Genomic DNA, 55284 nt, shown 5'->3' with positions numbered 1-55284 from the left:
CCTGGACACGCTGTGCGCGGCGACCGCTGAGCATGCCCGGCCCGCGGAGGCGGGTGACGAGGTCGACGGCATCGCGCCGGTGTTCGTCGCGGCACCGGGCAGCACCGCGGAAGCGGCGGACGTCATGCGGATCGCCGCTGACCACGAGCTCGTCGTCGTCGTCCGGGGCTCGGGGACGAAACTCGGCTGGGGGCAGCGGCCCGCGAAGGCCGACCTGGTCGTGGACACCGGCCGCATGGACCGCGTAGTCGAGCACCGCTCCGGCGACCTCGTCGTTCACGTGGACGCGGGCCTCCGCCTCGCGACGCTGCAGGACCGCCTCTCCCCCGCGGGTCAGCGGCTGGCAGCGGATCCTGTGGTGCCGCCTGGCGCGGCCGACGCCGGAACGGTCGGCGGGCTCATCGCCACCGCCGCTTCCGGCCCACTGCGCTTCTCCCACGGTGCGGTGCGCGACCTGCTCATCGGCATCACGGTCGTCCGAGCCGACGGCGTGGTGGCGAAGGCCGGCGGAAAGGTCGTGAAGAACGTCGCGGGTTACGACCTCGGCAAGCTGTTCGCCGGTTCCTGGGGGACGCTCGGCCTGGTCACCGAAGCGGTATTCCGGCTGCACCCGCGACCGGTGGTGAGCCGATGGGTGGTGGTACCGGTCGACTCGACCGGTGTCGCGTACGAGCGACTGCGGCGGGTGCTGCACGCGCAGCTCGTGCCGAGCGCCGTCGAACTCGACCGCCCCGCCGGCGCGACGGGGACGCTCGCGGTGCTCGTCGAGGGCATTCCGCAGGGAGTCACCGGCCGGGTCGAGAAGTTCCTCGAACTGCTCGGAGACGGCGCCGAACCGTGCGACGCCGCGCCGGCGTGGTGGGGCCGAGCCCCCTGGCAGCGAGGCGACGTGGCCCTGCGCCTCACCCACCGGATCACGGGCCTGCCGGCCCTGCTGAACGCGCTCGACGAGCAGGCGCGGCGTCACGGTGTACCGGTCTCGGCCCGTGGTTCGGCCGGCGTCGGTCTCCTGTACGCCGCGGTGCCGGGTGTCGCCGAGCCCGCCGTGATCGCCGAGCTCGTCCAGGTCTTGCGCGACCGGTCGGCCACCTGGGGTGGGGATGTCGTCGTGCTCGACGCTCCGCCTGAGGTCAAGGCGGCGCTCGACCCGTGGGGGCCGGTGCGGGGCGTGAGCTTGATGCGTCGGGTGAAGGACCAGTTCGACCCCGAGCACCGGCTCGCTCCCGGTCGCTTCGCCGGAGGGATCTAGATGTCCGAACCTGCCTTCGATGACCACCACCCGCCGTCGGCGGCGCTCGTCGGTGACTGCGTGCACTGCGGGTTCTGCCTGCCGACCTGTCCCACATACACGTTGTGGGGCGAGGAGATGGACTCTCCGCGCGGGCGGATCTACCTGATGGAGATAGGCCTCGGCGGCGAGCCGATGACACCGGAGATGGTGCAGCATTTCGACGCCTGCCTCGGCTGCATGGCCTGCGTGACCGCGTGCCCGTCCGGGGTGCAGTACGACAAGCTCATCGAAGCCACCCGTGCGCAGGTGGAGCGGCGTCACCACCGTCCCGCCCGCGACCGGCTGATGCGCCGCGCGATCTTCGGCGTCTTCCCGTACGCCAAGCGGTTGCACGCCTTGCGCGGTCCGCTGCGGGCCTATCAGGCCACCGGCCTCAGCCGCTGGTTGCGGCACGGCCGCTTGCTGCGCAGGACTTTCCCGGCGCTGGCGGCGCTGGAGTCGCTGGCACCCGAGCTCGAGCCGTACGAGCAGGTACCGGAACAGTCCGCTGCCCAGGGTGCGAAGCGGGGCACCGTCGGCCTGCTCCTGGGCTGTGTGCAGCGGGAGTTCTTCCCCGGAGTCAACGCGGCGACCGCCCGCGTGCTGACCGCGGAAGGCTTCGACGTGATCGCGCCGGCCGGGCAGGGGTGCTGCGGTGCGCTGAGTGTCCACAACGGCCGCGAGGAAGAGGCGCAGTCCTTCGCCCGCAAGCTGATCGACACCTTCGAGGCCACCGGGGTCGAGCGGGTCGTCGTCAACGCCGCCGGCTGCGGTTCGGCGATGAAGGAGTACGCGGACCTCTTGGCCGGCGATCCCGCCTACGCCGAGCGCGCGCGAGGATTCGCCGAGGGGGTCCGTGACATCACGGAATTCCTTGTGGAACAGGGATCGGTGGCCACCCGCCACCCGCTGCCGGTCATGATCGCGTACCACGACGCCTGCCACCTCGGGCACGCGCAGGCGATCCGCACGCAGCCCCGCGCGCTCTTGCGGGAAATCCCGGACCTTCTGCTGCGGGAGATCGCCGAAGCCGAACTGTGCTGTGGTTCCGCGGGGATCTACAACATCCTTCAGCCCGAGGCCGCGGGAGAACTCGGCGACCGCAAGGCGCGCAACGTTCTCGCCACCGGCGCACCCCTGGTGGTGACGGCCAACCCGGGCTGCCTGATGCAGCTGGCCGCTTCGGCCGAGCGGCTCGGCGCGCAGCTGAAGGTCGCCCACACCGTCGAAATTCTCGACGCTTCGATCCGTGGCCTGGCAGCGGACGCTGTCGGGCGGTCCCGCTCCGGGGCGTAAGCCGACAGATCCCCCGTTGTCGTCCTCAACGATGAGGTGGCACATGTACCAGCAGATTCTCGATCCCGTCGCGGGTTCGCTCGCTTGGTCGTCGCTCGTGGCGGCCATCCCGCTGATCGTGCTGTTCGTCCTGCTCGGCATCCTCCGGATGACGGCGTGGCTCGCGGCGCTGATCTCGCTCGCGGTCGCCCTCGCGGTGGCGATCTTCGTCTACCCGATGCCGGCCGGCCCGGCGTTCCTCGCGGCGGCCGAAGGTGCCGCGTTCGGGTTCTTCCCCATCCTGTGGATCGTCATCAACGCGATCTGGATCTACAACATGACTGTCCACACCGGACATTTCGACGTACTGCGTCGCTCGTTCTCGCGGATCAGCGACGACCAGCGGATCCAGGGCGTGATCGTCGCGTTCTCGTTCGGTGCGCTGCTCGAAGCGCTGGCCGGGTTCGGCACCCCGGTCGCCATCACCAGCGTGATGCTGATCGCGCTGGGCTTCCGGCCCTTGAAGGCCGCGGTGGTCGCGCTCGTCGCCAACACCGCACCCGTCGCCTTCGGCGCGCTCGCGGTGCCGATCACCACGCTGGCCACCGTCACCGGACTGCCGCTGCACGACCTGTCCGCAATGGTCGGACGCCAGACCCCGCTGCTGGGGTTCGTCGTCCCGCTCGCACTCGTGTTCATCATCGACGGCACCCGCGGGATCCGCCAGACCTGGCCCGCGGCGCTCGTCTGCGGCGTGGTCTTCGCCGTCGCGCAGTTCGCGATCTCGAACTACGTGAGCGCACCGCTCACCGACATCGTCGCGTCGCTGCTGAGCGCCGGCGCGGTCGTCCTGTTCCTGCGGGTCTGGCGGCCGGTCGAGGGGTTCACCGAGACCGGCGGACCTGAGGTCTCCCGCACCGGCGCGGGCGCGGACGGGCGCGCGGAGGCGGCGGCGACCTCGACCGCCACGATCGACCGGCAGGCTCCCCGGGCGGGCCGCGACGGTCCATCGGGTGGAGGCGGTGACGGTGACGTCGAAGCCGGCCGCCGCGACAGCGGCGCCGAGGTGTTCCGCGCCTACTCGCCCTACCTGATCATCATCGTGGTGTTCGGGCTCGCTCAGATCCCGGCGATCCAGCACGCGCTGACCAGCGTCACGCGCACCTTCGCCTGGCCCGGGTTGCACATCGCATCCGCGAGCGGGAAGGTGTCGACGCTGCCGATGTTCAAGTTCGACTGGCTCGCCGCCGCCGGCACGCTGCTCATCATCGCCGGGCTGCTCACGATTCCCGTGATCCGGATCCGGCCCGCGACCGCGCTGCGCACCTATTTCGCCACGTATCGCCAGCTCGCTCCCGCGATCGTGACCGTGATGGCCGTGCTCGCACTCGCCTACGTCATGAACGCGAGCGGGCAGACCACGACGCTCGGCACGTGGATGGCCGGCGCCGGCGGGATCTTCGCGCTCATTTCGCCGATCCTGGGCTGGCTGGGCGTCGCCGTGACCGGCTCCGACACGTCGTCGAACTCGCTGTTCGGCGCACTGCAGGTGGTCGCCGCGCAGAAGGCCGAGCTGAGCGCCACCCTGCTCGCCGCCGCGAACTCCTCCGGCGGGGTGCTGGGCAAGATGATCAGCCCGCAGAACCTCGCCATCGCCGCGGCGGCGGTGGGTATGTCCGGGCGCGAGGGCGATCTGTTCCGCAGGGTGTTCCTCTGGAGCGTGCTCTTCCTCGCGGTGATGTGCGTGCTCGTCTACCTGCAGTCCACCCCTGTGCTCTCGTGGATGGTGCCCTGAACTCCGATGGCGTCGGGTGTGGCTCGGCGGTGCCGCATCACCCCGGGGAGAACTCGATCGACACGGACGACGACGGGATGAACCGTTCGACGAGGCGCTCCTCCCGCTCGGCAGGCAGGTGCCGCCGGTCGTCACAAAGATCTTCTGTCGAGAATCCGGTGCGGTTAGCGTGAGGGCCATCGAACAGCTGCCGCGACGCGCCGGCACGAGTGCGTTCGACCGACCATTGGGGGTTTCCATGCCGCGCCCGTACGCCAGCGGAGTCGTCGCCGCGCCCGTCGACACGGTCTGGGCCCGGATCCGCGCCTTCGGCGAGGTGTCCGCCTTCCTGCCGGCAGTCGGCCACAGCGAGATCGTCGAAGGCGCCGACGGGCAGGTCGGAGCCGTCCGGAGGCTGACCCTCGATGCGGGCGGTGACCCCTTCGACGAACGGCTGCTCGTCCTCGACGACCCCGGTCGCACGCTCACCTACACGTTCACCGGGGCGAATCCGTTCGGCGTGCGCCGCTACGTTTCGACGGTCCGGGTCAGCCCGGTCACCGACACCGGCGAGTCCTTCGTCGAGTGGTGGGCGGAGTACGACGCCGACGCGGGTCAAGAGGAAGAGCTCGATCGCACCTTCGCCCAGGACGTCTACGGCAGCGGCATCGCCGGGCTGCGGAAGCTGCTCGCCTAGTACCGCCTTCGGCGTCGGCGACACGGAGAACCACTCCGGGAGCGAGGGCGCCGGATCCCCGGTGACGAGAATTCGACAGCGAGCAACGAACGGAGTCGCTCACATGGCTTTCCCGGGCCTGCAGCACGTCGCGATCACGGTTTCGGACCTCGAGCGCAGCACCGAGTGGTACAGCCGCCTGTTCGATGCCGAACCCGTACTCGACGAGGACGAAGAAGGCGGCGAATTCCACCACACGGTCTTCGCCCTCGACGGCGGAATGCTCTTCGGTCTGCACACTCACCCCGGCCGCGAGGCGGAGGACCGCTTCGTCGAGACGCGCACCGGCCTCGACCACGTGGGCTTCGCACTGGCCGGCACCGCGGAGCTCGAGCAGTGGCGCGATCGCCTCGACGAGCTCGCCATCACCCACGGCGGCATCAAGAAGGCGCACTACGGCTCGGGCGTCTCTTTCCGCGACCCCGACAACATCGCCCTCGAGTTCTTCATCGCACCGGGGACGTGACCACCGGCTGACGGTGGGTATCGCCCGCCGGGTCAGGCCAGAGCCCGGGATCGCGCGCGGCCGAGAAGGTCGTCAGCGCCCCGGTCCGGTCGACGACGGTCGTCCGAGAAGCGCGGTCGCTTTCGACGACGCCCAGCGCGCGGCCACCGCGACGATGCCGATCACGGTGATCGCGCCCGTCGTGCGCGGAACCCAGTCGCCCCGCCGCACGTAGGGGGTGGTTTCCTCGTACAGCGGCACATCGACCACGAAGATCCCGCGCTCGTCCGGCGGCATCCAGGCCAGCTGCCTGCCGCGCGCGTCGAACGCCGCGGACGTTCCGTTCAGCTCCACCAGGACGGCGGACCGGCCGGACTCCACCGCCCGCACCGCCTCCGCGCTCGCCTGTTGCGGTTGCACCCAGGTTCCGTGGAACGACGTGAGCGAGCCCTGCACCACCGTGACGTCGGCGTGCAGCCGAACGAGTTCCCGGCGCAGGTCGGGAAAGATCGACTCGTACGAGATCAGCGGGCCCACCCGCGCGGTGCCGACCCGCAGCACCACCGGCCCTCGGCCGGGGGCTCGATCTTCCTCGGCGATCGCGGTGCCCCGGAGCACCTTTCCCAGCAGCTGCCGCATCGGCACGTACTCGCCGAACGGCACCAGCCGCCGCTTCTCATACCTACCAAGCAAACCACCGGGACCGTATTGCTGAGTCGTCTTCCTGATCCGGCCGTCCGCCGCCCGTGCGTCGACGTTGACCAGGACGTCACTTCCCGCGATCGCCGCGGCCTGCCGCAGCCGGCCCGCCACATCGGGACGGCGCGCCGGGTCGAACGCCACGCTGCTCTGCCCCCAGACCACCATGTCCTGCCCCAGACCGGCGGCCCGGTGGGTCAGGTCCAGCTGAGCCGCCAGGCGCTCGTCCCCTCCGTACACGACGCCGGGCTGCACCCCCACCACGCGGACGCTGCCGGTCGCCACCGGTTCCGGCCGGAGCAGCCCGTAGCCGACCGTCAGTGCGGCGAACACGACCGCGAGCCCTCCCCCGAGCACCCGCGCCGCCCGGTCGGCGCCGGGAAGAAACACCGCGGCGAGCCCGACATTGACCGCCACGACCACGAAGCTGAGCAACCACACCCCGCCCAGCGACGCGACGGCCAGCACCGGTCGCACCTGCCACTGCGTCAGGCCGACAAGACCCCAGGCACCGCCCAGGCCTTCCCACGAACGCAGCGCCTCGACGCTGACCCAGACCGACGGCAGCACCACCACCGCCAAGGCCACCCGCGCACCGGACGGCTTTCGCAGCAACCCGTACGTCGCCAGCCCGAACGGCACCCAGAGGGCGCCCGCGACCACGCCCACGACCAGCGCCAGCAGTCCCACGTTCGGCAGCAGCCACTGCAACACGACGAGAAAAAACCCGACCGCGGCAAGAGAACTTCGCCAAACCGCCTCACCGTAGGAGCCCGCGCGTCCGAGCAACAGCACCAGTGGGACCAGCCCGACCCACCCCAGCCACCACGCATCGGCAGCCGGGAAGGCCAGCGCCAACACGCACCCACACGGCAAAGCCAGCCCACGCACCGCCCACCGACGCACCCGCACGGCAACAGGCATACGAGCACGCTACTCTCCGCCGCGCGGGCGTCGGGCCAGGTCATCGCACCGCTGGCCCGCCGAACACGCTGCGCGCGCCCACGCCCGAGCCGGTCACGACCGGCCCCGTCGCCACCGCTACGCCTTTAACGATTCTTTACTTTCTCGAAGGGTAAAGCCATACTGACGTCGAGGGGAGTACTTCCGCAGGGGCTGCCCGGTCAATACGGACATCCCGGTGATGTCCTCGGGAGCCCGCCCAGGTCGATGGCACGGAGTGCCGACGGCACCGGGTGAAGGAGACCTCGAACCCGCGCCGATGCGCGCTCGTTCGAGGAGGTCCTGTGCCCGCGGAAGTTGTTGCGATGGCTCCGGCGGAGTCGGTGGGGTCGCTCTGGTTGTGGCTGATCAGCATCGCGGTCCTCGTTTTGCTGCTGGTCGCCGACTTCATGGTGACGCGGCGTCCGCACGAAGTGTCGATGCGCGAAGCTGTCGGCTGGTCGGTGTTCTACCTGGCGCTGCCACTGGTGTTCGGGGCCTGGCTGTGGTTCGCGTTCGGGAGCGGCCAGGCGGTGGAGTTCCTGACCGGCTTCGTCGTCGAGAAGTCCCTGTCGGTGGACAACCTGTTCGTGTTCATGCTGCTGCTGGCCGCGTTCGCGGTCCCACCCGCGTTGCAGCAACGGGTGTTGCTCTACGGCATCGTCGGCGCACTCGTGCTGCGGGGCGCGTTCATCGCGGCCGGCGCCGCGCTGCTGGCGGCGGGAACCTGGGCGTTTCTCGTGTTCGGGCTGGTCCTCTTCGCCTCGGCGCTGAAGATCCTGCACCAGGCGCTCACGGACGCCGACGCCGAGCCGGACCCCGCACGGATGCGATCGGTGCGGCTGCTGCGCAGGTTCATCCCGATCACCGACGACTACCAGGGAGCCCGCTTGACCGTGCGCGAGCACGGGCGGCGGGTGTTCACCCCGCTGGTGGTCGTGGTGGTGGCGGTGTTCACCACCGACGTCGTGTTCGCGATCGACTCGGTGCCCGCGGTCTACGGCATCACCGAAGACCCCTACCTGGTCTTCGCCACCAACGCCTTCGCCCTGCTCGGTCTACGCGCCCTGTACTTCGTGCTGCACACCGCGCTGGCGAAACTCCGCCACCTCAATCACGGCCTGGCCGTCATCCTCGCGTTCATCGGGGTGAAACTGGTCCTGCACTGGGCACACGGGGTCTGGCCCGCCGTGCCGCAGATCCCCACCCCGATCTCCCTGGCGGTGATCATCCTCGTCCTGGCCACGGTCACCACCACCAGCCTCCTGCCCCGCCGCACACCCGAGCCCGCTGACCACCGACGGGACTGAGCCATGGCAACCGAACTGCTCGTCAACGCCCTGATCGAACTCTTCCTCACGCTGCTCATCCTCGCCGCACTGGTGATCACCTGCGCGGCATTGATGACCCCACCCCGGCCACCGCGCGGCCCAGGCTCCTGAACCGGTCCACGGGAGACATCCCTCAAAGGCCGAGTGCGCCCCGGACCTCGGCCAGATGCCGCCGCGACACCGCGACGGTCTCGCGATCGGGCCCGTCCAGGACGAGCGCGAATCCGCCGTGGAAGGTCGGGGCGATTTCGCGTACGCGGTGCAGGTTCACCACGTAGTGCCGGTGCACCCGCAGGAATCCGTGTGGCGCCAAGCGGGTCGCCAGCCGGCTCAGGGTGTGGTTCAGCGCTCGCAGCCGGCCCCGGTCGGTCAGCAGCCACACGGTCTTGCCCTCGGCCTGCGCGACCCGGATCTCCGTCGGGGCCATGAGCAGGATGTGCCCGCCGTGGATGCCGGCGAGCCGGAACACCGGAGCTTGAGCGGCCTCGGTCGCCGGCGGTGAGTCCGCGCCGGTGGTGACGAGCGTGCCGATGAGCTGCCCGTCGTGCTCGATGGGCTGGACGGTGATCGGGCACCCGTCCTCCGCGCAGGCGGCCAGCCGCAACGCGCCGGCCCGCGCGCGGGAGCCGAGCACGGCGCGCCCGACCTCGTTCGCCGCCACGAGCCGTCCACGCCGGTCGATGACCGCCCGCGGTCCGTCGTCGTCGGCGTCCTGCGGCTGCAGCGATCCGGCCAGCTCGGTGAGCACGTCGTCGCGCCGGCCACGCAGGCCGTGGCCCAGTTCCTGGGCGCACCGGTGCAGCCGCGTGATCGCGAGCGCCGTCAGCGGACGGCGGTGCACCAGGAATGCGAGGGCCGCGCACGGTCGGGACCGGTCGGGATCGGCGACCGCGACGCCCGCGCCGGACCAGTCCGCCAGGTCGCCGCGCCAGTGCTCGGGACCGGTCACCTGCGCCTGTCCGTCGAGCAACGCGGTGCCGAGGGCGTTGGTACCGCGGCTGTTCTCCGACCAGTCGTGCCCGGGCGCGAGCTGATGCGCACCGGCGAGCGCGACGGCCGAGCCGCTCCCGAACACCGCGACGACCCGCCCGTCGCCGGCCGCGACCGCCACCACCCCGTCGGTTCGGGTGAGGTCGGCCGCCAGCGAGCGCGCGGCCGACACCACGGTGCGCGGCGCCGCGTCACCCGGGTCGGCGACCGGGGCCGGTGGCGGCGTGTCGGGGGCAACGCCGTAGACCTCGCGGCAGCGCTGCCAGGACGCCTGGATCGCCGGCCGGATCGCGGCGGTGCCGTTCGCTCCGGGTTCGTGGCCGCCGACGCCGGCCCGCTGACCGTCCATGCCGACCTCCTCGCGTTCGGGCGGCCCCCTGAACAGACTAGGGCGGACGTCGCCGGCCGGGATAGCGTCCGCGTGCTCCTCGCCCGGGCAGATCGACGATTCCGGCCGACCCGACGACCCGATGCAGGGAGGTTTCGTCATGGCCATCGACTTCACCCTCACCCCGGAACAACGGGAACTCCAGGCGAGCACCCGGGCCTTCGCCCGCGACATCCTCGCGCCGGTGGTCCGTGCGGCCGACGCCGAGACGGACCCGTTGCGCGCTTTCCAGATGACCAAGGACGCCTACGTGCAGGCCTACCGCGCCGGCATCGCGTTCTGCATGGTGCCCACGCAGTACGGTGGCGGCGGGGTGTCCAATGTGGACCTCATCCTGGCCGCCGAGGAGGTGTGCGCCGTCGACCCGGGTTTCGCCTGCACCATCCTGGTGAACGGGCTGGGCCTGATGCCCGTCTGGTACTGGGGCAGTGACGAGCAGAAGGACCGCTTCCTGCGCGCGGCCACTTCGGACCCGACCGGCGAGTACCTCGTCGGCTACGCGGTGAGCGAGCCGGCCGGCAGCCCCGGTGGCACGGCGAACTTCGACGCGCCCGATGCCTCACCCGTCGGGATCGGTGTCACCGCCACGCTCGATGGCGACCACTACGTGCTCAACGGCCGCAAGTACTGGCCGTGCAACGTCGCGGGCTGGGACGGGCAGGGGGCCAACGCGAGCATCGTCGTGGTGCGCACCGACCCGTCGAAGGGCGGCACCGAAGGGCTTTCGGCGATCATGATCGAGCGCGGCACCCCCGGTGTCAGCTACAACCTCATCAGCAAGATGGGGCATCGGCTCACCCCCAACGCCGAGATCGTCTTCACCGACGCCCGGGTACCGGCGAACAACCTCGTCGAGGGCACCCGCGGCAACGGCGACCTGCTGATCAACCGCAACTTCGCCTGGTCGGGGCCGGTGGCCGGGATCGCCGCGGTCGGTGTGGCCCGGACCGCGTACGAGTCCGCCCTCGAGTGGGCGCGGACCTACACCGCCGGTGGCCCGAGCCCGATCATCAACCACCAGAACGTGGGTTACGTGCTCGGCGACGTCGCGGCGCGCATCGAGATGTGCCGCTGCTTCTGCTGGAAGACGGCGCACTTCCTGGACCAGCACGACTACCACGGCGAGCTGATCGGCGCGATGTGCAAGATCCAATGCACGGAGCTGATGTTCGACGCGGTGTACAAGTGCATGCAGGTCGTGGGCGTGAACAGCCTGGACAAGCAGCACGAGTTCGAGAAGCTGCTGCGCGAGGCCGCGGTGCTGCCGCTCTACGACGCCGGCAACTTCGGCATGCAGCGCCGTCGCGTCCACGGCGTGCTCGCCAGCCCGGACTTCAACCCGCGAGCGCTGATGGACGACGAGTTCGTGCCCTTCACGAAGTTCATGGAGACCATCGACACGGTCCCCACCTACCAGGAAACCCCGCTTCCCGTGTGACGGGTGCGCGCCCGCGCGCGTCCCTCACCGGGCGCGCCCGGGCCCTGGGCGGTTGAAAAACCACCGGGTCGTGGTGAGCTCGGGGCAGCGCTTGACGTCGGTCACCGGACGCTTTCCACGGCCGGGGATTCGGGTTCGCCGGTGTAGGCCGGGTAGTCGGCGTAGCCGCGGGTTCCGCCTTGGTAGAAGGTTTCACGGTCGGCGAGGGCGAGCGGGTGGCCGTGCTCGAACCGCGCGGGCAGGTCCGGATTCGCGATGAACAGCTGCGCGAAGGACACCAAGTCGGCCAGGCCCTCGGCGATCACGAGGTTGCCGGACTCCTGGTCCATGCCGGCGTTGGCGACGAGGGTGCCGTGATACCGCGGGCGGAACCGGGCCAGCGACGCACGGTGCTGCTCCGGCGTGACCAGCTCGTTGGGCCGCCTCGTCATCATCAGGTGCAGGTAGGCGAGCGGGAAGTCGTCGAGCCGCTCGGCGACGTGCTCGTGACCGGCCAGCAGTTCCGGTGACACCTGCGTGGTCGACCCGATCGCCTGGTAGGGGGCGAACTTCACGCCGACCCGGTGCGGACCCCAGACGCCGGTCACCGCCTCCAGGATCTCGACCAGGAACCGCGCGCGGTTCTCGGCGCTGCCCCCGTAGCCGTCGGTGCGCAGGTTGAGCTCGGGATTCAGGAACTGGGCGATGAGATAACCACGCTGGGCGTGGATCTCGACCCCGTCGAACCCGGCGCGGCGGGCGTTGGCCGCCGCGGAACGGTACTGCCGGACGATCTCGGCGATCTCGTCCACGGTCAACGCCCTCGGCGTCACCGTCTCGGTGAACCCGCCGGCCGGGGTGAACACCCGGCCCCCGGGGTTGACCGCGGACGGCGCGACCGGCAGTTGCCCGCCGTGGTAGTCCGGGTGCGAGCCGGCGCCGGTGTGCGCGAGCTGCGCGAAGATCACCCCGCCTTCGGCGTGCACCGCGCGCGTCACCTCCGACCAGCCCGCGACCTGCTCGTCGCTGTAGAGGCCCGGAACGTTGACCGAACCGATGGCACCGGGACTGATCCACGTGCCTTCGGACACGATCAACCCGGCGCCGGCGCGCTGCCGGTAGTACTCGGCGTGCACCGGCACCGGCGCGAGAGCGCGGTTCTCCGCGCGGGCCCTGGTCATCGGGGCCATCACGACCCGGTTGCGCAACCACAGGTCACCCAGGTCGTAGGGGCGCAGCAACGGCTGCCGCACCGGTGACGAGTCGGACACGTCCGCCTCCTCGCATTCATTCGTCGGAGATGTTGACGAGTCCACTTTCACTCTGGACCTGAATCATGTCCAACGATGACTGCAGATCCTCTCCAGCATCACGAGTGATAATCGGGTCATGGAACTCCGACACCTCGAGCACTTCCTCGCCGTGGCCGACACGGGCGGGTTCACCCCCGCGGCACGCCGCCTGCACGTCGTCCAGTCCGGCGTGTCGGCAACGGTCAAAGCCCTCGAGCGCGAGCTCGGCGCCCCGCTGTTCGACCGCGGGCGCGACGAAGTGACACTCACCCCGGCCGGCCGCGTCTTCCTGCCCCGGGCCCGTGAAACACTCGACTCCGCCCGCGCCGCCAAGGACGCAGTCCAGGAACTCGGCGGCACGCTTCAGGGCACCGTCACCGTCGGCACGCTCACCTCGGTCGACCTCATTGACACGCCGGGCATCCTCGCCACCCTGCGCGCCCGCCACCCCGGAATCACCGTCCGGCTCCGCGCGGCACTCGCCGGATCGACAGGGCTGGCACAGGAACTGCGCGACGGCCGGCTCGACGTCGCCTTCCTCTCCCTCCCCGGACCGGCACCCGCCGGGCTGCGGATCCGGGCGCTGGAGATGATCCCCCTGGTGCTCTACGTTCCCGCCGACCACCCACTGGCGGGCACCGGCCGGGTCTCGCTGTCACAACTCGCCGACTTCCCCTTCATCGACTCCCCACCGGGCTTCGGCAACCGCATCATCACCGACCACGCGTTCGCCAGCGCCGGCATCGAACGCGAAGTCACCCTCGAAGTCGCCGACATCGGCACCGCCGTGCACTTCATCCGCGCCGGACTCGGAATCGGTTTCCTCGGCGAGTTCCTGGTCGACGACCCCACCGGGCTGACCACCCTGGAGATCGCCGACCACGAGCTCCTCTGGCAACTCACCGCGGCGACCTCCGCGACCCGACGCCCCAGCGCGGCCGCACGGGCCTTCCTGGACCTTCTCGACGAAGTACACCCCACACCGAAACGCCCGCAGGCACGCGGCTGACCCGAGTCGCACAGCCGGCCGCGACCTCGGCAACACCCGGTACCAAGCACCGAATTCGTCGGCTCGCGTGAAAACTTCCAGCGGCGAAGCGACGTCCTGCACAGCGGTGCCGCCGGCCCGAGGGGTCCGGGAGGGGCTGATCTGCGGACGGTCATCCTGCCCTCCGGCGAACTCGGCGGTCTGGCCGTCCTGCCGTAAGCCCGAGCCGAAAACCGCGGAGCCGACACCCGAGAGCCGGGACGTACCCGGGAGCCCGTCCGGGCGCGCATCGTCCACTGTGGACGCGAAGGTCAGACCAGCGCTTCGATCCGCACCGCGGCACCCGACGGGTCCACGCGGGCGAGCCAGGAGGCCGGCAGCAGCGCGGGGCGCGACGGGACGAACTGCGGAAGCCGGCCCTGCCACAGGACCCGGTCGCCCTGGCTGACCCGCACGCGCGGCAGGCGGGCGAACACGCTCGGCCGCAGGATCACCCGGCCGCGCGCCGGGAGGTCCGCCGACGACGAGATGCGCTGGGGACTCGTCCAGGCCAGCGGGCCGTCGACCTCGATCGGGACCCCCGCGCCGGCCGCCGACGCCGCGCGGCCGGCCAGCCAGCGCGCGATCGAACGGCCGGCGTGGCGGCCCGACAGCGCCGCGACGTCCGCGGTTTCGACCGGGTGGCACAGGTTTCCGGCGGCGAAGAGCCCCGGCGTGCTGGTTGCCCCGGTCGCGTCGATCACCGGTCCGAGGGTGCGCGGGTCCATCCCGACGCCCGCTGTCCGGGCGAGCTCGTGGTCCGGCACCCAGTCACCGGTGAACACGACCGTGTCGCAGGCCTCGGTCCACCGGTGCCCGTCGGCGAGGCGCTCCAGCTCGACCTCCTCCGGGCGTGGCTTGCCCCGCACCGCGACGACCCGGGTGCCCGTCAGCACCGGCACGCGCAACATCCACCGCGCGCCGAGGTGGAACGGCAGGTAGCTCTGGTGGCGCGGCAGCTCGGTGGTGAGCGCGGCGACCTCGACCCCGGCGTGCCGCAACGTCATCATCGCGGAGAAGCCGACGTGCTCGGCACCCACCACGATCGCGCGCCGTCCGACGGGCCGGTCGTGGAGGTACACCGTCTGCTGCAGCTGCCCGGTGGTGTACACGCCCTGGCCGCGGTCGCCCGGCACCCAGCGCGCCGGGCGCGGGCGCTCCCGCGCGCCGGTCGCCATCAGCACCGCCGAGGCGTGCACGACGGACAGCCCGGCCGGCGCCGTCACCTCGAGGCCGCCGTCGCCGGACCAGCCGGTGACCATGGTCGTGGTGCGCACGGTGACGCCGGCCGCCGCGGCCAGCGCGGCGTACCGCCGGGCGTAGGCCGGCCCGGTCATCATCCGCCGGAAGTCCCGCAGGCCGTAGCCGGTGTGCGCGGAATGCCGCGGAATCCCGCCGGCGACGCCCTCCCGCTCCAGCACCTCGACCCGCTCCACCCCGGCCTGGCGCAGCGCGACCGCCGCGGCCAGCCCGGACGGCCCGCCGCCGATCACGGCGACGTCGACATCGTGCCTGACCCGCTCGTTCACTTCGCGGCCTCCGCTTTCACGGGCGCGTCCGCGCCCTCGTCGACCATGCGCGAAACCACCGCGCCACAGTAGAAACCCTGGCACCGGCCCATCCCGGCCCGAGTGCGGCGGCGCAGCCCCTCCACAGTGGAGGGGGCGATCTCGCTGTGCAACGCGTCGCGGATCTCACCGCGGCTGACGCGTTCGCAGAAGCAGACGATCTCGCCGTAGGCGGGGTCCTTCTCGATCAGCGCGGCGTCCTCGGCCGGCCGGGCGTCCACCTGGCCGAGGTACGGCATCTGCGGCGGGACGACGTCCGCGGGCGGTCCCGGCATCGCCTCGCCCGGCCAGCCCGCCAGCTCCGCCCCGACGTACTCGGCGATCGCGAGCGAAGAGGTGAGCCCCGTCGACCGGATCCCGCCCACGCACACGTAGCGCTGATCGGGGTGGAACGAGATCTGGTAGTCGCTGAACTCCGTCGCCGCCCGCAAGCCGGCGTAGATCGTGGTGACCTCCTCGCGCAGCAGCGCGGGGACGATCCGGTTTCCCTTCTCCCGCAACATGGCCAGACCGTCCTCTGTGGACTCGGTGGCCGAGCGGTCGGTCAGGTCCTCCGCGGTGGGGCCGAGCATCACGTTGCCGTAGACGGTCGGGCTCACCAGCACGCCCTTGCCCATCTTCGTCGGCACCGGCAGCAGGATGTGGTTCACCAGCGACCGCGCCAGCTTGTCGAACACGATGAGCTGGCCGCGGCGGGGCGTGATCGTGAACGACTTGTGCCCGAACATCGCGTGCACCCGGTCGCTGCCGAGGCCGGCGGCGTTGACCACGCACCGGGCCCGGACCGGGCCCCGGTCGGTGTGCAGCACGGTGTGGTCCGCGCCCGGCTCGGCACCGGTCACGGTGTGGCCGAGCAGCAGGTCGGCGCCGTGGCGCACCGCCTCCGTGGCGAACGCCAGCGTGGTCGTCCACGGGCAGATGATGGACTCCCCCGGCACCTCCAGAGCGGCCAGCGCACCCGGGCCGAGGTGGGGCTCGCGCCGCGCCAGCTCGGCGGCGTCCAGCAGCCGGGTCTCGTGGTAGCCGTTGGCCGCGGCCTTCTCGGCCAGCCCCGGCAGTGCCGCGAGCTGCTCCTCGTCCCAGGCGACCAGCAAGGCACCCAGCGGCTCGACCGGGATCCCCGCCTTGGCGGCGTAGTCGGACAGCAGCCGGTACCCGCGGGCGACGAGCCGCGACTCGGTGGTGCCGGGCGTCGCGTCGAAGCCGGTGTGCAGGATCGCGGTGTTGGCCTTGCTGGTCACGTCCCCGACGTCGGAGCGCGTGTCCACCAGCGCCACGGACCGGCCGCGCAGCGTGAACTCGCGCGCCAGCGCGGAGCCGACCACGCCGGCTCCGATCACGACCAGGTCGTACTCGGGCTCTGGCATCAGGAATCAGCCCTTCCGGGAAACACGCGGCCTTCGCCGCTGAACTGCCGGGTCGCCTCCAGCGCGGACCGCCATCGGCCCAGCTGCTCGGCGGCCCAGGCGGGCGAGGCGCTCGGTTCGACGACCGTGCCCGGCCGCGGGTCGGGCAACGGGCGGCCGGCGGCACCGCGCAACGCCAGGTCGGCGACGCCGAGCGCGGTCGCGTGCGGGGCGGCGGCCACCTCCACCGGTGCCTGCAGCAGGTCGGCCTGCAGCTGCACCAGGGTCCGCGACCGGGTGAGCCCGCCGTCGAGCCGCAGCCGGGGCACGGTGCCGCCGAGGTCCGCCGCCGCGGCGTCGACGAGGTCCACGACCTGCGCGGCTATCCCCAGGCAGACCGCGCGCGCCAGGTGCGCCCGCGTCGCCGCCAGGTTCAGTCCCAGGAAGCCGCCGGTCGCACCCGGCTGCCAGTGCGGCGCGGCCAGCCCGGCGAGCGACGGCACGAAAACGACCCCGGCCGTGTCGTCCACTGTGGACGCCAGCTCGTCGAGCTCGCCGGCCGAGCCGAGCAGGCCGACGTCGCGCAGCCAGGCCACCGCCTTGCCCACGGTGTACACCTGCCCGTCGAGACACCAGCGCCGCTGCCCCGCGATCTGCCACGCGATCGACGGGGTCAGCCCGGCTTCGCTGCGCTGCGGCCGGTCACCGGTGTTGACGAGCAGGAAGGCGCCGGTGCCGTACGTGCACTTCGCCTCGCCGCGCTCCCGGCAGCGCTGTGCCCACAGCGCGGCCTGCTGGTCGACGATCACCCCGGCGACCGGGGCCTCCGCACCGAACGCGCCGGTGGTGCCGACCACTTCATCGTTGCCGGCCAGCCGCGGCCGGCGCTCGGTCAGCCCGAACAGCTCCCAGGCCTCGTCCGACCAGGTGCCGGACTCGAGATCGAGCAGCATGCTGCGCGACGCGGTGGCGACGTCGGTGACGAACTCGCCGGTGAGCCGGTGCAGCAGCCACGTGTCGGTGGTGGTGACCACTCCCCCGGCGCCCACGCGCTCCCGCAGCCAGCGCATCTTCGGGGCGGAGAAGTACGGGTCGAGCGGCAGGCCGCTGATCTCGCCGAGCCGTCCGGCGACGTCGCGCAGGGACTCGCACACCCCGACGGCCCGCCGGTCCTGCCACACCACGCACTGCGAGAGGGCTTCTCCCGTCGCGGGGTCCCACGCCAGCACCGTCTCGCCCTGGTTGGCGAGCCCGACGACGCCGGCATTGACCCCGGCCGCCGCGACGGCCGCGCGGCCCGCGTCGAGAACCGACGCCAGCAGCTCGCCCGGATCCACCTCCACCGCACCCGGCTCCGGCGTCCGGACGGTCACCGGCCGGTCGACCTCGGCCAGCACGGCACCGTCCTCGGCGACGACGAGCGCCTTGGTCGCCGAAGTGCCCTGGTCGAGGGCGAGCACCGCTCCGGTCATGAGGCCGCGTCCTCGGCTCCGGCCACGGCCGGCTGCACCACGGTCAGACCCGCGTCACGCAGCTGCGCGACCATCTCCGGGTCGGCGGAGGAGTCGGTGATCAGCGCCGTGATGCTCTCGAGCGCGCAGACCTTGCGCAGCGCGACGTGCCCGAGCTTGCTGCCGTCGGCCAGCACGTAGACCTCGGCCGCGTTGCTGATCATCCGGTGCCGCACGGCGATCTCGTCGAGGTGGTAGTCGGTGAGCCCGCCGGTCACGTGGACCCCGCCGGAACCCAGGAACGCCTTGTCCGCGAAGAAGTTGCTCACCTGGTCCTCGGCGTCGGGCCCGGAGCAGGTCAGCTCGTCGTGGCGGACGCGCCCGCCCACGAGGTGCAGGTTCACCCCGTCCCGGCCGGCCATCGCCAGGACCGCGCCGAGGTTGTTGGTGACCACGCGGCCGCGGAACGACTCGGGCAGCGCGCGGGCGGCGGCGAGCACGGTGGTGCCCACGTCGAGGAACACCGTGTCGTCGTCGCCGACGATCGAGGCGACCACCTCGGCGATCTCCGCCTTGGCCTCGCGCTCGATGTTCTCGCGCTCCACCCGGCCGGGCTCGGCACTGCGGGAGAGGCTCTTGGCCTTGGCCGCACCCCCGTACACGCGGCGGATGGCGCCTTCGCGTTCCAGCAGCACGAGATCGCGCCGGATGGTCTCCGGCGACACCTCGAGCTGGACCGCCATGTCCGCGGGCCGGAGCACCTCACTGCTGTTCAGCAGCGCCAGGATCCGCCTGCGGCGTTCGTCGGGAAGCACGTTTCCCCCTACCTTCCTCAAATGCACGAGCGAGCCAGGCCGGTCACGTTCTCCGGAGCACCCGACGCAAGGTGCCGGCCTGCTGCCCGAGCTCGTCCAGACCGGCCGCGACCACGAGGGCCGCCCCGGTCGCGATGGCCTGTGCGAAGTACGGCACGTTCATCAACGTCATACCGTTGTTGAGCACGCCGAGGAAAACCACCCCGAGCAGGACGCCGAGCATCGTCCCCCGGCCGCCGCTGAACGCGACCCCGCCCAGCAGCACCGCGGTGAGCACCTGCAGCTCGAAGTTGGCGCCGAGCGTGCTCGGCGGGGCGGAGTCGAGCCGCGCCGCGAAGAGCACGCCGCCGAGGCCGGCGGCGAGTCCGGTGACCACGAACACCATCAGTGGCAACCGTTTCGTCGCGACCCCGGACAGGAACGCCGCCTCCTGGTTGACGCCGATCGCGTAGACCTGGCGGCCGGCGGGCGTGCCGTAGAGGAACAGCGCGCCGAGGCCGAACACGATGAACGCGATCCACACCGGGACGGGGATCCCGGCGTAGAGACCACGGCCCAGCAGCGACATCCCCGTGCCGAAGTCGGCCGGCGGGTCCGAGCGCAGGAACTGCGCGATCCCCCGGTACAGCTGCAGGGTGCCGAGGGTGACGATGATCGGGCTGAGCCGGGTGTAGGACACGAGCACCCCGTTGACCAGACCGCCCACGGCGCCGACCACGAGCCCGGCGAGCACGGCCAGCCCCCAGTTCACGTGGTGGTCGACGATCAGCAGCCCGGTGACCACGCCGGACAGGCCGACCGCCGACCCCACCGAGAGGTCCACGTAGCCCATGATCACGAGCACCGCCTGCGGCACCGCGACGATGAGCAGCACGGCGCCCGACAGCGCGATGTTCTTGATGTTCCCCACGGTGAGGAACAGGTCCGACCGGCTGGTGAAGAAGCCGACCAGCACGAGCAGGCCGATCAGCAGTGCCGACCGCAGGACGAGCTCCAGCACCGGCGTACGCCGGGTGGTGCTCGCCTCCGGGGTGGCGGTTGCCGTCGTCATGGGCGTACCTCCGGGAGGGTGGCTGCGGCGTCGTCGGGCAGGTCAGTGGTGACACCGGTGAACTGGTGGGCTTCGGCGAGCAGGGCGGATTCGGTGATGTCCGCACCGGTCAGCTCGGTGGTGAGCCGGCCGCGGTCCATCACGACGGCGCGGTGTGCGAGCAGGGCGACCTCCTGGGCGTCCGACGAGGCGAAGACCACCGCGAGCCCGCGGGCGGCCAGCTCGCGACAGACCTGGTAGATCTGCCGCCGGGCCCCGACGTCGACGCCCTGCGTCGGCTCGTCGAGCAGCAGCACGGCGAGCTCCCCGGCCCGGGCGAGCCAGCGGCCGAGGACGAGCTTCTGCTGGTTGCCACCGGAGAACTGGCCGCCCTTGCGGCCGCCGTCGGGCGGCTGGAGGTCGACCTGCCGGGCGGTCTCGGCGAACAGCCGCCGCTCGCCACCGGGCCGGCGCAGGCCGAGCCGCGCGAGCCGCCGGTACGACGGGAGCAGGAGGTTGTCGGCCGCGTTGCGGGTCGGCCACAGCGCCTGCCGGAGCCGGTCCGACGGGACGAGCGCGATCCCGCGCCGCACCGCGCCCGCCGGGGTGCGCGGCGCCGACCGTTCGCCGTCGACCTCGGCGCTGCCTCGGGCGGCGCGGTAGCGGCCGGCGAGCGTCTCCAGCAGCGACGTGCGGCCGGAGCCGAGCACCCCGTAGAGACCGAGGATCTCGCCGGAGCGCACGTCGAGGTCGATCGGCCCGAACCGCGGGCCGGCCAGGTCCCGCAGCCGCAGCCGGATCGGACCGAGGTCCGCGGGCTCGGCCGGTGCCGTCGGCGCGCCGGTACCGCCGGAGATCACCTCGACGATCCGCTCCGGCGCGACGTCGGAGACCTTCTCCCGCAACGCGACCACACCGTCGCGGAGGACCGTGACCCGGTCGGCGATGCGGAAGACCTCGCCGAGGCGGTGCGTGGTGTAGACGATGCGCGCCCCGCCGGCCTTCATCTTCGCGATCTCGGCGAAGAGCCGTTCCGTCTCGCTCTCCGAGAGCGACGCGGTGGGCTCGTCGAGGATCAGCACCCGCACGTCGGTGCGGTGCCACGCCTTCGCGATCTCGAGGAGCTGCTTGGTGCCCATGGGCAGGCCGCCGACCTTCGTCCCCGGCGCGACGTCGAGGCCGAACCGGTCGAGCAGCTCGGCGGTGACCCGCCGCTGGCCGGCCCGGTCGAGCACCCCGGCGACCGTCTTCTCCTGGCCGAGGAACAGGTTGTCGCTCACCGACAGCACGTCGATCAGCGAGAGGTGCTGGTGGATGGTGGCGATCCCGGTGGCGAAGGCCCGGTTCGGGGTGAGCTGGCCCAGCGGCTCGCCGTCGAGCGCCAGCTCACCCGCGTCCGGGGTCACCACTCCGCCGATGCACTTGATCAAGGTCGACTTGCCGGCGCCGTTCGGGCCGAGCAGCGCGTGCACCTCGCCGGGAGCGATGTCGAGATCGACTCCCTTGAGGACGGTGGCCGCGCCGTATCCCTTGACCAGGCCTCGAATCGTGAGCGTCATCGGGTTCCTCAGCTGTAGTCGCTCAGGTATTCCTTGAGCGAGGGGGTGCTCGCGGTGAGCGCGACCGGCGGGACGTTCACGCCCTTGTTCGGCTTGCCCTCCAACAGGTCCGCCGCCACGTCGGTGACCGCGAAGCCGATGTCCCGGATGCGCACCGCGACCGAGACCCGGTAGATCCCGCCCTGCGACACCGCCTGCAGGCCTTCCTTCGACCCGTCCTGGCCGCCGATGAAGATGCCCGGGTCCTTCGGGTTCTTGCCCGCGTTGAGGAACGCCTGCTGCGCGCCCAGTGCGACGTCGTCGTCGTACCCGAGCACCATGTTGAGGTCGGGGTGTGCCTGCAGGACCGTGCGGGCGATCTGCTCGCCGTCCGCGCGGGTGCCGGCCTTCTGCGTGGAGACGATCTCGACGTTGCCACCCGCGGCGAAGGACGCCTTGAGGCCGTCGTCGCGCTGCGCACCCACCGCGAGGTCCCGGTTGTTGAGCACGAGCACCTTCACCGGTCCCTGGTGCTGCTTGGCCCACTCGGTCGCCGTCTTGCCGAGCGCCTGACCGCTCTCGAGGCCGCTGAACAGCACCGAGGCGTCCTGGTTCTTCAGCGGCGAGGCGTAGGAGACGAACACCGTGCAGTTGCCGCGCGCCTGCTGCGCGAGCGGCTCCATCGACGCCGGCTCGAGCGGGTAGGACACGATCGCGGGGATCTTCTGCGTCACCCAGGTCTGCACGTTCTGGGTCTGCTTCTGCAGGTCCTCGTCGTCGGCGGTGTACTTCATCTGGTACCCGCGGGCGGTGGCGCGCTGCTCGGCGAACCGCTTGAGGTCGCCGTAGACCGACAGCGACGTCAACGGGTAGTCGAAGCCGATCACCTTGTCGGTGGAGCGCTTGCACGACTGGCCGCCGGCCGCCGAGCCGGTGTCCTGGGTGATGCCGCCGCAGGCGGCCAGGGACAGCGTCAGCACGGCCGCCGCGGTGGCGCCGGCCAGCCGGCGGAACGGGACGGGGTGTTTCATGGGAGTTCTCCCTGCAGTCGGGAATCCGGGGGGACCACTTGTCAGACGCGGGCGCGGAAGTTGCCGAGCACGTTGTGCAGCAGCCGGGAAACGTTGTTCTCGTAGCCGTTCCACGGCAGGCAGCCGGTGAAGCAGATGGAGCCGACGGAGAAGACCGCGCCGCCGCCCGGGCGCTCGACGATCACCATGTCGGAGCGGACGAGGTCGGACTCGCTGCCGCCCAGCCCGGGGGCGAGCATCAGCACGTCCTCGACGGCGAGCTGGTAGAAGTCGCTGTGGCGCTGTGAGGTGGCGAGCACCGCCGTGTTCGGCGGGCTGCCCAGTGCGAAGTCGCAGCGGTCGAGTTCGTCGCCGCTCGCGCCGTTCATGATCAGACCGAAGTCACCGAGGAGATGGTCGTCGATGCCTTCGAAAACCCAGGCCCATTCGGGCTCGTAGGACAGCGGGGTGCGCTCGAAGGGCGGGGCTTTCTCGTCCCAGCCCTGGCTGCACATGCCGACCCCGGCGAGCTTGTTGGGCGACCGGCCGCGCCAGCGCCACAGCCCGCCCGGCTCGCCGGTCGTCGAGTGGTGGCCCTCGCCCGGCTGGATCTCCCAGGTCCGGATCCCGCCCGAGCGACGTACCTCCAGCACACCCGGCTGTCCCGGGTCCTGCGAGGTGACCCAGTAGAACCCGTTGCCGCCCAGGTACATCAGGCAGTGTCCGGTGTCGACGTGCCGCTGCAGCGCGTCGAGCATCGCCCCGCTGTAGTACTCGGGGTGCGAGCCCGTGAGCACCACCTGGTAGCCGTCCAGCGCGTGCTCGGGATCGGCGTGCAGGTCGTGGTCGCTGAGCACGTCGTGCTCGACGCCGCTGCGGACGAGCCAGTGCTCGAGGTAGAGGTCGGCGCCCAGGCTGCGCGGCGCGTTCTGCAGCCACATGCGGTAGTCCGGGCGCAGGTTGAGGATCGGGCGCAAGGCGCTCGTGTAGCAGATGCCGGAGCCGTCGCTGTGCAGGTCGTAGAGGCTGGCCCCGAACTCCGGGTGCTCGACGAGCGCGACGTCGTGCGGTCCCGGCGTGATCGGGTGGTCGGTGATGCCGGCGGCCTCGTAGTCGAGGCGGTGCTGGAGGCGTTCGTTGGCGTAGGCCAGGTAGGTGAAGGTCGGGATCAGGTAGGCGACCTTCGGGCGGGGCGCACCGGCCGCGGGCGCCACCACGACCGGGATGTGGTCGGTTTCCCCGCCGTCCCGGGTGGTCCCGCGCAGGCGCACGGCGTAGATGCCGCTCGGCAGGTCGGCCGGCAGGTCCACCCGGGCCGTCTCGGGCCAGCCGGCGTCGATCAGGTCGTCGTCGTGGAAGTGGATCGCGGCGTACTGCTCCGGCGCGGCGGCGCTGTCGTGCACCTCGCCGGTCCAGGTGTGCCCCGTCATCGCGCGCGCCGGTTTGTTCACCAGCAGCCCGTGCCGGCCCCGGCCGGAGACGTCCTCGGCGGTGTCGGTGGCGAAACCGCGCTCGAAGGCCCATTCGGCGAGCCGGTCTTCGCCGGAGGAGAGCACGGGATGCTCGACCTTGCCGTTGAACACGCCACCGGGGAAGTACCGGGTGCCCTCCGCCGGGCAGCGCAGCGCGGCGACCACCACCCCGCTCGCGGCCGAAAGGTCCACTTCGGACTCACCGCGCAGGCGGACCGGCGTTTCGTCACCCGGGAACGGTTCCAGCGGCACGATTTCCAGTGCCACTCCACCGGTGCCGACCTCGGCGCAGACGCGGTACCAGCGCCGGTTCGCCAGCGGCCGGGCGGCCTCGAGCAGCACCGCACCGGCACCGCTGGACAGCCGGAGGCGGCCGGATTCACCGAGGGTCACCGCGACGACGGGCTCGCCCGCGGCGTCCACCACGCTCAGCACGCCCTGTTCCCGGCCCGCGTCCACCGTGGTCGGCCAGATCACCACACCGGCGCTCAGCCGCGTGGTGCCGGCCGGGACGACGTCGTCCGCCCGCAGGCACGAACCCACCGGGGTGACCTGCTCCTCCGCGACCACGACCTGGCTGGGGACGGAAGCCACGTCGGTGCTGAGGAAGCCGGGGCCGAGCGGGTTCGTGTCGCCGTGCAGGAGCCGGACGAGATCGACCGTGACCGGCCCGCCGTCACCGCTGATCCGGACCGGGAGCGAGTCCCCCGGCCGGGCGGACAGCCGGTCCAGGTAGCCGATCAACCTCATGAACACTCTCCGCCCATTCACCTGGTGCCCGAACTTCCACAACAACGGTCGGGCTTGCCCTGCGGTTTCTGATGCGCAGGACCGTACCTGTGACCGAACCTCCACGCAATACCTCGTATTTACGAGGAGGTTTCCGCGCATCACGTTCTCGTTACGGCCCGCCGCGCGCGCGATCCGGGGCCGGCGGCGTTCGCCGGGCCCCGTCAGCCGTGAGCCGCGGCCCAGGCGTGGTAGCCGCTGATCGCGGTGGGCAGGGTCGGGAAGATCCGATTCTCCCCGACTTTCCCGACCAGCCCGGCGGCGACCAGGTCGTCGCGCAGGTCCTGCTTGACCCGGGCGAGCGCGAAAACGACGCCACGCCGCACGAGATCCGAACGCAGCTGCTCGAGCGCGTCGGCCGCGGTGACGTCGAGCTCGACGTTCGCCTCGGTGTTGAGGACGAACCAGCGCACGTCACTGCCCGCGGCGGCGAGGGCCCGGCGGCGGAAGTCCTGCGCGTTGGCGAAGCACAGCGGAGCGTCGTAGCGGTAGACGACTAGCCCCGGCTCCGTCGTCGCGTCCGGGTAGTCGTCGACGTCGTGCATTCCGGCCAGCCCGGGGACGACGCCGAGGATTCCGTCGTGCGGCCGGGCGATCCGCCGCAGGAGGTCCAGAATGGACAGTCCGACCGCGGCGAGCACGCCGTAGATCACGCCGAGGCCGAGCACCCCGGCGGTGGTCAGCAACGCGAGCAGGAGCTCACTCCTGCGGAACCGGGCGAACCGGCGCAGTTCCTTGACGTCGACGAGATACGTGGCGGCGAAGATCACCAGCGCCCCGAGCGCGGCCTTCGGAAACTGGGCCAGCAGCGGACGGGCGAACACCACGACGAGCACCACTGTGAAGAGCGCGACAAGCGAGTACAGCTGCGTGCGGCTGCCCGCGGCGGCGCCCAGCGCGGTCCGGCTTCCGCTGCTGCTGACGGGAAAGCCGTGCAGCAATCCCGCGGACACATTGACGGCGGCGAGTGCGCGCAGCTCCTGGCCGGCGTCGACCTCCTCGCCCCGCCCGGCCGCGAACGCCCTCGCTGTGAGCACGTTGTCGGAGAAGGCCACGATCGCGATGCCGACCGCGGGCAGAACGAGCCGGCCCGCCTCGGCGGCCGAAAAGCCCGACACCGCGGGCGGCAAGCCGGCGGGCAAGGCGCCGACCGCCTCGATCCCGGGCAGCCCCGCCACCACGACCACTGCCGTCGCCCCCGCGATCGCCACGAGCGGGCCCGGCACTGCGGGCAGCAACCGCTCGAGGAGGATCAGGACGAGCAGCACGCCGGTGGCCAGGGCGATCGTGGGCCAGTGGACGAGCCCGATCCGCGCGAAGAAGCCCGAAAGCTCACCGAGGAACCCGGTCCCGTCGACCCGCACCCCGGTGACGTTGCCGAGCTGCCCCGCGATCATCAGCACCGCGATCCCCGCCATGTAGCCGGTGAGCACGGGCTTCGACAGCAGCTCGGCCAGCACACCCAGCCGGGCCAGCGCGGCCACGAGGCAGAGCGCGCCGACGAGCACCGCGAGCACCGCCGCCAGCGTGGCGTACCGCGCGGGGTCCCCCGCCGCGAACGGCGCCAGCACCGCGGCCGTCATCAAGGCGGTCGTCGACTCCGGCCCGACCGACAACCGGCTCGACGAGCCCACCAGCGCGTAAACGGCCAGCGGACCGACCGCGGCCCACAGCCCGGCGGCCGGCGGCAGACCCGCCACCTCGGCGTAGGCCATCACCTGCGGCACGAGATAAGCCGCCACCGTCACCCCGGCGACGACGTCTCCGCGCAGCCAGGCTCGGCGATAACCGCGCAACTGCGCGAGTCCGGGCAGGGCCGCGGACAGGTTCATCCCTCCGAGCATCCCCTTCGCCACCCGCCACAGCAGCGGCCGGAAGTCACCGGCGCACCGGGACTTCCGGCCGCGGGGACGAACGACCGTCACCGCGGTGATCTGACGCCCTGCAACCGGATCTCCGTGACCGTGAAGCCGGACGCCGCGAACCCGTGGGCAGCGGCTCGAGAGACCCACAGCGGCGTGGTCTTGCTCGTCGGAGACCGTGCCGCCTCGCCGCCCTTGTGCGCCGAGGAGCGCCGCCGGGCCCCGAGATCCGCGCACTGGCCCGCGAGCTCGCGGTCTTCCCCGCGGCCGCCGGCCACGGCCCGGCGATCGAGGCCGACGGCACGCGGGACGCGACCGCCGGCGCGCGGATCTCGGAGGGAAAGGGAGTCGACGGGGCACGGTGACCCGATCGCAGACGACGTCTTCTGCGTCGATGACGGCCCGCGCGTGCCCGGAGTTCGACGACCACCTCCGGCACGGGACGGCCTCGGCGACGCGGCGTTCCTCGCGGAGGAGGGCCGCGCACCCGCACCGGCTCGTTCTCCGACGCCGGCCCCGATGCCGCGGGCGGATGGCCGCCGAAGCCGGCGGCGCTCGGCACCGACACGAGCGGCACCGCCGACCGGTCCCGGGCCCGGGCGCCGTGCTCGCCGAAGACCGGCGAAAGTCCCTTCGCCCGGGGAACTCGGACTCTCCAGCGGGGCGGCACCCGCGTGGCACGGTCAAGCCGACCGCTTCACGACTCGATTAGGCGGGCCAGCCATGGAACGTGGACTTCCCGACGACTTCACGGTCAAGACCGCGGTGGCGATGGCCATCCGCGCTCCGTCGGTGCACAATTCCCAGCCCTGGCGGTGGGCGAAGGGCGCCCGGTCGCTGCACCTGTACGCCGATCCGTCCCGGCAGCTCGCGCACACCGACCCGGACGGACGCGACCTCCTCATCGGGTGCGGTGCCGCCCTGCATCACCTGCGGATCGGCTTCGCCGCGCTCGGCTGGCGGGCCGAGGTGCACCGCCTGCCCCATCCGGCCGAACCCGACCACCTCGCCGCGGTCGAGTTCCGGCGGAGCGAGCCCACCGCGTCGGAGGTCGCGCTCGCCGCGGCCATCCCGCAGCGCCGAACCGACCGCCGACGTCTCAGCTCGTGGCAAGTTCCGCGGGACTACCTCGAGTCGATCGCCGAGGCCGTGGCCGACGAGGGCGTCGTCCTGCGCGTCGCCGAGAACGCCGAGCGCCACTACCTGGCCGTCGCGATCGAGGAGGCGAACCGGCGCCACCAAGCCGATCCCGCATACCGGGACGAACTCGCCGCCTGGAGCGGCCGGCGGGTCGCCCCGGACGGCGTCCCATCGCGAAGCGCGCCGATGCCCGACCCCACGCCGGGGACGCAACCCACCCGGCACTTCGCCGACCCCGAGCTCGCCGAACCGGCCGGCACCACCGGCGAGGACGCCGAGACCGTGCTCCTGGTGCTGAGCACGGCGTCCGACGACCGGATGTCCCGCCTGCGCGCCGGGGAAGCGACCAGCGCGGCCCTGCTCACGGCGACCCGGTTCGGGCTCGCCACCTGCCCCCTGACGGAGCCGCTCGAACTGCCCGACGTCCGGCGCACCGTCGAGAACGAGGTCTCGTCCGGCACGTTCCCGCAGATGGTCCTACGCCTCGGCTGGGCGCCCGTGAACGCGGACCCGCTGCCCGCGACTCCCCGCCGCGACCTGGCGGACGTGCTGATGCCCTTCGACCCGGCCGAAGCATTCCCCGGTCCCCGCCACCAGGGGCACTGAGACGAGCGAGGTGAGCGAAATGCCGTACTGGCACTACGGAACGACAGGAGGCTGGGTCGTTCCCGCACTGGTCATCATCGGGCTGCTGGTGGTGCTGGCCGCCGCCGCGATCGTTGCCGCGCTGCTGATCCGGCGCGTTCCGAAGTCCGCTTCGGACGAAGACCGCGCCATGGGCATCCTGCGCGAGCGATTCGCGCGCGGGGAAATCGATCAGGACGAATACGAGCGCCGCCGCACGGCACTCGGGCGCTGACGCCTGGGCCGGAACCGGTCGTCGTCGTGAAGGGAGCGCCCATGACCGCGCCGAAGAAGACGATCGCGCGTTCGCACGACAACGAATGGGGCCACGCGTGCCGCACTGTCGAGCTGGTGGGCCGTGAACTCGCCCGGCTGTGACCGCGCCTGCGGCCGCGAGTGGGCCGAGCTCTCCTCCGCCCAGCGCCGGGTCGTCGCCGGCGCCGCCGTGGTCCAGGCCACGCTGGCCGCGACGGCGTGGTGGGATCTCGCGCACCGGCCGGCGGATCAGGTTCGCGGGCCGAAAGCCGTGTGGGCGGCGGTCATCGCCGTCAACTTCGCCGGGCCGCTCGCGTACTTCGGCTGGGGCCGGCGGCCAAGGACCTCCGCGGCGAGGACCTTCGCCTCCAGTGTGATCCACCGTCGCGCACCACACTCGGAATGACCGGCGAACGGAGGGATCATGTCCGTCAAACCCGAGCACGACAACCTTTCCGATACCACGGCTCCCCCGTCTCGGCGGCCCGCGTCGCCGCGCCACCGCCGGGCCGACGGCGGCCGTGCTCTGGCCCTGCTGCGGATCGCCATGGGCCTCGTCTTCCTCTGGGCCTTCGCCGACAAGCTGTTCGGCCTCGGCTACTCCACCGCCGCCGCGGGTGCCTGGATGCGCGGCGGCTCGCCCACCCGTGGTTTCCTCGGCTCCGTCGACGTGGGTCCGCTCGCCTCGACGTTCCACACCTGGGCCGGCACGTGGTGGGCGGACTGGCTCTTCATGGCCGGCCTGCTCGGCATCGGCCTCGCGCTGCTGGCCGGCGTGGCGCTGCGGATCACCGCCGTCGCGGGCACGGTCCTGCTTCTGCTGATGTGGGCCGCCGAATGGCCGCCGGCGCGGTTCACCGGCGGCGGCGAGGCGACACACTCGACCCACCCGTTCCTCGACTACCACATCGTCTACGCGCTTGTCCTCGTCGCGCTCGCCACGACGCTCGCCGGCAACACCTGGGGGTTCGGCCATCGCTGGGCGGCCTTCACCGGCGACCGCGCCTGGCTGCGCTGACCCGGCCACCGCGTCGACCACGGAGCACGGCAGCCACCGTCCGATCAGGACAGTCGCCGTCGGCAGCGCCGGGCCGGTAGGTCGCGACCGTGCCCGCCTCCGGAACCGGTCCCCGTTCCTCCGCCGTGCGAGCCGGCACGAACTGCGCCAACTGCTGCCGGTACCGGATTCCCCTGTCTTGCGGCGACCGCGTCGCCGCCGACCCCGGGTCGGCGGTCCGGTCGACGCTCCAGGCTCTGACCGCCACGACCCGGCGGCCACTCGCCTTCGCCTCGGCCAGGGCCCAGCGCAGTGCCGCGGCGCTGCCCGCCGAGCCGTCGACGCCGACGACGATGTCGTCCTGATCCGCTGTGGTCACGGTGTTCTCCTCTCCTGACGCGGATGGGTACGGGCGGTGTCGAGCAGGATCGCGTGCCGACGGGCCCGATCCCGCCGGGGGTTCACCGAGATCGCCGTGACGCCGGCCCGCACCGGGCTCTCGGTGAAGCCGGGGTTCACCAAGCACCTGGCCGCACAGCGTCGAGGTGCTGCCGTGCGCGCCGGTCATCTCGCGACCCGCTCGGCCAGCACGGCTCCGGCCGTGCGGGCCAGTTCGAGTTCCTCCCTGGTCCGCACGACGAGCACCGGCGCCGCGGAGTCCGGCGCGCTGATCACGCGGTCGCCGTCGGTGCGTTCCAGCGGGCCGACACGCAGGCCCAGCACGCCGAGGCCGGCGGTCACGGTGGCGATCGCCTCCGGCTGGTACTCGGCCACCCCGCCGGTGAACACCAGGGCGTCCAGCCGGTCGAGGCTCGTCGCGACCGCACCGATCTCCCGCCGCAGGCGGTGCACGTAGACCGCCACCCCCCGTGTCGCGTCCGGGTCACCGGCGGCGGCCGCGGTGAGCGCCGCGCCCAGATCGCCGGTGCCGCCGCACATTCCGGCCAGGCCGGACCGGTGGTACAGGGCGTCCGCCATCTCATCGGGTCCCATGGGAGCGGTTTTCATCACGTGCAGCAGCAGTCCCGGGTCGATCGAGCCCGACCGGGTGGCCATCGCCGGTCCCTCCAGCGGGGTGAACCCCATCGACGTGTCGGCACTGACGCCATCGCGCACGGCGGTCACCGAGACGCCCGCACCGACGTGTGCGCAGATCAGCTGGAGACCGGTCTCGGAGCACCCCAGCAATTCGGCGGTCCGGCGGACGGCGTAGCCGCACGACAAGCCGTGGAACCCGTAGCGGCGCAACCGGTTCTGCCGCGTCCACGTGCGCGGCAGCGGGTAGTGCGCCGCCGCGTCGGGCAGGCCGGCGTGAAAGGCGGTGTCAAAGCACGCCACCACCGGCACGTCGGGCAGCAGCGCCCGCACAGCGCGCGTGACGGACAACGACTGGGGCTGGTGCAGCGGCGCGAGGGGAACGAGCCGTTCCAAGCTGCACAGCAGGGATTCCGTCACCAGCGCCGGTGCTTTCCTCGACCCGCCGTGGACGAACCGCACCGCGACGGCATCCGGGCGCGGCCAGCGGCGCACGGCGTCCGAAACGAGGTGCGCCTCGCTCAGCGACGCGGCCGCCCAGCCGACGGCGGCCCCGTCTTCGACCAGTGCCGTCTTCAGGCTCGACGAGCCGGGGTTCAGGGTCAGGATCCGCATCGACTTGTCCCTCGGATCAGCGACGGCAACGGCCCGAAGAACCGCAGGTGGCGATCTCGCTCGGCCAGGCTCGTGCGCCGAGCCGACACCGCTTCGGCGTGGGCCGGAGCGAGTGCGCGGATCAGACCGACCTCACCGTCGGCCGGCTGCGCCCTCACGGACGGGTTCGCGGTCATGGTTCTCCTCCGGGAACGTGCCGGCGGGCGCCCGGCAATCGGGCCGCCTCCCCCAGCGGCACAGGCGGCGAAGATCGGGTGCAACAGGCCGCTTCACGAACCAGACCGGGCACGGCGGCGGCACGTCGGGACTCGCACTGTCATCGCCGGCCCTGCCGCTGCACGGGCGCCACGGCCAGCTCGCCGGCGATGGTCCGCGCCCAGGCCCGGATCATCGGCCAGTCACGGTTGTCGCCGTCCGGTACGCGTAACGCGGCGACCACGGCCCGTTCGGGGAAGCGCAGCTTCGCACGCTCGATGCGGCCGCCGAAAAGCCGGTGCTCGCGGGCACCCGAAGCGACCAGGACGTCCGAGACGTCCACCGGATCCTCACCCGGGTGTGCCTGCTCCCCCGCCGGCCCGCTGGAGAACAGCCACACGGGGACCCGGCGCAGTTCCTCCTGGTGCTCGTGCACGAGACGCCGTGCGCTGTCGAGCCAATGCCCGAAGTAGACCGCGCTGCCGAGCACTACCGCGTGGTACCCCTCGAACGACGTGACGTGCCCGGCATCGCGCACCTCGGCCTGCACCGCGACGCCGGTTTCCTCGAGCGAAGCCGCGGCCGTCGCGGCGATCTGCTCGGCGATTTCCCTCGTGGCCCCGTGCTTGGTCGCCACGACGACGAGAATCCTCATGGCAAGCCGCCTTTCGATCGACACCTCTCACCGTCGCGTCCCGCCACAGCCCGCGGCAGGGCACGAAGTCACTTCCGGCGATGACGAAATCGGCCACGCACACACCGTCCGCTCCTAGCGCACGCTCCGGAGCGCGCCCAGCCTGGGAACTCCACGACCGCCCGAAGAGGAGGCACCATGACGGATTCCCACCCGCAGGCACCCGATCTGCTCGGCGACCGGTTCGCCCCGCACCCCCACTTCTCGGTGGTTCGCCACGAGATCGTCGACGCACCGGCCAAGGAGACGTACGCGGCGGCACGCGACTTCGACCTGACGGACATCCACAGTGGGCTTCTGACGGTCGCGGAGCGGGTCCGCGAGCTGCCCGCTCGCTGGCGCGGCCGGAGGCACGGGCCGCCACGGCAGCCCACCCGCCTGACCGTCGACGACCTCGACAGCGGTTCCGACTGGGCACTCCTCGGCGAGCACCCGGGCACCGAGTTCGCCGTCGGAGTGGCGGGGAAGTTCTGGCGCCCGGTCATCACCTGGCGCCGGGTCGATCCGGACGACTTCGCGGCTTTTTCCGAACCCGGGTACGGAAAGCTGGTGATCACGTTCGGCGTGCGACCTTACGGAATCCACCGCAGCCTGCTGACCGTCGACACCCGGGTGCTGATGACGGACCCGCAAAGCTGGGTGAAGTTCCGCCGGTACTGGCGAATCGCCCGCCCCTTCGTCCAGGCGGCCCACACCACGCTGGTGCGGACGATCTCGCGGGAGGCAAGGGACCGGGCTCTGGCGGCCTACAGCCGGCCGGAATGAACGGCCGCTCGAGGCGGCTCCGGGAACCGGCTCGGGAGCGCCCGTCGGCGTGGCTCGGGTGCCGACTCGCAGCGGGAAGAAGGAGGCTCGTGGACGAGGAGGAACAGGCACCCGATCGAGGAAGAAGCGCGGCGCGAGGTCACCGAGCGTGGCCCGCGCCGCTACCTGCTGGTCGGTGACCGAAACCTTCCCCCGACGGGGGCACCGGCCGTGATCGCGGCACCGCGCCTGGAGTCTTTGGTCCCTCCCTCCGGGGCGCTGCGGCCCTGCTCCGGGCGAGCGCGCGGCCGCACACTCGGGCGATGACCCGCGCGACGTTGCCCGCTCGGCAGGATCGGCGGCGTACGCGACGGCACGCACTGCATCGTCGCGGTGGCGAGTGTGTTCCGCGGGCCCGCCCCTGCGTGGCGCCGCCGATCCCGGAAGAACGGAGAGCACCGTGACCTCATCCGATTCCGGATCGGTCGTCGTCGGTGTGGACGGTTCCGTCTCGGCGATCGACGCCGTCCGCTGGGCCGCGCGCTCGGCGGCCCGCCACGGGGCGGCGCTCGAACTGCTCCACGCGACGTCGTTCCCGGACCTGCTCGCGTTCGGCGTCGTGCCGGCAACGGACGAGGCCAAGGACTTCCTCCGCCACCACGGCCGGCACCTCCTGCGCGCGGCGCGCGAAACGGCGCTCGGCGCCGGCGTGACCGAGGTGCGCGAGCGGCTGGACCCCGACCGCCCGGCTCAGGCACTGCTGGGCCTCGCCGGGCCGGACACGGTCCTGGTCGTGGGTCACGGCCGGGGGCGGGTCGGCTCGGTGCTGGCCGGGTCCGTCGCCTCCGCGCTGATCACCCACGCCCCGTGCCGTGTCGTCGTCGTCCGCGGGGACGAGTGGGACGCACCCGCCACAACCGCGCCCGTGGTCGCGGGAGTCGACGGCGGGCCGGGCTCCGCCGCGGTCACCGAAGCCGCGTTCGCCGAAGCCGACACACTCGCGGCTCCCCTCCTCGTGCTCCACGCCGCGGCCGGCGACGGCGCCGAACCACGCCTCGACGAGCTCCTGGCCGAACCGGCGCGCCGCCACCCCGGCGTGCACGTCGAGCACGAGACCGTGGCTCGGCGCCCGCGCCATGAACTGCTGGCGCGCAGCGCGGAGGCCCGTCTCGTCGTGGTGGGCCGGCGCGGTCGAGGCGGGTTCCCCGGCTTGCTGCTCGGGTCGACCACGCACGCTGTGCTGCAACACGGGACCTGTCCGATGCTCATGGTCCCCACCACCGGCTGAGCCGGCAGCCGTTCGGGCACACGGCAGGTACGTCTGGTCGGCGTGGCTCCACGGCGCGGCGCCCGTCGTGGGTCGTGGGCCTGCGTCTCGGCGACGTTCGAAAGCACCCCGCGCACCCCGGCTCCACCATCCTCAACGGACGCATTCCACGCACCACCCCGGCGCGATGACCCCGCGACTCGGCTTCGGAACCGGTTTCGGCGCCGCCGCACCGGCTGCCGCGCTCGACGGCCTCGCAACGCTTCTCGGATCCCGCGCCGCACGCGACCCTGCCCACCCGGCACGCCGTCGCCTGCTGCGGTACGGCATCGGGCTTTCCGCCGAGCTCCTCGGCCGGGAGATGACCGTGCTGGGGACCCGGACTGGTCTACCTCGTCGTGGCGTTCACCGCGCTCGGCATCGTCAGGTACGCGACATCGTCAAGCCAGGCCGCACCGTCCGTCCCGAGCGCGGTCACGGCGGCAAGGCGGCGTGTTGTCTGGCGATGCTGCTGCTCGGCGACCGCGTCCGGCCCGGGTGGCGGTGGCTGTGCGGCCTCGCGCCGGCCTTCGCCGGAGCGAAGCGCCCAACGGGGGTCCTGCGGGATCGGTGCCGGGAGCACCCGGGCACGCCGCCCCTCAGCCGCGGCCGGACCCGGTCCGCCGGGCGCGGGCGAGGGACTCACCCCACCCCCGGGCTCGTGCTCGTTCTCCGTCCACCAGCCGTGTTTCGCCGTCCACCACCTCGACGAAGAAGCTCGTCGCCGGAACCACGGGCGGATGACCGAGGCGGCGCAGGAGCCGGTCGGCCGCCCTCGCGGCGGATCCGGTCAGCCACCGCGGTTTGCGGAGCCTGGTGTCGAACACGGCCGTGGTCGTTCCCGGGGGCAGGACGTGAAAACCGCCCAGCCACTCGCGCACCCCCGGCTCGTGCGTGCGAGTCCCGTCCGGAGCCTGCTCCACGGCCGCCTTGCGCGTCGAGGGCCGGCTCAGGCCGTGGACGTGCGTCGGCGCGCCCACCACGAGCAGGTCGCACCCCGTCAGATCGCGCGGTGCGAGATCCACGGGAACGACCTCCGCGGAACCCAGCCCGTCGGCCACCGCGCGTGCGACCTCTTCGGTGTCGCCGAACATGGACTCGTACACGACCATCGTGCGCATCCCGTCCACCTCCTCACCTCTCGAGCCGAGCCGGCTCGTGTGTGATGGCTTCGATGTCCTCGGCGGCGACGTCCAGCAGCCGGTGCGCGAGCGCGCTCAGGGCCCGGGCGGCGGCCAGCTCGTCCCCGATCTCCGGGACGTCGCGGTCGACCGGGTTGAGCCGCGCTGTGCCTGCCGCGTCGAGGGTCGCACCCGACCCGGTGCGCAACCGGGCCGTGGCGTTCGTGCGCCCTTCGTCCTCGCTGAGAAACACGTCGACGTGCCATTGCCTGGTATGCATGACTACCTCCTGTTCCGCACGCGGTCGTGGTCGCTCACGAGCGCGCTTTCCCGCTCACCACGGCGAACCACTCCTGCCGCCACCTCCCCATGCGATAGCGGTCGAGTGCGAAGACGGCGATCCGGTAGACCAGCGCCAATCCGAGCCACACCGCGGACAACAGCCCGGCCGCCGCCGCGACCGCGTTCACGACGGCGGCGGCGGCGCTCAGCGGCGGGTCGACCACGACGCCGGCGTGATCCACCCAGATCTGCACGGTGTCGCCGCGGTGGGTGCCTTCGTCCGCACTCACCTTCCCGACGTGACGCACGTCGCCGGCGGAGTCCCACGTCGCGTCGGTCGGCATCGGGCCACCGACGGCGCCGCTGCGACCACTCACAGAAATCGGTGGGCCGTCCGCGAGGAGCGTCGCCGTCACCGGCATGTACTCGGCGAGTTCCCGCACCGAGACCGCCTTCTGCGAAGCGTAGACCGACGAACCGGCGGCCGCCGAGAACGGGATGGCAGCGAGAGCAACGAGGATCACCACGAGTGCCAGACCGGCCTGCAGCCGGTCCGAAGTCCGCGCGACGGAACCGCGTCCGGGAACGAGCAAGTGCCACCACCGCAGCAAGCGGTTCGCCGACGGAATCATGTCTCGCGCCTTTTTCACTTCGACAGGGCCGGTTTCCGTCCTCAGCATGCGCCGCGCGCCGGCTGATCCGAAGGGGCCTTCTGCCCGTTTCGGCGGGTCACCGGTCCCCGGCTCGTGCCCCGACCGGCGGCCGGCCAGGGGCGAAAGACCCTTGGCCCGCGCGAGCCGCCGGCATCAAGGTCGGACGAGGCATCCGCACCGGCCGCCGGAACGGAGAACGCGATGCGAACGCGTGCCATCATGACGACCCCGGTGATCAGCGTGACTTCCGGCGCTTCGCTCGCCGAAGCCGCTCACCTGATGACGCGGTGGGGCTTCACCACCCTGCCCGTGGTCACCCGTTCGGCCAAGCTCGTGGGTCTGATCAGTGAAACGGACCTCGTCCGGGCCGGCTTCCCCGGCGACGCGGCCACCGGGACCCTGACACGGGCGTCCTGCTCGGCGGCCACCGCACCGTGTCCGCGGTCATGAGCACCCAGGCCGCGACCGCGTCCCCGGACCTCGACCCCGCCGCGCTCGCGCACCGCATGACCGAAGCGGGTGTGCGCGCCCTGCCCGTGGTCGACGCCGACGGATCGCTGGTGGGCATCGTGACGTACCGGGACCTGCTGCGGGTCCTGCCCGCCGACAAGCCCTCGCCGGGTTCCCGTGCGGACGAGCCGGTTCAGTCCGGAAACAGGTCGGTGAGAGGGCGGCGGGGCGAAGGCGGCACAGGAGCCACCGGGTGCCCGTAGCGGAAGATCACCTGCGGCAGTCCGGGCAGTTCCAGCCGTTCTGCGAGCAGCTCGCGGAAGCCGCACAGGTGCAGCGGCTGGGTGAGGACCGACCCGGCGAGCCCGCGGGCGGTCGCTTCCAGCCACGTCCGGGCGCACGCGGCGCCGGCGGCGAGGTGCTCGCGCCGGCTGTCCCCGTCGGTGCAGAAAGCCAGGAGGTGCTCCGCTTCGAGCCGCGCGGTGAGCCTGGCGTCGTCCGGCACCGGTGTTTCGCGGCGCACCAGCCCCGCGGCAGGCAGCGATTCGGGGCCGAGCGCCGACTCCGGCACGCCGTCCTCGGCGCCCGACTCGGGGGAACCGAACGTGCTCGCGGTCCACGTGCGCAGCTCGCGCTGGTAGGCCGGGTCGGCCCGGAAGGCCCGGGTGGCGAAACCGAGCATCGCCCCCAGGTCCCCGAGATGCTGTGGCACCACCGCGCGCACGCACGCCTCGCCACCCGCCGCGGACACCGCCGCCCGGTCCACTTCGGACACCGGCTCGGCCGAGAACCACCGGCGGTGGCTGCGCCGGCGCCCGATGGCGTGGTAGCGCGCGAGCTCGGCGTGGTCGGGGCTGAAGCCCGGCTCGGCATGGACGGTGGCGACGACCGCACCGCCGGCGAGGTAAGACGTGGTCGTCGCCCGGCACAGCACCCGCGCGGCCACCTGCAGGTGCGCGAGCGCCGCGCCGCAGGACAGCATGCGGTCGCGGCCCTCCGGATCGTGGTTCGGCAGCGCCACGGAGGCTCGCTCGATCAAGTCGACGTCGCTGTGCCGGACGCGCAGGCACCACGGTTGCGTGTTGTGCACGGACGGAGCCCGGCTCATCGCCCGGGCGAGCACCGCGATCTCGGAAGGGGCGAGCGCCGTCGTCTGTGCCGAGGTCCTCATGTTCCACTCCTGTACCCGGAGACGGTCACTCCGGCGAACCCCATGCTCGCCGTCGCGCGGCCCCGCCGATGGGGCCCAAGGTCACCGCACCCACGGCAGACGTCCTCGCCCGCACCGGTGACGTCGTGCCCTAGCCCCTGTGCGACCTCCTCGATCACGCTCGACCGGTAACCCGAGGAAAGGCATGTGCGATGAATTCCGCGAACCCGGCCTCCGGCCGCTTCCTCGTCGTCGGCTTCGACGGCTCCCCTCAGAGCGACGCGGCTCTGCGCTGGGTGCTCGGCGTCGGCGCCCAGCCCGGTGACTCCGTGCAGGCCGTGCTGGTGCGGCCGACGGAATTCCTGGTGCCGGGGTCGTCTTTCGCGCTGCAGCCACACGGCCGACATCCCGCCGGTCTGTACTCCCCGCACGACGACATCGCGCGCATCCGCGCGGAGTTCCCGGCCGCCGCGGACGTCACGATCGCGACACCGCGGGGCGATCCGGCCACGGAACTGATCACCGCGTCCACCGACGCCGATCTCCTCGTCGTCGGCGCACACGGCGCCGGCCGCACGCGGGAACTGCTGCTCGGCAGCGTTTCGCGCGACTGCGTGCGCTATTCACGCTGCCCGGTCGTGGTCGTCACACCCGGGGCCGCGCGCCGCCTGGTCCCGGCCGCCTCCGGCTGACCGCCGAGAAGCTCCGGACTCACGGCGACGGCGCGGTCCACCGAAGCGGCACACCGCGGCCAGGGTGCAGGCCGGGGGGAACCGGGTGCGCGACAGCCGGCGGCCGCCGCTTCCTCCCTCCGTGCCCGTCACCGTCCGCCACGCCGGCTCGGCATCCCGGGGCAATTGATGACTTTGTCCCCTGTGTCCGGAAGGCCGAGGCGCCCACGCTGGCCATGACGACTCCGCACCGCCGACAGTCAGCCGCTTCGTGCGGCCAAGGGAGACCGATGTCCCTCCGAGTGGCTCCGGCAGGACGGCTCGGCGCCGATGAAGTGATCTCGGTGCTACGTGCCGCGACGCTGGCTCCTTCCACCCACAACACCCAGCCATGGCTCTTCACGAGCGGCGCCGGCGGAATCGAGCTCTACGCGGACGCTGACCGGGTACTGCCGGTGGCCGACGCCGACCGGCGTGAGCTCCTGCTGTCCTGCGGCGCGGCACTGTTCAACCTCCGGACCGCGATCCACGCGCTCGGGGTGCGCCCCGACACCACCATCTTCCCCCGCCGCGAGGACTCCGATCTGCTCGCGGTCGTGCGGCCGCGCAACGCGGTCGCGCTCGACCACCGGCTCGTCAGGCTGGCCAAGGCCATCCCGCGGCGGTCCACGAACCGCACACCGTTCGGCGGCGGCGCCGTCCCGCCAGAGGTCGTCGGCCTGCTCCGCCGAGCCGCCGAGGCCGAGCAGGCGTGGCTGCCCCGGCTCGACGACGACCAGCTCACCGGCCTGCGCGAACTCGTCAGCGAAAGTCACCTGGTCCAGGCGCGTGACCCCGCCTTCCGCGCCGAGTGGCGGCGGTGGACCCGGCGCGCCCGGGCGGCCCGGGACGGCGTGCCGTACTCCGCCGGCGGAACCGCGGCGCCCGACGACAGCTGGGTGCTGCGCGATTTCGACGACCCGGCCGAACGGGCTCCCGCTCCGGCGCCGCCGCTCGTCGTGGTGATCGGGAGCTTCGGCGACTCGCCGGCCGACCGGCTGAGGGCCGGTCAGGCGATGCAGCGGGTGTTGCTGACCGCGACCGCGCACGGCCTCGACGCCTCGTTCATCTCCCGGCCGGTCGAGGTCCGCGCGACCCGCATCCGGTTGCGGAAGCTGCTGGGCGACGGGCTGTGGCCGCAGATCGTGCTGCGCATCGGCTACGGCTCCCCGGTCGCGTGGACGCCGCGGCGGGCGCTCGCCGACGTGCTCCTGGAACGTCCGTCGCTCACTGCCTGAGCGCTCGGTCCCGCCGGCCACGCAAGTCCGTCGCGAGCACCGCGGCGCCCGGTTTCGCCGCAGCCGCGCGAACCCGTCGGGCCACCGGCGGAAAAGGTGGCCGGCACTTGGCGCGCTTCCCAGCGGTTCGATCAGGCGACCGCGGGTGATCTCAGCCTTGCCACCTCCACTCCCGGACCTCCGGCAGGTCTTCCCCGTGCTCGACGATCCAGCGGCGATGCCGCTCCTGCGTCCGGGTCATCCGCTGCCGCAGCACCCCGGCCGTCGCGACCAGGCCCGGAACGCGGTCGATCACGTCCACCACGAGCTGGAAGCGGTCCATCCGGTTGAGCACGAGCATGTCGAACGGCGTCGTCGTGGTGCCGTGCTCGGTGTAGCCGCGCACGTGCAGCCCGGCGTGGTTCGTGCGGCGGTAGGCCAAGCGGTGGATGAGCCACGGATACCCGTGGTAGGCGAAGATCACCGGGCGGTCCGGTGTGAACAAGGCGTCGAACTCCCGATCGTCCAAGCCGTGCGGGTGGTCCTCCGCCGGTTGCAGGCGCATGAGGTCCACGACGTTCACGACGCGCACCGCGAGCTCGGGCAGCTCGCTCCGCAGGATCGACGCGGCTGCCAGCACCTCGAGGGTCGGCGCGTCGCCGGCGCAGGCGAGGACGACGTCGGGCTCGCGGTCGGCGTGGGTGCCCGCCCATTCCCAGATGCCGACACCGCGTGCGCAGTGCAGGGCGGCTTCCCGGGCATCGAGCCAGTCGGGAGTCTCGTTCTTGCCCGCCACCACCACGTTGACGTAGTCGCGGCTGCGCAGGCAGTGGGCGGTCACCTCCAGCAGCGTGTTGGTGTCGGGCGGCAGGTAGACGCGCACGACTTCCGGGCTCTTGTTCGCCACGTGGTCGACGAATCCCGGGTCTTGGTGGGAGAACCCGTTGTGGTCCTGCCGCCACACGTGTGAGGTGAGCAGGTAGTTCAGCGAAGCCACCGGCCGCCGCCAGGGAATCTCCCGGTGCGTCCGCAGCCATTTGACGTGCTGGTTCACCATCGAGTCGACGATGTGCGCGAACGCCTCGTAGCACGAGAACAGCCCGTGGCGGCCGCTGAGCAGGTAGCCCTCGAGCCAGCCCTGGCACAGGTGTTCCGACAGCACCTCCAGCACGCGGCCGCCGGCCGCGAGGTGTTCGTCGAGCGCACCGATGGGCAGCTGCCAGTTCTTGGCGGTCACGTCGTACACGGCGTCGAGCCGGTTGGACGCGGTTTCATCCGGACCGAACAACCGGAAGTTGGCACCTTCGGTGTTGCGGCGGAAGAGGTCGCGCAGAAAACGGCCCAGCACGCGGGTCGGCTCGGCGCATGTCGCACCGGGTTCGGACACCGGCACCGCGTGCTCCGTCGGTTCGGGCAGCGCGAGTGGCCGCAGCAGGACGCCGCCGTTGGCGTGCGGGTTGGCGCCCATGCGCCGCTCCCCGCGCGGGATCAGCGCGGTCACCGCACTCGTGGGGCGGCCTCGTCCGTCGAACAGCTCTTCGGGCCGGTACGACCGCAACCAGATCTCCAGCGCACTGAGGTGCTGAGAATCCTCGCGCACACGGGCGAGCGGCACCTGGTGGGCGCGCCAGGTGCCTTCGACCTGCTATCCGTCCACAGTGGCCGGTCCGGTCCAGCCTTTGGGTGTGCGCAGCACGATCATCGGCCAGGGCCGCCGGTCGCGAGTTCGCCGCAGCACCGCCAGGTCCGCCACGATCGCGTCGAGGGCGGCCGCCATCGCCTGGTGCATCACCGCGGGCTCGTCGCCCTCCACGTACACCGGGGCCCAGCCCGCGCCACGCAGGAGCGAATCCAGTTCGGATGGCGAGATCCGTGACAGCACGGTCGGATTGGCGATCTTGTAGCCGTTGAGGTGCAGGATCGGCAGCACCGCGCCGTCGCGACGCGGATCGAGAAACCGGCTCGCCTGCCAGCTCGCGGCGAGCGGACCGGTCTCCGCTTCACCGTCGCCGACGACGCAGGCCACGAGCAGACCGGGATTGTCGAACGCGGCGCCGAAGGCATGCGCGAGCGAGTAGCCGAGCTCACCGCCCTCGTGGATCGACCCGGGGACGTGCGGGGAGACGTGGCTCGGCACGCCGCCGGGGAACGAGAACTGCCGAAAGAGCCGGTGCAGCCCTTCCTCGTCCTGCGAAACCTCGGGCCACAGCTCGGAGCAGGTGCCCTCGAGCCACGTGTTCGCGAGCAGCGCCGGACCGCCGTGCCCAGGACCGGTCACGAACATCGCGTCCAGTCGTGGGCGAGGATCGCGCGGTTGAGATGGGCGTAGACGAAGCTCAGCCCCGGCGAGGTCCCCCAGTGCCCGAGCAGGCGCGGCTTGACCTGCCCGGGCACGAGCGGCTCACGCAGCAGCGGTTGCTCATGAGGTAGATCTGGCCCACGGCCAGGTAGTTCGCCGCTCGCCACTGCGCGTCGACCTGGGCCAGCTCGACCGGGGACAGCGCCGAGGCGGTGGCCTCGAGAGCCGTCACCGCTTCGGCTCCGGCCGCACCACGAGCACGGGGCAGGACGAGTGATGGATCAACGCCTGGGCGGTCGAACCGAGAAGCATGCCCGTGAAGCCGCCGCGGCCGCGGCTGCCGACCACCACCAGCTGCGCCCGGTCGGACTCGGTGAGCAGCGCGTGCCGCGGCCGGTCCTGGACCAGAGCCCGGCGGACCTGAACCTCGGGGAACTTCTCCGGCCAGCCGGCCAGCCGCTGGGCCAGCAGCCGATCCTCCGTCGGCTCGAGCGATTCCGGCTGGGGCATCAGGCGGGCCGTGCTGTCCGCGGAGTCGTACGTGACGTCGTTCCATGCGTGCACGGCCACGAGCGGCACACCGCGGAAACCCGCTTCTTCGAAGGCCGCCGCGATGGCGGCCTCGCTGTTCGGGGTGCAGTCCACGCCGACCACGACCGGCCCCTCCCGGGGAACCGGGCCGTCGCCGTGCCGGCCGCGGATCACCGCGACCGGGCACTCGGCGTGCGCGGCCACGGTGGCGGCCGTGGAGCCGACCAGCATCCCGGCGAAACCACCGGTGCCGCTCCGGCCGACCACGATCAGCCGAACCCGCTTCGACCGGTCGAGCAAGGCCGGGGTCGAAGCGTCGAAGAGCACGCCGGTTCGCACGGTGAGGGACGCGTCCACCGACAAAGCGAGCTCGCGAGCCACCTTGACGATGCGCTCACCTTCCCGGCGGAACTGCTCGAACAGCTCGTCACTTCCCGCGAGGCCGCCACCGTAGTAGAGCGCGGGGCTCTGCAAGCAGTTCACGAGTTCGAGCTCGAGCCCCCGGCCGGACGCGAGCCGCGCGGCCCAGCGGACCGCCTCGTCCGCCCCTGCCGAACCGTCGACGCCGACCACCACCGTGGTGCTGTTGTGTGCTGTCATGACCATGGGTCCTCTCTCGGCGAAACCGTCTCGGCACCGACGACACCCGGCACGGCCAGGGCGAGCAGGGTCGCGACGTGCCGGTCGGTCCGGTCGTCGTAGCGGTCGACGATCCGCACGAAGCCGTCGTGGACTTCGACCTCCCAGCGACCGGTGCCGCCGTAGATCTCCAGCCGGTGCCGCACGTCGGCGGAGATCGCACTGTCTTCCCGGGCGAGCATCCGGACCACGTCCCCGCGGGTGACGATCCCGACCAGGCGGCCGCCGTCGACGATCGGCATCGCGCGGATCTTGGCGTCGACGAGGGCCTGGCAGAGGTCGGCGACGTCGGTCCCCGACGACATCGCGGTGACCGGCGTGGTCATCACCTGCTCGACCGACGTCTCCGCCACCGACGGGCTTTCCGTCTGCGCAGGGGCCGACCGCGCGTCGGCGGGGATGCGCCCGCGGATCAGGTCGGCCTCGGTGACGATGCCGATGAGGCGTTCGTCGTCGTCGACCACCGGCAGTGCGGTGAACCGATGTCCGGAGAGCAGTTCAGCCGCTTCCTTGGCCGGCGCCCACGGCGACACCGTCACCACCGGCGCGGACATCAGGTCTCGGGCACGCATGGAGTCCAGCCCTTCTTTCGGTGCACCGAAAGTAGCCACCGGGCAGGGCCGGCCACGCCGGTCCGGAGTCACCAGCACGAAGGACGAACGTCACCGGCTGCGAGCCGGCCCGAGAACACGGCGCGAACACCGGCTCCGACCTGGCGAGCGACCTCGGCGCCGTCGGGCTGGGACGGTTCATGGCCGTTGCCCGCCCGGGCGGACGACGGCCACCGGGCACGCGGAGTGCACGAGCAGCGCTTGGCTGGTGGAGCCCAGCAGCATCCCGGTGAACCCGCCGCGGCCGCGGCTGCCCACCACGACGAGTCGCGCGTCCGCACCGAGCTCCAGAAGAGTCCGGACCGGCCGTCCTCGGACCACCACGACGTCGATCGGCAGGCCGGGGAACTTTTCGCGCCAGGGCACGAGCTGCTCGGCGACCCGCCGTCGTTCGGCTGCGGCGATGTCCTCCGGGCGTGTGCCCGCTGCCCGCAGCTTTCCCTCCGGCGTGATCTCGTTCCAGGTGTGCACCGCCACGAGGCCGGCGCCGCGGGCCGCGGCTTCTTCGCACGCGTAACCCAGAGCGTCGTTGCTGTCGGGAGACCCGTCCAGCCCGACCAGCACCGGGCCCGTCGCCGGCGGCGGGTCGTCCGGCCGGCGTCCGCGCACCACGACGACCGGGCACGGCGCGTGAGCGGCGAGGGAGACCGCGGTCGAGCCGATCAGGAGCCCGGTGAACCCGCCCAGCCCCCGTGAGCCGAGCACCACGACTTCGGCGTCCGCGCACTCTCGCAGCAGGACGCCCACCCGGCCCCCTTCCACGACCGCCCGCTCGATCCGCACCGACGGCCACTTCGCCAGCACAGCGCCCTCGGCCTCGGCCACCCCCGATTCGGCGCTGGACCGGAAGCCTTCCCGGACGGCGGTCACCGCCATGCCCGAGACTCCCGGCGAAGGCACCACGTACGCCTGCACGAGTCTCAGCACCGCATCGCGCCGCACAGCCACCTCGGCGGCCCAGACCGCGGCGTGCCGGGCCGAAGCCGAACCGTCCACACCGGCCAGCACCACCCGGTCGTCACGCCGGGACACGGCGCGCTCCTCCGCCTGATTGCCGCAGCGCCCGCAACCGCTCGAACCGCGCACGGTCCGCTTCGTCGAGCGCGGTGATCTCCGCTTCGGTCAGCACGATGGCGTCCGGGCCCGGAAACACCGTCGACACGTGGTCGTCGGCCAGCCAGCGGACGGTGAACGGAGGCGTGCCGTCCGGCCCTCCGACGGCGATGATCCGGCCTCGCTGTTCGGGCAGGTCGACCCGAACTCCCTTCACCACCAGCCAGTCGCCGGGTTGTGCGTGCATCACTCCTCCTCGGGATCGGGGTCGGCGGCCCGAATCGTGGCCCGGTGACTCAGTTCCGGCCGGCCAGTTCCACCGCGGTGACGCCCTCGACCGTTTTCACGAGGGCGGTGACGAGCCGTCGTTCGGCCTCGTCGCTGAACGCGCCGCGGACCGTCACCAGGCCTGCGGTCACGGAGACCGACCACAGGTCGCGGTGCCCCGTGTAGTCCTTGAACAAGCCGCGGACCCGCGCGGCGATGGTGTCGTCGTGCCGCACGAGCACGCGCAGGAGGTCTCGCCGGCTGACCATGCCCGCCAGGCCGCCCGCGTCGACGACCGGGATGCTGCGCAACCGGTCGACGAGCATGCGGGCGGCGATGTCGCTGACCTCGGTGTCCAGCTCGACGACGTCGACCGGCTCGGTCATCACGGACCCCACGAGCCGGCTTGGGGCGACCGGCTCTCCGGTCAGCACCCCGCTCAGCGCGTCGGCCTCGGTGAACGAGCCGACGACGCGATTGTCTTCGTCGACCACGGGCAACGCGGCGATCCCGTGCTCCATGAGCAGCACGATCGCCTCCCGCACCGGCGTCGCCGGCCCGACCCCGACCACCGGCCGGGTCATGATGTCCCGTGCGCGCACGGCTCTCCTCCTGATGTCTCAATGAACGACCGCGACCGGGCACATCGCATGAGCGAGCAGCCGGTTCCCGGTCGAGCCGAACAGACCGCCCGCCACCGCCCCCCGGCCGCGGCTGCCGATCACGAGCAGCTGAGCGTCCTCGAAACGCAGCAACGCGCGCGCGGCCGAGCGTTCGCGGATCGCCCGGGGCAGGATCGTCACACCGGGCTCGGCCCGGACGAGGTCGTCGACCCGGCGCCGGAGTGCTCGCTCTTCGCCCTCCACGGCCGCTTCGACCAGCTCCGGATCGTTGAGCAGTCCCTCGTGCCACGCGTGCACCAAGATCAGCGGCACGTCGCGGTCGCGGGCGGCCCCGACCGCGAACCGCAGCGTGCGATCGTCACCGTCTCCGACGACACCCGCGACCACCGGCCCACCCGCCTTCGCACGGCCACGCACGATCACCGCGGGGCAGCGCGCGCTCGCGGCGACGCGCAACGCCACCGACCCGATCGCGGCACCCCGCAGCCCGCCGATTCCGTGCGAACCGAGCACGATCAGCGCCGCGTCGTCCGACAACCCGACGAGCAAGTCGGCGGCGGGCCCGAGCCGGACGGCGTACTCGATGCGCACGTCCGGCGCGGCCTCTTGTGCGACCTGCTCGGCTCGCCGGAGCCAGCGGTGGGCGCGCTCCAGCAGCCGAGGTTCCTCCCGCGACGGTTCGCCGCCCCTGAGGTCGGCCGTGTCGAACAGCCCGGCGTGGAAGAGCCGGAGCACGCACTCCCGGCGCACCGCTTCTTCCGCCGCCCACCGGACGGCCGCCAAGGCCGCCTCCGATTCGTCGACACCGACCACCACCGCGGCGCGGACTGTCGTTCCCATCCCGACGTGCCTCCGTTCCCGCCACCTCTCCACGGTGACCGGATCCACCGTCGCTCAGCCGCGATGAGCGCGGTCAGGGGAGGAAGTCCTTTCCGGGTGGGACGAAAGCGCGGAGTGCTTCATCAGCGTCGCCGCGTGGTCGGGGACCTCGCGCTGCAACCGCCGGTCCGTCCGGGCGTACCCGCCGTCGCGGGGCCGCGGCGGAATGGTCACGGCTTCGCGCGGGATCTCCTGGTACGGGACGGCGGCGAGCAGGTGCGCGATCATGTTGATCCGCCCGCGGCGCTTCTGGTCGCTGTCGACCACGTTCCACGGTGCTTCGGGGATATCGGTGTGCACGAACATGTCGTCCTTCGCCCGGGAGTAGTCCTCCCACCGCGACACCGATTCCAGGTCCGTCGTCGACAGCTTCCAGCGCCGGAGCGGGTCGTCGATCCGCGCCCGGAATCGGCGCTCCTGCTCGTCGCGGCTCACCGAGAACCAGTACTTGTACAACAGGATGCCGTCGCCCACGAGCAGTCGCTCGAAAATCGGGCACTGCTGCAGGAACCGGTGGTACTCGTCGGGTGTGCAGAACCCGAGCACCCGTTCCACGCCGGCGCGGTTGTACCAGCTGCGGTCGAACAGCACGATCTCACCGGCGGCGGGCAGCAGTTCCACGTACCGCTGGAAGTACCACTGCGTACGCTCCCGTTCGGTCGGCTTCGGCAGCGCCTCGACCCGCACCACCCGGGGGTTGAGGTGCTCGGTCACCCGCTTGATCGTGCTGCCCTTGCCCGCCGCGTCGCGTCCCTCGAACACCACGACCACTCGCGCGCCTTCCGCGCGCACCCATTCCTGCATCTTCACCAGCTCGATCTGCAGCCGGGCGAGCTCCTGCTCGTAAACCGCGCGCGACAGCCGCGCCGCGGGGTGCTTCCCGGTCATCGGGCCACGTCGTCCCACACGAAGTCGAGGCCGTTGCACACCTCGACCACCCCGGGCACCGCTTCGATGTGACCGGTCACGGACGCGACCTCGCTGCGCCACTCGACCCGGCCCGCCACCGTCACCACCCCGGCGTGCACCATCACCCGCGCGCGATCCGGCCCGATCCGCAGCCCTTTTCTCAGCAGGACCGTCACCTCGTGCTCGATCTCGGAGTCCGGCCGCGACATCAACCCGACGAGGTCGCGCCGCGCGACGACACCCACCGGCCGCCCGGCGGCGACGACGAAGAGCCGTCGCAACCCCGATTCGGCCATCCGCGCGGCGACGTCGGCGACCGGCATGCCGGCGGCCACGGTCAGCGCGGGGCTGGTCATCACGTCCCGCGCCGTCCGCGGCGGCGACGCGTTCCGGCGCAACCAGCCGCGGTGACGATCCGAGCGCAGCAACGGCAGCAAGTCCCGTTCGGACACCACACCGGCGATCGCACCGTAGCGATCGACCACGGCCACCGCGCTGATCCCGCGGCGCACCAAGGCTTCCGCGATCTCCTTGACCGGCGTGTCCAGCCGCGCGCACACCGGGCTCGGCGTCATCACCGCGGCGACGGGTGTCGTGCTGGTGTTCATCGTCCCTCCCCTGTCCGGGTCCGTCCGTTCCGCTCCCGGCTGACCACCAGCACGGGGCAATCGGCGTGGTGCAGCAACGCGTGGGTCGTGGAACCGAGCACCATGCCCGTGAAGCCGCCTCGCCCGCGGCTGCCGACGACGATGACGGCCGCGTCCTTGCCGTGGTCGATCAGCCGGTCGCGCGGCCGGTCCCGCTCGACGACCAGGTCGACGTCGACGTCCGGAAACCGTTCGCGCCGACCGGCCAGCCGCTGCGCGAGTGCGCGCTCTTCGGCTTCGCCGACGTCGACGAACGGGGTCGAGGGCGGGCCGCTGTAGCTGTCCTGCCACGCGTGCAGGGCCACCAGCCGGACGTGGCGCCGCGACGCCTCCTCGAACGCCCAGCCGATCGCGGCCTCGCTCGTCGGGCTGCCGTCCACGCCGACGACGACCGGCCCGTCCACCCTCGTGGTGCCACTGCCGCGGACGATCGCCACGGGACAGCCGGCGCGGGCGATGAGGTCGGCGTCGGGTGAACCCGCCAGCAAACCGGACAGTGTTCCGGTGGGCGGCCCCAGCACCAGCAGCAGCGCGTCCTGGGACGCCTGCCGCAAGGCGGCCTCGACGCCGGCGCCGCTAGTCTCGGTGCTGACCGGCACGCCCGGCTCGGCCGCCGCCAGCTCGTCGCGCGTCGTCCGCGCCACGTCCAGTGCGAGCGCCTCCTTCGCCGCGCGCCACTCGGCGCCCCCGACGGACGGCGCGTCGACCGCGCTCACCGTGAGCACCGTCAGCGACGTCTGCCACCACGCGGCTTCCCGGGCCGCCCAGCGAGCGGCCGCCGCGGCCGGTGCGCTGCCGTCGACCCCCACGACCACGTGATCGATCACGACCCGCTCCCCCGCGGACCGGGTGCCGAATCGGCTTCGCTGGTCACTGCTTCTCCTGGAGGTGTCGGCCGGCCGGACTCCCTCAGTCAACCGCCGGCCGCGGGATCGGCGCGCCGGCCACAAGGCATCGGGGCGAGGGACCAACGTCACCGAAGAGGACTCCGGTGCGCGGGTGTCCACAGCGGACTGGAATTTGCCGTCCGCTTGCCTTTCCCGGCGCGCACGGACCGTCGGGTCCGGCATCCGGCGGAACCCCGGGGCATGATGGCGGCATGCAGCCCCGCGTCCTGCTCGCCGACGACGACCGCGCCATCCGCGAGTCGCTGCTGCGCGCACTGGAGCTGGAGAGCTATGCGGTCACGGAGGTGACCGACGGGGTCGCCGCGCTGGCCGTGGCGCGGCGGGATCGCTTCGACGTGCTGATCCTCGACGTGATGATGCCCGGCGTCGACGGGCTCGGCGTGTGCCGGGTGCTGCGCGCCGACGGTGACCCGACACCGATCCTGATGCTCACCGCGCGCGTCGAACCGCCCGACCGCGTCGCCGGGCTCGACGCGGGGGCGGACGACTACCTGGTCAAGCCGTTCGATCTCGACGAGCTGCTCGCCCGCCTGCGGGCGCTGCTGCGGCGGACCTCGCCCGACGCCGCCGCGCCGCGGGTCCTGCGGCTCGGCGCGCTGACCGTGGACCCGGCCGCACGGCGGGTGCGGTGGCAGGACGTGGAGGTCGACCTGTCGAAGACCGAGTTCGACCTGCTGGAGCTGCTGGTCCGCAACGCCGGGATCGTGCTGGACCGCGCCACGATCTACCAGCGCATCTGGGGCTACGAGTTCGGCTCGGACTCGAAGAACCTGGCCGTCTACATCGGATACCTGCGCCGGAAGCTCGAGAAGGCGGGCGCGACCGAGCTCATCCGGACCGTGCGCGGGGTCGGCTACTCGGTGCGCGCGTCGTGAACCTGCGCGGCAAGCTGGCCGTCGCGTTCGCCGGGGTCGGCGCGGCCGCGAGCGTGCTCGTCGGCGTGTTCAGCTACCAGACGGCGTCGCAGCGGATCAGTGCCGAGCTCGACCGCTCGCTGCTCACGACCTCGGCCGAGATCCAGGCCGGCGCGACGCAGGTGCTCGCGCCCAGCCCGTTCACTTCCGGCCCGAAGGACAACGACCACGACGAAGCGCAGCCCATGGTCGCGCAGGCCATCTCTCCGGACGGCCAAGCACGGCGGATCGGCGGCCGTCCGGGGGTCTCCTTCACGGTCGACGACACCGACCGGGCGCTGGCGGCGAACGGCAGGCCGGGCCAGAGCACCTACCGCGATCTGACCGTCGGCCCCGACGACTACCGCGTGATCACCGTGGCGCTCGGGCGCGACCGCGGCGCGGTCCAGCTCGGCATCGACGTCGACGAGTCCCGGCACGTGCTGGCTTCCCTCGCCACGCGGATCACGCTGGTCAGCGCGGTGGTTCTCGCCGCCGCCGCGCTGGTCGGCTGGCTGCTGGCCCGCCAGATCACCCGCCGGCTCGTGCGGCTCACGGCCGTCACCGAGCAGGTCAGCGACGGTGGCTTCGGGCAAGCCGGCGTCCCGGTCGGCGGGCGCGACGAGGTCGGCCGCCTGGCGACGTCCTTCGACCGGATGCTCGGCCGCCTCGCCGACGCCCGCGCCGACCAAGAGCGGCTCGTTCAGGACGCCGCGCACGAGCTCAGGACACCGTTGACAAGCCTGCGGACCAATGCGCAGGTGATGCGGCGCTTCGACGAGCTGTCCCCCGGCTCCCGGACGCGGCTGCTCGACGACGTCGACGGCGAAACGCGCGAACTGGCGCACCTCATCACCGAGATCGTCGGACTCGCGACCCGGCGCTACGACAGCGAAGAGGCCGGACCGGTCGAGCTGGCCGCGGTCGCCGAACGCGCCGCCGAACGGGTCCGGCGCCGGTCCGGCCGGACGATCGTGGTCGACGCCGACGACACCGTCGTGTCGGGCCAGACGAGGCGGCTGGAACGCGCGGTGACGAACCTGCTGGAGAACGCGGTCAAGTTCGACGCCGGCGGAACCGAGCCGATCGAGCTGACCATCCGAAGAGGACGGATCGAGGTCCTCGACCGCGGCCCGGGGATTCCCGAGTGGGACCTGCCGCACGTTTTCGACCGTTTCCACCGCGCGGACGCGGCCCGGGCACTGCCGGGCTCCGGGCTCGGCCTCGCGATCGTGCGGGAAACAGCACTGGCCCACCAGGGTGAGGTCCTCGCCCGCCCCCGCCCGGGTGGCGGGGCCGTCGTGGGGTTCACCGTCGGCGGTGATCGACTCTTACCGTCTTCTCACCCGGATCACGCCGGAGGCTAACCGGGCTCCGGAAGTGTGGTGGCACCACGAACACCACCAGGAGCATGATGTCCACCGTTCCCCTCTCGATCCGGCCCGGCGAGGCACCCGCCCGGCGCCGCGCCCGTCCGGTACACCGCTGGTGGCGGGACGCCGCCGGGCTGGTGGCGTGGGCGACGGTCGTGTTCGTCACGGCGCTGTGGGTTTCCGACGGGGGCGTGCAGCAGCTGGGCTCGGCCGCGTCCGGGCTCACGTCCGCGGGCCGGCTGACCGGCCTGGTGTCCGCCGCGCTTCTGCTGCTGCAGGTGCTGCTCATGGCGCGGATCCCGTGGGTCGAGCGCAGCTACGGCCAGGACGCGCTGGCACGCCGGCACCGCCTCGCCGGGTTCACCTCGTTCGTGCTGCTGTGCCTGCACATCGTCCTGATCTCGCTCGGCTACGCCGCGGCCGACCGCACCGGGCTGGCCGCCGAAGTGTGGGACCTCGTGACGACGTACCCGGGCATGCTGCTGGCGACCGCGGGCACTGTCGCACTCGTTCTGGTCGTCGCCACCTCGGTGCGGGCCGCACGGCGCCGGTTGCGGTACGAGTCGTGGCATCTGCTGCACCTCTACGCCTACCTCGGTGTCGGCCTCGCCCTGCCGCACCAGCTGTGGACGGGCACGGACTTCACCGCCTCGGCCGTGGCGACCGCGTTCTGGTGGACCGCCTACGCCACCGCGGCCGCCGCGGTGCTGGCGTTCCGGGTGGCGCTGCCGCTGACGCTCAGCCTGCGGCACCGGCTCGTGGTGGATCGTGTGGTGCGGGAAGGGAACGGAGTCGTCTCCGTCCACCTGCGCGGCCGCCGACTCGAGACGTTGCCCGTGCTGGCCGGGCAGTTCTTCGTGTGGCGGTTCCGGCACGGCCCCGGCTGGACGCGCGGCAAGCCGTTCTCCCTGTCCGCCGCCCCGGACGGCCGCCGCCTTCGGATCACCGCTCGCGACCTGGGCCCCGGCAGCGCGCGGCTCGCGCAGCTGCCGGTCGGGACGCGGGTGTGGTTCGAAGGCCCCTACGGCACCCTCACCGGCGCGGTACGGACCAGCCGCAAGATCACCCTGTTCGCGTCCGGGATCGGGATCACGCCATTGCGGGCGCTGCTGGAAGAACTGCCCTATGCCCGCGGCGACGCCGTGCTGTTCTACCGGTTCGCCGCCGCGACGGAGCCGCTGTTCCACCACGAGCTCGAGCACCTCGCGAGGACGCGCGGCGTGCGGATCCATTACCTGCCGGGCCCCCGCGCCCGCGACCGCGTCTCGTGGCTGCCCGCCGGCTTCGCGCCCGTGCCGGACCACTCCGTGCTGCGCCGCTTCGTCCCTGACATCGCCGAGCACGACGTTTACGTCTGCGGCCCCACCGCGTGGGCGCGCGCCGCCGTCGAGTGCGCCTCGCGGTGCCGGGTTCCGCGGCAGCGGATCCACTTCGAACAGTTCGCTTGGTAGGAGCTCCGGACATTGCGAAGAATCGCCATCGCCATCGCGGCCACCGTCTCGATCGTCGTACTGCTGTTCAGTTACCACACGAGCACGAACCAGACCTCGGTCATCGCGCAGGTACCCGGTGTCGTCCGGTCGCCCACGTCCTCGGCGCCTCCGCCTCCGACGGCCGCACCCGGAACCGGCTCGGGCAGTGGCTCGGGCAGCGGCACGTACACCGGCCAAGCCGCCGACACGCCGTACGGCCCGGTCCAGGTCGCAATCACCGTGGCGGACGGGAAGATCACGGATGCGCGCGTGCTGCAGGTGCCCCAGGAGTCCGGCCGCGACGTGCGCATCAACTCCGCCGCGGTGCCCGTGCTGAACCAGGAGGTGCTGCAGGCGCAAAGCGCGCAGATCGACACCGTCAGCGGCGCGACCTACACCTCGCAGGGCTACCTGCAGTCCCTGCAGTCCGCGATCGACGCGGCCCACCGGTGACCGAGCCGGACCGGCGCGCGTGGACGCGCTTCATCATGGGGATGCCGATCAGCCTGCACCTGCGAGGCCCGGGTGTCCGGACCGAACCGGCGGCGGAATCCGTTGCCGCGGAAGTGTTCTCGTATCTGTGCACGATCGACCGGCTGTTCAGCCTGCACCGGCCGGACAGCGAGGTGAACCGTCTCCGCCGAGGCGAACTCCGGCCCGGCGACCGGCATCCGTGGGTCTGCGAAGTCGCCGGGCTGTGCGTCGAAGCCCGTGAGCGCACCGACGGCTGGTTCGACGCCGACCTCCCCGGCGGGTACGACCCGTCCGGACTGGTCAAGGGCTGGGCCGCGCAGACCGCCGCCGCGCTGCTCGACCGGCTGCCGGACCACGACTACTGCCTCAACGCGGGCGGCGACGTCGTGGTCGCCGTGCGCGGCCCGGACTCGGCGGCGTGGCGAGTCGGCGTCGAAGACCCCCGTGACCGCGGCCGCCTGCTGGCCGTGCGAACCGTGCGCGCGGGAGGCCTGGCCACGTCCGGCACGGCCGCCCGCGGGCACCACATCATCGATCCCCGCACGGGCGCCCCCGCGCGGGCCCTGATGTCCGCGACGGTCGCCGGCCCGAGTCTTCTGTGGGCCGACGTCTACGCCACCGCCGCGGTCGCCCGCGGCGGCAACGTCGAACGCTGGGTGCGCGCCCGGGCTCCCGGCTACGAAGCCTGCGCCGTCGTCCGCTGTCCCTGAACCCCCGTCACCGCTCGAAGGAACCGATGACCACGCTCAACGGCCTGCCCGCCCACATCCTGCTCGTGCACGCCATCGTCGTGCTGCTCCCCCTCGCCGCGCTGCTCCTCGTCCTGTGCACGCTGTGGCCCGCCGCGCGACGCAAGCTGGCAGGGCCCAACGCCGTGCTCGCCGTCCTCGTGCTGATCCTCGTCCCGGTCACCACCGACGCCGGCGAATGGCTCGAGCGACGCGTGGCCGCCACCCCTCTCGTGCGCGCGCACACCGAACTCGGCGACACCGCCGTCTACTCGGCCATCGCCGTGGCCGCGCTCGCCCTCGTGGTCTGGTGGCGCCACCGCGAAAGCGCCTTCCCGGACGAGGGCGGCCCCCGGCGCGTACTGCGGCTGCCGGCTCCTCGCCGCACCCTCCTCGCGCCCCGCTCGACGCCGGTCACCATCGTCCTCGCGGTCGCGGCGATCGTGGTCGCGGGCGGCGCGACGTACGACATCTACCGCATCGGCGACTCCGGTGCTCAGGCCAGCTGGCAGGGCCAGTTCTCCGCCACCCCCGCCCCGCGTGGCGGCCACCGGTGACCCGAGGCGTCACAGGGCAAGGACGCGACACCGTCACCCGGCACCGGACGCGGGTTCCCACGCCGCGACCAGGTCCAGCAGGCCGGGAAACCGGGCGTCGAGGTCTTCGGCGCGCACGCGGCTGCGGCGTTCCAGCCCGTACTGCCGCTGCCGCAGGACACCGGCTTCCCGCAACGCCTTGAAGTGGTGGGTCAAGGACGACTTCGGCCGGTCCAGCTCGAACCAGCCGCACGGGTGGTCGTAGGCCTCGCGTTCCCGCAGCAGCTTGCGCACGATCGTCAGCCGCAAGGGGTCGCTCAGCGCGCCCAGCACCACTTCGAGCCGGAGGTCCTCGCGAGCCGGCTCCGGCAGCGCGGGTGGCAGGTCTGCGGGAGGGGTGTCCGGGCCGGTCACGGTCGGCGTGCTCATGGACGGCGTGCTCATGGACGGCGTGCTCATGGACACAGTCAACACCTCAGTACGAATAAAGTCGAACTGGCGCGGGTTGCAGAGTCACACCCGCATAGTTCGACTTCATTCGTACTGGAGTTCCCATGGTCGTCGTGCGCGACACCGCACCAGCCCGGACGAGCAGTCCGTGGCCGGCCGCGTGGCCGGTCACCGCCGTGTTCGTCCTGTCCAACGCCCCCACGCCGCTGTACGTGCTGTGGCAGCACCGATTGGGCTTCTCCGCCGGCACGCTGACGGTGATCTTCGCCGCCTACATCGCCGGCCTGCTGGCCGCGCTGCTGGTGGCCGGCCGGGCCTCGGACCGGATCGGCCGCAA

At 72.2% G+C, this 55284-nt stretch carries 55 protein-coding genes and 2 pseudogenes (1 of these 57 only partly in view); 27 read left to right on the top strand and 30 right to left on the bottom strand.

What is annotated here, in order from left to right:
• The 5 genes from AB0K15_RS40525 to AB0K15_RS40505 all read left to right on the top strand — a co-directional run.
• Positions 1–1249, top strand: partial view of an FAD-binding oxidoreductase gene (locus AB0K15_RS40525; protein WP_364063556.1) — the 3' portion only. 23 nt of this gene lie to the left of the window's left edge; only the last 1249 of its 1272 coding nucleotides appear in the window; its start codon lies off the left edge, out of view; the stop codon is at positions 1247–1249.
• The gene (locus tag AB0K15_RS40520; protein WP_364063553.1) at positions 1250–2566 is read left to right on the top strand and encodes a heterodisulfide reductase-related iron-sulfur binding cluster; all 1317 of its coding nucleotides are present in this window, start codon (positions 1250–1252) and stop codon (positions 2564–2566) included.
• 43 nt (positions 2567–2609) lie between these two features.
• A complete protein-coding gene (locus tag AB0K15_RS40515; protein ID WP_364063550.1) occupies positions 2610–4340 on the top strand; it encodes an L-lactate permease in 1731 nt (576 codons plus the stop codon).
• Between the two features lie 169 nt (positions 4341–4509).
• Entirely contained in the window at positions 4510–5016 is a 507-nt protein-coding gene (locus tag AB0K15_RS40510) for an SRPBCC family protein (protein WP_364063544.1), read from the top strand.
• 103 nt (positions 5017–5119) lie between these two features.
• Positions 5120–5521, top strand: a complete 402-nt coding sequence (locus tag AB0K15_RS40505; RefSeq protein ID WP_364063540.1) for a VOC family protein — start codon at positions 5120–5122, stop codon at positions 5519–5521.
• A 72-nt stretch (positions 5522–5593) separates the two neighbouring features.
• Here the strand turns inward: AB0K15_RS40505 and lnt are convergent, their stop codons facing one another.
• On the bottom strand, positions 5594–7123 hold the full coding sequence (gene lnt, locus AB0K15_RS40500; protein ID WP_364063537.1) for an apolipoprotein N-acyltransferase: 1530 nt from the start codon (positions 7121–7123) through the stop codon (positions 5594–5596).
• 344 nt (positions 7124–7467) lie between these two features.
• Here lnt and AB0K15_RS40495 point away from each other — a divergent pair, with 344 nt between their 5' ends.
• Together AB0K15_RS40495 and AB0K15_RS40490 are read left to right on the top strand one after the other, a co-directional pair.
• Positions 7468–8451 (top strand): TerC/Alx family metal homeostasis membrane protein, encoded by a 984-nt coding sequence (locus tag AB0K15_RS40495; RefSeq protein WP_364063698.1) that lies wholly within the window; start codon positions 7468–7470, stop codon positions 8449–8451.
• Between the two features lie 3 nt (positions 8452–8454).
• Positions 8455–8583 (top strand): hypothetical protein, encoded by a 129-nt coding sequence (locus tag AB0K15_RS40490; RefSeq protein ID WP_364063534.1) that lies wholly within the window; start codon positions 8455–8457, stop codon positions 8581–8583.
• A 22-nt stretch (positions 8584–8605) separates the two neighbouring features.
• Here the strand turns inward: AB0K15_RS40490 and AB0K15_RS40485 are convergent, their stop codons facing one another.
• Positions 8606–9811, bottom strand: coding sequence for a LytTR family transcriptional regulator DNA-binding domain-containing protein (locus AB0K15_RS40485; protein WP_364063531.1), 1206 nt, complete (start codon positions 9809–9811; stop codon positions 8606–8608).
• Positions 9812–9950: 139 nt separating this feature from the next.
• Between AB0K15_RS40485 and AB0K15_RS40480 the strand changes: the two genes are divergently transcribed.
• A complete protein-coding gene (locus AB0K15_RS40480) occupies positions 9951–11288 on the top strand; it encodes an acyl-CoA dehydrogenase family protein (protein WP_364063528.1) in 1338 nt (445 codons plus the stop codon).
• A gap of 101 nt (positions 11289–11389) precedes the next feature.
• Here the strand turns inward: AB0K15_RS40480 and AB0K15_RS40475 are convergent, their stop codons facing one another.
• Positions 11390–12538: an alkene reductase gene (locus AB0K15_RS40475; protein ID WP_364063525.1), complete on the bottom strand. Its 1149-nt coding sequence runs from the start codon at positions 12536–12538 to the stop codon at positions 11390–11392.
• Between the two features lie 118 nt (positions 12539–12656).
• Between AB0K15_RS40475 and AB0K15_RS40470 the strand changes: the two genes are divergently transcribed.
• Positions 12657–13568: a LysR family transcriptional regulator gene (locus AB0K15_RS40470; protein ID WP_364063522.1), complete on the top strand. Its 912-nt coding sequence runs from the start codon at positions 12657–12659 to the stop codon at positions 13566–13568.
• Between the two features lie 290 nt (positions 13569–13858).
• Here AB0K15_RS40470 and AB0K15_RS40465 read toward each other — a convergent pair whose 3' ends face one another.
• The 9 genes from AB0K15_RS40465 to sulP all read right to left on the bottom strand — a co-directional run bounded on the left by AB0K15_RS40465 (position 13859) and on the right by sulP (position 26437).
• The gene (locus AB0K15_RS40465) at positions 13859–15115 is read right to left on the bottom strand and encodes an FAD-dependent oxidoreductase (RefSeq protein WP_364063519.1); all 1257 of its coding nucleotides are present in this window, start codon (positions 15113–15115) and stop codon (positions 13859–13861) included.
• Positions 15112–16521 (bottom strand): NAD(P)/FAD-dependent oxidoreductase, encoded by a 1410-nt coding sequence (locus AB0K15_RS40460; protein WP_364063516.1) that lies wholly within the window; start codon positions 16519–16521, stop codon positions 15112–15114. The genes AB0K15_RS40465 and AB0K15_RS40460 overlap by 4 nt, the downstream gene beginning before the upstream one ends.
• A complete protein-coding gene (locus tag AB0K15_RS40455; protein ID WP_364063513.1) occupies positions 16521–17972 on the bottom strand; it encodes an FGGY family carbohydrate kinase in 1452 nt (483 codons plus the stop codon). Before AB0K15_RS40455 ends, AB0K15_RS40460 begins: the two co-directional genes overlap by 1 nt.
• On the bottom strand, positions 17969–18766 hold the full coding sequence (locus tag AB0K15_RS40450) for a DeoR/GlpR family DNA-binding transcription regulator (RefSeq protein ID WP_364063510.1): 798 nt from the start codon (positions 18764–18766) through the stop codon (positions 17969–17971). The genes AB0K15_RS40455 and AB0K15_RS40450 overlap by 4 nt, the downstream gene beginning before the upstream one ends.
• A 43-nt stretch (positions 18767–18809) precedes the next feature.
• Complete coding sequence (locus AB0K15_RS40445; RefSeq protein WP_364063507.1) at positions 18810–19817, bottom strand: ABC transporter permease; 1008 nt, start codon at positions 19815–19817, stop codon at positions 18810–18812.
• A complete protein-coding gene (locus tag AB0K15_RS40440) occupies positions 19814–21355 on the bottom strand; it encodes a sugar ABC transporter ATP-binding protein (protein WP_364063504.1) in 1542 nt (513 codons plus the stop codon). Before AB0K15_RS40440 ends, AB0K15_RS40445 begins: the two co-directional genes overlap by 4 nt.
• Before the next feature lie 8 nt (positions 21356–21363).
• Positions 21364–22365, bottom strand: a complete 1002-nt coding sequence (locus AB0K15_RS40435) for a sugar ABC transporter substrate-binding protein (RefSeq protein ID WP_364063501.1) — start codon at positions 22363–22365, stop codon at positions 21364–21366.
• Positions 22366–22406: 41 nt separating this feature from the next.
• Positions 22407–24566 carry a N,N-dimethylformamidase beta subunit family domain-containing protein gene (locus tag AB0K15_RS40430; protein ID WP_364063498.1) on the bottom strand — a complete coding sequence of 720 codons (2160 nt, stop codon included), beginning with the start codon at positions 24564–24566 and terminating at the stop codon, positions 22407–22409.
• Positions 24567–24769: 203 nt separating this feature from the next.
• Positions 24770–26437, bottom strand: a complete 1668-nt coding sequence (gene sulP / locus AB0K15_RS40425) for a sulfate permease (protein WP_364063495.1) — start codon at positions 26435–26437, stop codon at positions 24770–24772.
• Between the two features lie 227 nt (positions 26438–26664).
• Here sulP and AB0K15_RS40420 point away from each other — a divergent pair, with 227 nt between their 5' ends.
• The 5 genes from AB0K15_RS40420 to AB0K15_RS40400 all read left to right on the top strand — a co-directional run bounded on the left by AB0K15_RS40420 (position 26665) and on the right by AB0K15_RS40400 (position 29504).
• Positions 26665–26832: a hypothetical protein gene (locus tag AB0K15_RS40420; RefSeq protein ID WP_364063492.1), complete on the top strand. Its 168-nt coding sequence runs from the start codon at positions 26665–26667 to the stop codon at positions 26830–26832.
• 358 nt (positions 26833–27190) lie between these two features.
• Positions 27191–28213: an NAD(P)H nitroreductase gene (locus AB0K15_RS40415; protein ID WP_364063489.1), complete on the top strand. Its 1023-nt coding sequence runs from the start codon at positions 27191–27193 to the stop codon at positions 28211–28213.
• A 19-nt stretch (positions 28214–28232) separates the two neighbouring features.
• Positions 28233–28466: an SHOCT domain-containing protein gene (locus AB0K15_RS40410; RefSeq protein WP_364063486.1), complete on the top strand. Its 234-nt coding sequence runs from the start codon at positions 28233–28235 to the stop codon at positions 28464–28466.
• A gap of 123 nt (positions 28467–28589) precedes the next feature.
• A complete protein-coding gene (locus AB0K15_RS40405; RefSeq protein WP_364063483.1) occupies positions 28590–28892 on the top strand; it encodes a PLD nuclease N-terminal domain-containing protein in 303 nt (100 codons plus the stop codon).
• Between the two features lie 18 nt (positions 28893–28910).
• The gene (locus AB0K15_RS40400) at positions 28911–29504 is read left to right on the top strand and encodes a hypothetical protein (protein WP_364063480.1); all 594 of its coding nucleotides are present in this window, start codon (positions 28911–28913) and stop codon (positions 29502–29504) included.
• On the opposite strand, the gene AB0K15_RS40395 is transcribed toward AB0K15_RS40400, so the two are convergent.
• The 3 genes from AB0K15_RS40395 to AB0K15_RS40385 all read right to left on the bottom strand — a co-directional run bounded on the left by AB0K15_RS40395 (position 29476) and on the right by AB0K15_RS40385 (position 31983).
• Positions 29476–29862, bottom strand: a complete 387-nt coding sequence (locus AB0K15_RS40395; protein WP_364063477.1) for a universal stress protein — start codon at positions 29860–29862, stop codon at positions 29476–29478. The two genes, AB0K15_RS40400 and AB0K15_RS40395, sit on opposite strands and share 29 nt — an antisense overlap.
• Before the next feature lie 185 nt (positions 29863–30047).
• On the bottom strand, positions 30048–31133 hold the full coding sequence (locus AB0K15_RS40390) for an acetate kinase (protein ID WP_364063474.1): 1086 nt from the start codon (positions 31131–31133) through the stop codon (positions 30048–30050).
• A 316-nt stretch (positions 31134–31449) separates the two neighbouring features.
• The gene (locus tag AB0K15_RS40385; protein ID WP_364063471.1) at positions 31450–31983 is read right to left on the bottom strand and encodes a flavodoxin domain-containing protein; all 534 of its coding nucleotides are present in this window, start codon (positions 31981–31983) and stop codon (positions 31450–31452) included.
• A gap of 177 nt (positions 31984–32160) precedes the next feature.
• Between AB0K15_RS40385 and AB0K15_RS40380 the strand changes: the two genes are divergently transcribed.
• Positions 32161–32787 carry a hypothetical protein gene (locus tag AB0K15_RS40380; RefSeq protein WP_364063468.1) on the top strand — a complete coding sequence of 209 codons (627 nt, stop codon included), beginning with the start codon at positions 32161–32163 and terminating at the stop codon, positions 32785–32787.
• Between the two features lie 439 nt (positions 32788–33226).
• A complete protein-coding gene (locus AB0K15_RS40375) occupies positions 33227–34054 on the top strand; it encodes a universal stress protein (protein ID WP_364063465.1) in 828 nt (275 codons plus the stop codon).
• A 617-nt stretch (positions 34055–34671) separates the two neighbouring features.
• On the opposite strand, the gene AB0K15_RS40370 is transcribed toward AB0K15_RS40375, so the two are convergent.
• The 3 genes from AB0K15_RS40370 to AB0K15_RS40360 are packed head-to-tail and all read right to left on the bottom strand — an operon-like array spanning position 34672 to position 36107.
• On the bottom strand, positions 34672–35193 hold the full coding sequence (locus tag AB0K15_RS40370; RefSeq protein ID WP_364063462.1) for a flavodoxin: 522 nt from the start codon (positions 35191–35193) through the stop codon (positions 34672–34674).
• Between the two features lie 13 nt (positions 35194–35206).
• Positions 35207–35473, bottom strand: a complete 267-nt coding sequence (locus tag AB0K15_RS40365) for a dsRBD fold-containing protein (RefSeq protein WP_364063459.1) — start codon at positions 35471–35473, stop codon at positions 35207–35209.
• A 34-nt stretch (positions 35474–35507) separates the two neighbouring features.
• The gene (locus tag AB0K15_RS40360) at positions 35508–36107 is read right to left on the bottom strand and encodes a hypothetical protein (RefSeq protein WP_364063456.1); all 600 of its coding nucleotides are present in this window, start codon (positions 36105–36107) and stop codon (positions 35508–35510) included.
• A gap of 222 nt (positions 36108–36329) precedes the next feature.
• Between AB0K15_RS40360 and AB0K15_RS40355 the strand changes: the two genes are divergently transcribed.
• Both AB0K15_RS40355 and AB0K15_RS40350 read left to right on the top strand, forming a co-directional pair.
• Entirely contained in the window at positions 36330–36578 is a 249-nt protein-coding gene (locus AB0K15_RS40355) for a CBS domain-containing protein (protein WP_364063453.1), read from the top strand.
• Positions 36575–36841: a CBS domain-containing protein gene (locus AB0K15_RS40350; RefSeq protein ID WP_364063450.1), complete on the top strand. Its 267-nt coding sequence runs from the start codon at positions 36575–36577 to the stop codon at positions 36839–36841. The genes AB0K15_RS40355 and AB0K15_RS40350 overlap by 4 nt, the downstream gene beginning before the upstream one ends.
• Here the strand turns inward: AB0K15_RS40350 and AB0K15_RS40345 are convergent.
• Positions 36772–37749: a nitroreductase gene (locus AB0K15_RS40345; RefSeq protein ID WP_364063447.1), complete on the bottom strand. Its 978-nt coding sequence runs from the start codon at positions 37747–37749 to the stop codon at positions 36772–36774. The genes AB0K15_RS40350 and AB0K15_RS40345 overlap by 70 nt on opposite strands.
• Positions 37750–37940: 191 nt before the next feature.
• Here AB0K15_RS40345 and AB0K15_RS40340 point away from each other — a divergent pair, with 191 nt between their 5' ends.
• Both AB0K15_RS40340 and AB0K15_RS40335 read left to right on the top strand, forming a co-directional pair.
• The gene (locus AB0K15_RS40340) at positions 37941–38420 is read left to right on the top strand and encodes a universal stress protein (RefSeq protein ID WP_364063444.1); all 480 of its coding nucleotides are present in this window, start codon (positions 37941–37943) and stop codon (positions 38418–38420) included.
• 269 nt (positions 38421–38689) lie between these two features.
• A complete protein-coding gene (locus tag AB0K15_RS40335; protein ID WP_364063441.1) occupies positions 38690–39676 on the top strand; it encodes a hypothetical protein in 987 nt (328 codons plus the stop codon).
• Positions 39677–39827: 151 nt separating this feature from the next.
• On the opposite strand, the pseudogene AB0K15_RS40330 reads toward AB0K15_RS40335, so the two are convergent.
• From AB0K15_RS40330 to AB0K15_RS40285, 10 genes and pseudogenes are all read right to left on the bottom strand, one after another.
• Positions 39828–42186: pseudogene (locus AB0K15_RS40330) on the bottom strand (phosphoketolase family protein).
• The gene (locus AB0K15_RS40325; protein WP_364063438.1) at positions 42183–43085 is read right to left on the bottom strand and encodes a universal stress protein; all 903 of its coding nucleotides are present in this window, start codon (positions 43083–43085) and stop codon (positions 42183–42185) included. The pseudogene AB0K15_RS40330 and the gene AB0K15_RS40325 overlap by 4 nt, the downstream one beginning before the upstream one ends.
• Entirely contained in the window at positions 43082–43696 is a 615-nt protein-coding gene (locus tag AB0K15_RS40320) for a CBS domain-containing protein (protein ID WP_364063435.1), read from the bottom strand. The genes AB0K15_RS40325 and AB0K15_RS40320 overlap by 4 nt, the downstream gene beginning before the upstream one ends.
• A gap of 177 nt (positions 43697–43873) precedes the next feature.
• Positions 43874–44767 carry a universal stress protein gene (locus AB0K15_RS40315; RefSeq protein WP_364063432.1) on the bottom strand — a complete coding sequence of 298 codons (894 nt, stop codon included), beginning with the start codon at positions 44765–44767 and terminating at the stop codon, positions 43874–43876.
• Entirely contained in the window at positions 44754–45035 is a 282-nt protein-coding gene (locus AB0K15_RS40310; protein WP_364063429.1) for a DUF1918 domain-containing protein, read from the bottom strand. Before AB0K15_RS40310 ends, AB0K15_RS40315 begins: the two co-directional genes overlap by 14 nt.
• A gap of 49 nt (positions 45036–45084) precedes the next feature.
• Positions 45085–45657: a CBS domain-containing protein gene (locus AB0K15_RS40305; RefSeq protein ID WP_364063426.1), complete on the bottom strand. Its 573-nt coding sequence runs from the start codon at positions 45655–45657 to the stop codon at positions 45085–45087.
• An 18-nt stretch (positions 45658–45675) separates the two neighbouring features.
• On the bottom strand, positions 45676–46518 hold the full coding sequence (locus AB0K15_RS40300) for a universal stress protein (protein ID WP_364063421.1): 843 nt from the start codon (positions 46516–46518) through the stop codon (positions 45676–45678).
• 54 nt (positions 46519–46572) lie between these two features.
• Complete coding sequence (gene ppk2 / locus AB0K15_RS40295) at positions 46573–47445, bottom strand: polyphosphate kinase 2 (protein ID WP_364063417.1); 873 nt, start codon at positions 47443–47445, stop codon at positions 46573–46575.
• Positions 47442–48074: a CBS domain-containing protein gene (locus tag AB0K15_RS40290; protein WP_364063414.1), complete on the bottom strand. Its 633-nt coding sequence runs from the start codon at positions 48072–48074 to the stop codon at positions 47442–47444. Before AB0K15_RS40290 ends, ppk2 begins: the two co-directional genes overlap by 4 nt.
• On the bottom strand, positions 48071–48940 hold the full coding sequence (locus tag AB0K15_RS40285) for a universal stress protein (protein WP_364063411.1): 870 nt from the start codon (positions 48938–48940) through the stop codon (positions 48071–48073). Before AB0K15_RS40285 ends, AB0K15_RS40290 begins: the two co-directional genes overlap by 4 nt.
• A gap of 272 nt (positions 48941–49212) precedes the next feature.
• Between AB0K15_RS40285 and AB0K15_RS40280 the strand changes: the two genes are divergently transcribed.
• Genes AB0K15_RS40280 through AB0K15_RS40255 form a run of 6 tightly spaced genes read left to right on the top strand, consistent with a single transcriptional unit; the run spans position 49213 to position 54518 of the window.
• Positions 49213–49896 (top strand): response regulator transcription factor, encoded by a 684-nt coding sequence (locus AB0K15_RS40280; protein WP_364063408.1) that lies wholly within the window; start codon positions 49213–49215, stop codon positions 49894–49896.
• On the top strand, positions 49893–51281 hold the full coding sequence (locus AB0K15_RS40275) for a HAMP domain-containing sensor histidine kinase (RefSeq protein WP_364063405.1): 1389 nt from the start codon (positions 49893–49895) through the stop codon (positions 51279–51281). Before AB0K15_RS40280 ends, AB0K15_RS40275 begins: the two co-directional genes overlap by 4 nt.
• Before the next feature lie 47 nt (positions 51282–51328).
• Positions 51329–52738 carry a ferredoxin reductase family protein gene (locus tag AB0K15_RS40270; RefSeq protein WP_364063400.1) on the top strand — a complete coding sequence of 470 codons (1410 nt, stop codon included), beginning with the start codon at positions 51329–51331 and terminating at the stop codon, positions 52736–52738.
• A 12-nt stretch (positions 52739–52750) separates the two neighbouring features.
• Positions 52751–53212 (top strand): FMN-binding protein, encoded by a 462-nt coding sequence (locus AB0K15_RS40265; protein WP_364063395.1) that lies wholly within the window; start codon positions 52751–52753, stop codon positions 53210–53212.
• Positions 53209–53943 carry an FAD:protein FMN transferase gene (locus AB0K15_RS40260; protein WP_364063390.1) on the top strand — a complete coding sequence of 245 codons (735 nt, stop codon included), beginning with the start codon at positions 53209–53211 and terminating at the stop codon, positions 53941–53943. The genes AB0K15_RS40265 and AB0K15_RS40260 overlap by 4 nt, the downstream gene beginning before the upstream one ends.
• Before the next feature lie 26 nt (positions 53944–53969).
• Positions 53970–54518: a hypothetical protein gene (locus AB0K15_RS40255; RefSeq protein ID WP_364063387.1), complete on the top strand. Its 549-nt coding sequence runs from the start codon at positions 53970–53972 to the stop codon at positions 54516–54518.
• A gap of 33 nt (positions 54519–54551) precedes the next feature.
• Here AB0K15_RS40255 and AB0K15_RS40250 read toward each other — a convergent pair whose 3' ends face one another.
• Positions 54552–54926, bottom strand: coding sequence for an ArsR family transcriptional regulator (locus AB0K15_RS40250; protein ID WP_364063695.1), 375 nt, complete (start codon positions 54924–54926; stop codon positions 54552–54554).
• Between the two features lie 125 nt (positions 54927–55051).
• Here AB0K15_RS40250 and AB0K15_RS40245 point away from each other — a divergent pair.
• A pseudogene (locus AB0K15_RS40245) lies at positions 55052–55284 on the top strand (MFS transporter); the annotation flags it as partial.

This window comes from Amycolatopsis sp. NPDC049253 (genome assembly GCF_040678995.1).
Classification (GTDB): Bacteria; Actinomycetota; Actinomycetes; order Mycobacteriales; family Pseudonocardiaceae; genus Amycolatopsis.
This window is presented reverse-complemented; position numbering and strand designations above follow the sequence as displayed.

Bases quoted from the DNA above. Each gene is read 5' to 3' on its own strand.
- AB0K15_RS40390 (WP_364063474.1), bottom strand. From the start codon at position 31,133: ATGCGGATCCTGACCCTGAACCCCGGCTCGTCGAGCCTGAAGACGGCA.
- AB0K15_RS40430 (WP_364063498.1), bottom strand. From the start codon at position 24,566: ATGAGGTTGATCGGCTACCTGGACCGGCTGTCCGCCCGGCCGGGGGAC.
- AB0K15_RS40335 (WP_364063441.1), top strand. From the start codon at position 38,690: ATGTCCCTCCGAGTGGCTCCGGCAGGACGGCTCGGCGCCGATGAAGTG.
- AB0K15_RS40415 (WP_364063489.1), top strand. From the start codon at position 27,191: ATGGAACGTGGACTTCCCGACGACTTCACGGTCAAGACCGCGGTGGCG.
- sulP (WP_364063495.1), bottom strand. From the start codon at position 26,437: ATGAACCTGTCCGCGGCCCTGCCCGGACTCGCGCAGTTGCGCGGTTAT.
- AB0K15_RS40435 (WP_364063501.1), bottom strand. From the start codon at position 22,365: ATGAAACACCCCGTCCCGTTCCGCCGGCTGGCCGGCGCCACCGCGGCG.
- AB0K15_RS40460 (WP_364063516.1), bottom strand. From the start codon at position 16,521: ATGCCAGAGCCCGAGTACGACCTGGTCGTGATCGGAGCCGGCGTGGTC.
- AB0K15_RS40320 (WP_364063435.1), bottom strand. From the start codon at position 43,696: ATGCGTGCCCGAGACCTGATGTCCGCGCCGGTGGTGACGGTGTCGCCG.
- AB0K15_RS40520 (WP_364063553.1), top strand. From the start codon at position 1,250: ATGTCCGAACCTGCCTTCGATGACCACCACCCGCCGTCGGCGGCGCTC.
- AB0K15_RS40385 (WP_364063471.1), bottom strand. From the start codon at position 31,983: ATGAGGATTCTCGTCGTCGTGGCGACCAAGCACGGGGCCACGAGGGAA.
- AB0K15_RS40310 (WP_364063429.1), bottom strand. From the start codon at position 45,035: ATGCACGCACAACCCGGCGACTGGCTGGTGGTGAAGGGAGTTCGGGTC.
- ppk2 (WP_364063417.1), bottom strand. From the start codon at position 47,445: ATGACCGGGAAGCACCCCGCGGCGCGGCTGTCGCGCGCGGTTTACGAG.
- AB0K15_RS40480 (WP_364063528.1), top strand. From the start codon at position 9,951: ATGGCCATCGACTTCACCCTCACCCCGGAACAACGGGAACTCCAGGCG.
- AB0K15_RS40495 (WP_364063698.1), top strand. From the start codon at position 7,468: ATGGCTCCGGCGGAGTCGGTGGGGTCGCTCTGGTTGTGGCTGATCAGC.
- AB0K15_RS40455 (WP_364063513.1), bottom strand. From the start codon at position 17,972: ATGACCGGAGCGGTGCTCGCCCTCGACCAGGGCACTTCGGCGACCAAG.
- AB0K15_RS40355 (WP_364063453.1), top strand. From the start codon at position 36,330: ATGCGAACGCGTGCCATCATGACGACCCCGGTGATCAGCGTGACTTCC.
- AB0K15_RS40300 (WP_364063421.1), bottom strand. From the start codon at position 46,518: ATGGGAACGACAGTCCGCGCCGCGGTGGTGGTCGGTGTCGACGAATCG.
- AB0K15_RS40345 (WP_364063447.1), bottom strand. From the start codon at position 37,749: ATGAGGACCTCGGCACAGACGACGGCGCTCGCCCCTTCCGAGATCGCG.
- AB0K15_RS40290 (WP_364063414.1), bottom strand. From the start codon at position 48,074: ATGAACACCAGCACGACACCCGTCGCCGCGGTGATGACGCCGAGCCCG.
- AB0K15_RS40505 (WP_364063540.1), top strand. From the start codon at position 5,120: ATGGCTTTCCCGGGCCTGCAGCACGTCGCGATCACGGTTTCGGACCTC.
- AB0K15_RS40440 (WP_364063504.1), bottom strand. From the start codon at position 21,355: ATGACGCTCACGATTCGAGGCCTGGTCAAGGGATACGGCGCGGCCACC.
- AB0K15_RS40280 (WP_364063408.1), top strand. From the start codon at position 49,213: ATGCAGCCCCGCGTCCTGCTCGCCGACGACGACCGCGCCATCCGCGAG.
- AB0K15_RS40490 (WP_364063534.1), top strand. From the start codon at position 8,455: ATGGCAACCGAACTGCTCGTCAACGCCCTGATCGAACTCTTCCTCACG.
- AB0K15_RS40340 (WP_364063444.1), top strand. From the start codon at position 37,941: ATGAATTCCGCGAACCCGGCCTCCGGCCGCTTCCTCGTCGTCGGCTTC.
- lnt (WP_364063537.1), bottom strand. From the start codon at position 7,123: ATGCCTGTTGCCGTGCGGGTGCGTCGGTGGGCGGTGCGTGGGCTGGCT.
- AB0K15_RS40350 (WP_364063450.1), top strand. From the start codon at position 36,575: ATGAGCACCCAGGCCGCGACCGCGTCCCCGGACCTCGACCCCGCCGCG.
- AB0K15_RS40250 (WP_364063695.1), bottom strand. From the start codon at position 54,926: ATGAGCACGCCGACCGTGACCGGCCCGGACACCCCTCCCGCAGACCTG.
- AB0K15_RS40270 (WP_364063400.1), top strand. From the start codon at position 51,329: ATGTCCACCGTTCCCCTCTCGATCCGGCCCGGCGAGGCACCCGCCCGG.
- AB0K15_RS40445 (WP_364063507.1), bottom strand. From the start codon at position 19,817: ATGACGACGGCAACCGCCACCCCGGAGGCGAGCACCACCCGGCGTACG.
- AB0K15_RS40380 (WP_364063468.1), top strand. From the start codon at position 32,161: ATGACGGATTCCCACCCGCAGGCACCCGATCTGCTCGGCGACCGGTTC.
- AB0K15_RS40400 (WP_364063480.1), top strand. From the start codon at position 28,911: ATGTCCGTCAAACCCGAGCACGACAACCTTTCCGATACCACGGCTCCC.
- AB0K15_RS40370 (WP_364063462.1), bottom strand. From the start codon at position 35,193: ATGCGCACGATGGTCGTGTACGAGTCCATGTTCGGCGACACCGAAGAG.
- AB0K15_RS40255 (WP_364063387.1), top strand. From the start codon at position 53,970: ATGACCACGCTCAACGGCCTGCCCGCCCACATCCTGCTCGTGCACGCC.
- AB0K15_RS40470 (WP_364063522.1), top strand. From the start codon at position 12,657: ATGGAACTCCGACACCTCGAGCACTTCCTCGCCGTGGCCGACACGGGC.
- AB0K15_RS40515 (WP_364063550.1), top strand. From the start codon at position 2,610: ATGTACCAGCAGATTCTCGATCCCGTCGCGGGTTCGCTCGCTTGGTCG.
- AB0K15_RS40365 (WP_364063459.1), bottom strand. From the start codon at position 35,473: ATGCATACCAGGCAATGGCACGTCGACGTGTTTCTCAGCGAGGACGAA.
- AB0K15_RS40410 (WP_364063486.1), top strand. From the start codon at position 28,233: ATGCCGTACTGGCACTACGGAACGACAGGAGGCTGGGTCGTTCCCGCA.
- AB0K15_RS40485 (WP_364063531.1), bottom strand. From the start codon at position 9,811: ATGGACGGTCAGCGGGCCGGCGTCGGCGGCCACGAACCCGGAGCGAAC.
- AB0K15_RS40360 (WP_364063456.1), bottom strand. From the start codon at position 36,107: ATGATTCCGTCGGCGAACCGCTTGCTGCGGTGGTGGCACTTGCTCGTT.
- AB0K15_RS40325 (WP_364063438.1), bottom strand. From the start codon at position 43,085: ATGACAGCACACAACAGCACCACGGTGGTGGTCGGCGTCGACGGTTCG.